General features: G+C 39.8%; 60 protein-coding genes and 4 riboswitches (2 of these 64 running past the window's edge). Of the genes, 45 read left to right on the top strand and 15 right to left on the bottom strand.

What is annotated here, in order from left to right:
* Positions 1-914 carry the 3' portion of a Na+/H+ antiporter NhaC gene (gene nhaC / locus TV75_RS05485; RefSeq protein WP_044337627.1) on the top strand. The gene continues 493 nt to the left of window position 1, outside the view, so 914 of the gene's 1,407 nt are visible here — the last part of the coding sequence; the start codon falls outside the window, past its left edge; its stop codon occupies positions 912-914.
* Positions 915-980: 66 nt separating this feature from the next.
* Here the strand turns inward: nhaC and TV75_RS05480 are convergent, their stop codons facing one another.
* The gene (locus TV75_RS05480) at positions 981-1,853 is read right to left on the bottom strand and encodes a hypothetical protein (RefSeq protein WP_044337626.1); all 873 of its coding nucleotides are present in this window, start codon (positions 1,851-1,853) and stop codon (positions 981-983) included.
* A 196-nt stretch (positions 1,854-2,049) separates the two neighbouring features.
* Here TV75_RS05480 and TV75_RS05475 point away from each other — a divergent pair, with 196 nt between their 5' ends.
* The 7 genes from TV75_RS05475 to TV75_RS05445 all read left to right on the top strand — a co-directional run bounded on the left by TV75_RS05475 (position 2,050) and on the right by TV75_RS05445 (position 11,447).
* Positions 2,050-5,139 carry an efflux RND transporter permease subunit gene (locus TV75_RS05475; RefSeq protein ID WP_052504430.1) on the top strand — a complete coding sequence of 1,030 codons (3,090 nt, stop codon included), beginning with the start codon at positions 2,050-2,052 and terminating at the stop codon, positions 5,137-5,139.
* A gap of 127 nt (positions 5,140-5,266) precedes the next feature.
* Positions 5,267-6,355, top strand: coding sequence for an SDR family oxidoreductase (locus TV75_RS05470; protein WP_044337625.1), 1,089 nt, complete (start codon positions 5,267-5,269; stop codon positions 6,353-6,355).
* A gap of 182 nt (positions 6,356-6,537) precedes the next feature.
* Positions 6,538-6,999 carry a hypothetical protein gene (locus TV75_RS05465; RefSeq protein ID WP_044337624.1) on the top strand — a complete coding sequence of 154 codons (462 nt, stop codon included), beginning with the start codon at positions 6,538-6,540 and terminating at the stop codon, positions 6,997-6,999.
* A 63-nt stretch (positions 7,000-7,062) separates the two neighbouring features.
* Positions 7,063-7,160, top strand: a riboswitch (yybP-ykoY riboswitch).
* 98 nt (positions 7,161-7,258) lie between these two features.
* Positions 7,259-8,050, top strand: coding sequence for a TerC family protein (locus TV75_RS05460; protein ID WP_044337623.1), 792 nt, complete (start codon positions 7,259-7,261; stop codon positions 8,048-8,050).
* Between the two features lie 210 nt (positions 8,051-8,260).
* On the top strand, positions 8,261-9,415 hold the full coding sequence (locus TV75_RS05455) for a DUF5667 domain-containing protein (protein WP_044337622.1): 1,155 nt from the start codon (positions 8,261-8,263) through the stop codon (positions 9,413-9,415).
* 200 nt (positions 9,416-9,615) lie between these two features.
* Positions 9,616-10,371: an RNA polymerase sigma factor SigI gene (gene sigI / locus TV75_RS05450; RefSeq protein WP_044337621.1), complete on the top strand. Its 756-nt coding sequence runs from the start codon at positions 9,616-9,618 to the stop codon at positions 10,369-10,371.
* Positions 10,368-11,447 carry an anti-sigma-I factor RsgI family protein gene (locus TV75_RS05445; RefSeq protein ID WP_044337620.1) on the top strand — a complete coding sequence of 360 codons (1,080 nt, stop codon included), beginning with the start codon at positions 10,368-10,370 and terminating at the stop codon, positions 11,445-11,447. Before sigI ends, TV75_RS05445 begins: the two co-directional genes overlap by 4 nt.
* Positions 11,448-11,528: 81 nt before the next feature.
* Here TV75_RS05445 and TV75_RS05440 read toward each other — a convergent pair whose 3' ends face one another.
* Positions 11,529-11,729 (bottom strand): alpha/beta-type small acid-soluble spore protein, encoded by a 201-nt coding sequence (locus tag TV75_RS05440; protein ID WP_044337619.1) that lies wholly within the window; start codon positions 11,727-11,729, stop codon positions 11,529-11,531.
* Between the two features lie 264 nt (positions 11,730-11,993).
* Between TV75_RS05440 and TV75_RS05435 the strand changes: the two genes are divergently transcribed.
* Complete coding sequence (locus tag TV75_RS05435) at positions 11,994-13,346, top strand: TrkH family potassium uptake protein (RefSeq protein ID WP_044337618.1); 1,353 nt, start codon at positions 11,994-11,996, stop codon at positions 13,344-13,346.
* 30 nt (positions 13,347-13,376) lie between these two features.
* Here the strand turns inward: TV75_RS05435 and TV75_RS05430 are convergent, their stop codons facing one another.
* Positions 13,377-13,901, bottom strand: coding sequence for a hypothetical protein (locus tag TV75_RS05430; protein ID WP_044337617.1), 525 nt, complete (start codon positions 13,899-13,901; stop codon positions 13,377-13,379).
* A gap of 155 nt (positions 13,902-14,056) precedes the next feature.
* On the opposite strand from TV75_RS05430, the gene TV75_RS22065 reads away from it, so the two are divergent.
* Both TV75_RS22065 and TV75_RS22480 read left to right on the top strand, forming a co-directional pair.
* Positions 14,057-14,215: a hypothetical protein gene (locus TV75_RS22065; RefSeq protein WP_044337616.1), complete on the top strand. Its 159-nt coding sequence runs from the start codon at positions 14,057-14,059 to the stop codon at positions 14,213-14,215.
* The gene (locus TV75_RS22480) at positions 14,215-14,340 is read left to right on the top strand and encodes a hypothetical protein (RefSeq protein WP_301280414.1); all 126 of its coding nucleotides are present in this window, start codon (positions 14,215-14,217) and stop codon (positions 14,338-14,340) included. The genes TV75_RS22065 and TV75_RS22480 overlap by 1 nt, the downstream gene beginning before the upstream one ends.
* Positions 14,341-14,367: 27 nt before the next feature.
* Here TV75_RS22480 and TV75_RS05420 read toward each other — a convergent pair whose 3' ends face one another.
* Together TV75_RS05420 and TV75_RS05415 are read right to left on the bottom strand one after the other, a co-directional pair.
* On the bottom strand, positions 14,368-16,098 hold the full coding sequence (locus tag TV75_RS05420; protein ID WP_044337615.1) for a B12-binding domain-containing radical SAM protein: 1,731 nt from the start codon (positions 16,096-16,098) through the stop codon (positions 14,368-14,370).
* A 344-nt stretch (positions 16,099-16,442) separates the two neighbouring features.
* Positions 16,443-17,468: an acyltransferase family protein gene (locus tag TV75_RS05415; RefSeq protein ID WP_044337614.1), complete on the bottom strand. Its 1,026-nt coding sequence runs from the start codon at positions 17,466-17,468 to the stop codon at positions 16,443-16,445.
* 170 nt (positions 17,469-17,638) lie between these two features.
* On the opposite strand from TV75_RS05415, the gene TV75_RS05410 reads away from it, so the two are divergent.
* The 3 genes from TV75_RS05410 (at position 17,639) to TV75_RS05400 (ending at position 21,516) form a co-directional block, all read left to right on the top strand.
* Positions 17,639-19,792 (top strand): PAS domain-containing sensor histidine kinase, encoded by a 2,154-nt coding sequence (locus TV75_RS05410; RefSeq protein WP_052504429.1) that lies wholly within the window; start codon positions 17,639-17,641, stop codon positions 19,790-19,792.
* 14 nt (positions 19,793-19,806) lie between these two features.
* Positions 19,807-20,268 (top strand): methylated-DNA--[protein]-cysteine S-methyltransferase, encoded by a 462-nt coding sequence (locus TV75_RS05405; RefSeq protein ID WP_044337613.1) that lies wholly within the window; start codon positions 19,807-19,809, stop codon positions 20,266-20,268.
* A gap of 654 nt (positions 20,269-20,922) precedes the next feature.
* Positions 20,923-21,516: a metalloregulator ArsR/SmtB family transcription factor gene (locus TV75_RS05400; protein WP_044337612.1), complete on the top strand. Its 594-nt coding sequence runs from the start codon at positions 20,923-20,925 to the stop codon at positions 21,514-21,516.
* Positions 21,517-21,570: 54 nt separating this feature from the next.
* Here the strand turns inward: TV75_RS05400 and mtnA are convergent, their stop codons facing one another.
* From mtnA to TV75_RS05385, 3 genes are all read right to left on the bottom strand, one after another.
* A complete protein-coding gene (gene mtnA, locus TV75_RS05395) occupies positions 21,571-22,617 on the bottom strand; it encodes an S-methyl-5-thioribose-1-phosphate isomerase (RefSeq protein ID WP_044337611.1) in 1,047 nt (348 codons plus the stop codon).
* 18 nt (positions 22,618-22,635) lie between these two features.
* On the bottom strand, positions 22,636-23,817 hold the full coding sequence (gene mtnK, locus TV75_RS05390; RefSeq protein WP_044337610.1) for an S-methyl-5-thioribose kinase: 1,182 nt from the start codon (positions 23,815-23,817) through the stop codon (positions 22,636-22,638).
* A gap of 118 nt (positions 23,818-23,935) precedes the next feature.
* Positions 23,936-24,092: riboswitch (SAM riboswitch) on the bottom strand.
* 101 nt (positions 24,093-24,193) lie between these two features.
* Complete coding sequence (locus tag TV75_RS05385) at positions 24,194-24,976, bottom strand: carbon-nitrogen family hydrolase (protein ID WP_044337609.1); 783 nt, start codon at positions 24,974-24,976, stop codon at positions 24,194-24,196.
* A gap of 121 nt (positions 24,977-25,097) precedes the next feature.
* On the opposite strand from TV75_RS05385, the gene TV75_RS05380 reads away from it, so the two are divergent.
* The 12 genes from TV75_RS05380 to TV75_RS05330 all read left to right on the top strand — a co-directional run bounded on the left by TV75_RS05380 (position 25,098) and on the right by TV75_RS05330 (position 35,391).
* Positions 25,098-26,282: a pyridoxal phosphate-dependent aminotransferase gene (locus TV75_RS05380; protein ID WP_044337608.1), complete on the top strand. Its 1,185-nt coding sequence runs from the start codon at positions 25,098-25,100 to the stop codon at positions 26,280-26,282.
* Between the two features lie 50 nt (positions 26,283-26,332).
* A riboswitch (SAM riboswitch) is annotated at positions 26,333-26,434 on the top strand.
* Between the two features lie 105 nt (positions 26,435-26,539).
* A complete protein-coding gene (locus TV75_RS05375) occupies positions 26,540-27,754 on the top strand; it encodes a 2,3-diketo-5-methylthiopentyl-1-phosphate enolase (protein ID WP_044337607.1) in 1,215 nt (404 codons plus the stop codon).
* The gene (locus TV75_RS05370; protein WP_301280413.1) at positions 27,754-28,416 is read left to right on the top strand and encodes a 2-hydroxy-3-keto-5-methylthiopentenyl-1-phosphate phosphatase; all 663 of its coding nucleotides are present in this window, start codon (positions 27,754-27,756) and stop codon (positions 28,414-28,416) included. The genes TV75_RS05375 and TV75_RS05370 overlap by 1 nt, the downstream gene beginning before the upstream one ends.
* Positions 28,413-29,060, top strand: coding sequence for a methylthioribulose 1-phosphate dehydratase (locus TV75_RS05365; RefSeq protein ID WP_044337605.1), 648 nt, complete (start codon positions 28,413-28,415; stop codon positions 29,058-29,060). The genes TV75_RS05370 and TV75_RS05365 overlap by 4 nt, the downstream gene beginning before the upstream one ends.
* The gene (locus TV75_RS05360) at positions 29,057-29,569 is read left to right on the top strand and encodes a 1,2-dihydroxy-3-keto-5-methylthiopentene dioxygenase (protein ID WP_044337604.1); all 513 of its coding nucleotides are present in this window, start codon (positions 29,057-29,059) and stop codon (positions 29,567-29,569) included. Before TV75_RS05365 ends, TV75_RS05360 begins: the two co-directional genes overlap by 4 nt.
* A 213-nt stretch (positions 29,570-29,782) precedes the next feature.
* Positions 29,783-30,028 carry an aspartyl-phosphate phosphatase Spo0E family protein gene (locus tag TV75_RS05355; protein WP_044337603.1) on the top strand — a complete coding sequence of 82 codons (246 nt, stop codon included), beginning with the start codon at positions 29,783-29,785 and terminating at the stop codon, positions 30,026-30,028.
* Between the two features lie 233 nt (positions 30,029-30,261).
* Entirely contained in the window at positions 30,262-30,720 is a 459-nt protein-coding gene (locus tag TV75_RS05350) for a MarR family winged helix-turn-helix transcriptional regulator (RefSeq protein WP_437176696.1), read from the top strand.
* 148 nt (positions 30,721-30,868) lie between these two features.
* Entirely contained in the window at positions 30,869-32,563 is a 1,695-nt protein-coding gene (locus tag TV75_RS05345; RefSeq protein WP_044337601.1) for a M3 family oligoendopeptidase, read from the top strand.
* Between the two features lie 140 nt (positions 32,564-32,703).
* A complete protein-coding gene (locus TV75_RS05340) occupies positions 32,704-33,735 on the top strand; it encodes a YkvI family membrane protein (protein ID WP_044337600.1) in 1,032 nt (343 codons plus the stop codon).
* 71 nt (positions 33,736-33,806) lie between these two features.
* A complete protein-coding gene (locus TV75_RS22265; protein WP_220154054.1) occupies positions 33,807-33,926 on the top strand; it encodes a DUF6254 family protein in 120 nt (39 codons plus the stop codon).
* Positions 33,927-33,997: 71 nt separating this feature from the next.
* A complete protein-coding gene (locus TV75_RS05335; RefSeq protein WP_044337599.1) occupies positions 33,998-34,561 on the top strand; it encodes a helix-turn-helix domain-containing protein in 564 nt (187 codons plus the stop codon).
* On the top strand, positions 34,459-35,391 hold the full coding sequence (locus TV75_RS05330) for an IS3 family transposase (RefSeq protein WP_253275488.1): 933 nt from the start codon (positions 34,459-34,461) through the stop codon (positions 35,389-35,391). Before TV75_RS05335 ends, TV75_RS05330 begins: the two co-directional genes overlap by 103 nt.
* A 62-nt stretch (positions 35,392-35,453) precedes the next feature.
* Here the strand turns inward: TV75_RS05330 and TV75_RS05325 are convergent, their stop codons facing one another.
* Both TV75_RS05325 and TV75_RS05320 read right to left on the bottom strand, forming a co-directional pair.
* Positions 35,454-36,839 carry a DUF2254 domain-containing protein gene (locus TV75_RS05325; RefSeq protein ID WP_052504428.1) on the bottom strand — a complete coding sequence of 462 codons (1,386 nt, stop codon included), beginning with the start codon at positions 36,837-36,839 and terminating at the stop codon, positions 35,454-35,456.
* A gap of 131 nt (positions 36,840-36,970) precedes the next feature.
* A complete protein-coding gene (locus TV75_RS05320) occupies positions 36,971-37,150 on the bottom strand; it encodes a YkvS family protein (RefSeq protein ID WP_044337597.1) in 180 nt (59 codons plus the stop codon).
* Positions 37,151-37,315: 165 nt separating this feature from the next.
* On the opposite strand from TV75_RS05320, the gene TV75_RS05315 reads away from it, so the two are divergent.
* The 12 genes from TV75_RS05315 (at position 37,316) to ptsP (ending at position 47,196) form a co-directional block, all read left to right on the top strand.
* Positions 37,316-37,510, top strand: coding sequence for a hypothetical protein (locus TV75_RS05315; RefSeq protein ID WP_044337596.1), 195 nt, complete (start codon positions 37,316-37,318; stop codon positions 37,508-37,510).
* A gap of 178 nt (positions 37,511-37,688) precedes the next feature.
* On the top strand, positions 37,689-38,279 hold the full coding sequence (locus TV75_RS05310; RefSeq protein ID WP_044337595.1) for a cell wall hydrolase: 591 nt from the start codon (positions 37,689-37,691) through the stop codon (positions 38,277-38,279).
* A gap of 108 nt (positions 38,280-38,387) precedes the next feature.
* Positions 38,388-38,567: an aspartyl-phosphate phosphatase Spo0E family protein gene (locus TV75_RS05305; RefSeq protein ID WP_044337594.1), complete on the top strand. Its 180-nt coding sequence runs from the start codon at positions 38,388-38,390 to the stop codon at positions 38,565-38,567.
* 149 nt (positions 38,568-38,716) lie between these two features.
* A complete protein-coding gene (locus TV75_RS05300) occupies positions 38,717-39,463 on the top strand; it encodes an SDR family NAD(P)-dependent oxidoreductase (protein ID WP_044337593.1) in 747 nt (248 codons plus the stop codon).
* 209 nt (positions 39,464-39,672) lie between these two features.
* Positions 39,673-40,614: an AAA family ATPase gene (locus TV75_RS05295; protein WP_044337592.1), complete on the top strand. Its 942-nt coding sequence runs from the start codon at positions 39,673-39,675 to the stop codon at positions 40,612-40,614.
* On the top strand, positions 40,611-41,804 hold the full coding sequence (locus TV75_RS05290) for a DUF58 domain-containing protein (protein WP_044337591.1): 1,194 nt from the start codon (positions 40,611-40,613) through the stop codon (positions 41,802-41,804). Before TV75_RS05295 ends, TV75_RS05290 begins: the two co-directional genes overlap by 4 nt.
* On the top strand, positions 41,774-43,036 hold the full coding sequence (locus TV75_RS05285) for a hypothetical protein (protein WP_044337590.1): 1,263 nt from the start codon (positions 41,774-41,776) through the stop codon (positions 43,034-43,036). Before TV75_RS05290 ends, TV75_RS05285 begins: the two co-directional genes overlap by 31 nt.
* Before the next feature lie 93 nt (positions 43,037-43,129).
* Positions 43,130-43,744: an ABC transporter ATP-binding protein gene (locus TV75_RS05280; protein ID WP_253275469.1), complete on the top strand. Its 615-nt coding sequence runs from the start codon at positions 43,130-43,132 to the stop codon at positions 43,742-43,744.
* Positions 43,745-43,762: 18 nt separating this feature from the next.
* Positions 43,763-44,545 carry an ABC transporter permease gene (locus TV75_RS05275; RefSeq protein ID WP_437176695.1) on the top strand — a complete coding sequence of 261 codons (783 nt, stop codon included), beginning with the start codon at positions 43,763-43,765 and terminating at the stop codon, positions 44,543-44,545.
* Positions 44,546-44,624: 79 nt separating this feature from the next.
* Complete coding sequence (locus tag TV75_RS05270) at positions 44,625-44,888, top strand: hypothetical protein (protein WP_052504427.1); 264 nt, start codon at positions 44,625-44,627, stop codon at positions 44,886-44,888.
* Between the two features lie 320 nt (positions 44,889-45,208).
* Positions 45,209-45,475 carry a phosphocarrier protein HPr gene (locus tag TV75_RS05265; protein ID WP_044337587.1) on the top strand — a complete coding sequence of 89 codons (267 nt, stop codon included), beginning with the start codon at positions 45,209-45,211 and terminating at the stop codon, positions 45,473-45,475.
* A complete protein-coding gene (ptsP, locus tag TV75_RS05260; RefSeq protein ID WP_044337586.1) occupies positions 45,475-47,196 on the top strand; it encodes a phosphoenolpyruvate--protein phosphotransferase in 1,722 nt (573 codons plus the stop codon). Before TV75_RS05265 ends, ptsP begins: the two co-directional genes overlap by 1 nt.
* 170 nt (positions 47,197-47,366) lie before the next feature.
* Here the strand turns inward: ptsP and TV75_RS05255 are convergent, their stop codons facing one another.
* Positions 47,367-48,038 (bottom strand): GNAT family N-acetyltransferase, encoded by a 672-nt coding sequence (locus tag TV75_RS05255; protein ID WP_044337585.1) that lies wholly within the window; start codon positions 48,036-48,038, stop codon positions 47,367-47,369.
* Between the two features lie 354 nt (positions 48,039-48,392).
* Here TV75_RS05255 and TV75_RS22060 point away from each other — a divergent pair, with 354 nt between their 5' ends.
* Complete coding sequence (locus TV75_RS22060) at positions 48,393-48,569, top strand: hypothetical protein (protein ID WP_172655616.1); 177 nt, start codon at positions 48,393-48,395, stop codon at positions 48,567-48,569.
* Between the two features lie 45 nt (positions 48,570-48,614).
* Here TV75_RS22060 and TV75_RS05250 read toward each other — a convergent pair whose 3' ends face one another.
* Positions 48,615-49,766: an aminotransferase A gene (locus tag TV75_RS05250; protein WP_044337584.1), complete on the bottom strand. Its 1,152-nt coding sequence runs from the start codon at positions 49,764-49,766 to the stop codon at positions 48,615-48,617.
* A gap of 132 nt (positions 49,767-49,898) precedes the next feature.
* Between TV75_RS05250 and corA the strand changes: the two genes are divergently transcribed.
* Positions 49,899-50,894, top strand: coding sequence for a magnesium/cobalt transporter CorA (corA, locus tag TV75_RS05245; RefSeq protein WP_044337583.1), 996 nt, complete (start codon positions 49,899-49,901; stop codon positions 50,892-50,894).
* 51 nt (positions 50,895-50,945) lie between these two features.
* Here the strand turns inward: corA and TV75_RS05240 are convergent, their stop codons facing one another.
* On the bottom strand, positions 50,946-51,533 hold the full coding sequence (locus TV75_RS05240; protein ID WP_044337582.1) for an HD domain-containing protein: 588 nt from the start codon (positions 51,531-51,533) through the stop codon (positions 50,946-50,948).
* A gap of 203 nt (positions 51,534-51,736) precedes the next feature.
* Positions 51,737-51,781, top strand: a riboswitch (PreQ1 riboswitch).
* A gap of 124 nt (positions 51,782-51,905) precedes the next feature.
* Between TV75_RS05240 and queC the strand changes: the two genes are divergently transcribed.
* The 3 genes from queC to queE are packed head-to-tail and all read left to right on the top strand — an operon-like array spanning position 51,906 to position 53,721.
* Complete coding sequence (gene queC / locus TV75_RS05235; protein WP_044337581.1) at positions 51,906-52,565, top strand: 7-cyano-7-deazaguanine synthase QueC; 660 nt, start codon at positions 51,906-51,908, stop codon at positions 52,563-52,565.
* 2 nt (positions 52,566-52,567) lie between these two features.
* Positions 52,568-53,002 carry a 6-carboxytetrahydropterin synthase gene (locus TV75_RS05230; RefSeq protein ID WP_044337580.1) on the top strand — a complete coding sequence of 145 codons (435 nt, stop codon included), beginning with the start codon at positions 52,568-52,570 and terminating at the stop codon, positions 53,000-53,002.
* Positions 52,999-53,721: a 7-carboxy-7-deazaguanine synthase QueE gene (queE, locus tag TV75_RS05225; RefSeq protein ID WP_044337579.1), complete on the top strand. Its 723-nt coding sequence runs from the start codon at positions 52,999-53,001 to the stop codon at positions 53,719-53,721. The genes TV75_RS05230 and queE overlap by 4 nt, the downstream gene beginning before the upstream one ends.
* A gap of 45 nt (positions 53,722-53,766) precedes the next feature.
* Here queE and TV75_RS05220 read toward each other — a convergent pair whose 3' ends face one another.
* Positions 53,767-53,964: a hypothetical protein gene (locus TV75_RS05220; RefSeq protein WP_044337578.1), complete on the bottom strand. Its 198-nt coding sequence runs from the start codon at positions 53,962-53,964 to the stop codon at positions 53,767-53,769.
* 155 nt (positions 53,965-54,119) lie between these two features.
* Between TV75_RS05220 and TV75_RS05215 the strand changes: the two genes are divergently transcribed.
* Positions 54,120-55,049 (top strand): chemotaxis protein, encoded by a 930-nt coding sequence (locus TV75_RS05215; protein ID WP_044337577.1) that lies wholly within the window; start codon positions 54,120-54,122, stop codon positions 55,047-55,049.
* Between the two features lie 94 nt (positions 55,050-55,143).
* Here TV75_RS05215 and TV75_RS05210 read toward each other — a convergent pair whose 3' ends face one another.
* Entirely contained in the window at positions 55,144-55,611 is a 468-nt protein-coding gene (locus TV75_RS05210; protein ID WP_044337576.1) for a YkyB family protein, read from the bottom strand.
* A gap of 761 nt (positions 55,612-56,372) precedes the next feature.
* On the opposite strand from TV75_RS05210, the gene TV75_RS05205 reads away from it, so the two are divergent.
* Positions 56,373-57,671 carry the 5' portion of a sensor domain-containing protein gene (locus TV75_RS05205; RefSeq protein ID WP_082051139.1) on the top strand. 795 nt of this gene lie beyond the right edge of the window, so the window shows 1,299 of its 2,094 coding nt (coding positions 1-1,299); its start codon is at positions 56,373-56,375; the stop codon falls past the right edge of the window.

The following is a 57,671-nucleotide window of genomic DNA, read 5'->3' as shown; positions in this document are numbered from 1 at the left end:
TTGGAGATAAGATGTCCCCATTGTCAGACACAACGAATCTTGCTTCTTCCATTGTAAAGGTGGATTTGTTTACTCATATTCGTAATATGGCTTGGACAACTGTCCCTGCTTTTATCATTACGCTCATCGTATTCGGGTTTCTATCACCGGAAACAAGTGGTGTCAAATTATCACAGCTGAAAGCCCTGCAGGAAGGCTTAAGTCAAACTGGCCTCATTCATTGGTATAGTCTCGCACCTGTATTGTTGCTGGTTGTCCTAATCGTATTCAAAACCCCTGCCTTGTTAACACTGGCAATCAATATAATGGTCTCAATCGGCTTATCATTCTTACATGGATCTTTGAAGCTGAATGAACTCTTTCAGGTGTTATTTTCCGGATTTGAATCCAAAACAGGGGTGGAATCCATCGACTCACTTTTAACAAGAGGAGGGGTAAACAGCATGATGTTTACGATTTCTCTTGTTATCCTTTCTTTAAGCTTGGGTGGATTACTATTTAAGCTTGGTATTATTCCTGTGTTACTTAATAAAGTTTCAACAATCATACAATCAGGCAGAAGAACGATCCTTTCAACGGCTTTATCGGCCATTGGTATCAACCTGGTTGTAGGGGAACAGTATCTGTCCATTCTATTGACGGGAGAAGCCTTTCAATCTCAGTATAAGAAGCTTGGGTTGCATCCTAAAAACTTATCACGTACGTTAGAGGATGCAGGGACGGTCATTAACCCGTTAGTGCCGTGGAGTGTATGTGGTATCTTCCTAACCGATGTATTAGGTGTCGCAACATTAGAGTATTTACCGTTTGCAATCTTTTGTCTCATTTCTCCTGTTATAACTATTCTTTACGGATTTACCGGCTGGACCATAGAAAAAGAACAAACTGAACCGAAGCCAATTGCATCAAACTAACATATTATTAAGAGGAAATAAAAAGGACTGTCCTGGTCATTCATCGAATCTTTTCTAACCGATGAATTATCCAGAGGGCAGTCCTTTTCGTGTGATTTCAACATAATTTGGGAAATGATGATTGTAATAATATCCGCCTATTGCAATCACTGAAAAATGAAAAAGGGGAAGTACCATTATCATAAGTGGATTCTTTAATAGCAACACACCTTCTTGGACCATGAATACTTCTATGGTTAACAGGAAAAGGATGGTCAACAGTGCATATTGCTTATCCATATTTCTAAAGAAGATAACCAGTGTATAAAAGTAGGTGGTAAACCAAATGTACATCGCATTTCCCGCAATCAAGTCCCGTGTAGGATTAGAGAAATGATGCAATGGGAGGATATATAGTTCCAAAAGGGATGAAAGAATCCAGGCAAATGAAAGGGTGACAGTCGAAATCGCAAAAAACAAGGTGATGAATAGTACATAGTGATTGGGATCATTTTCAAGCAGGTTCCACCACACTTTAGACAGTATGACAGAAAGGACTAGGAAAAATGATGTGTAATACGATTGCCACCAATGGTGTTCGTACAAATTTGAATAGGTGAACCATGTTTCAATGAGAAAGAATAAACCAATGATCAAGGCAATCCTGGTTGCTCTTAAATGATAGACAACAATATATGTGAGCGCGATTGGCACTGAAAAAGCCTGTGAACTAATCGACCCCAACACACTGTCATTGTAATTATTCGATAAAATATGGGGATGATACGTATAGCTGTTAAACAGAACAAAGATTATATATTCGAATACATAGGCTAATCCGGAAATAAAAAGCCAAAATAATATAATCCGAGCAGAAATATGACGGTTCTTAACCACTATGCAGGCTAATAGAAAAATGCTGATAAGACTAAGGGAAACAAATGGAACCCAATTCGCCATGCTAATGCTCCTTACGTTTCAGTATAAAAATAGTGTTTACAGATTAGGGGTATTTATTTATCAAGATGAATAATTTGTGAACATTATCCCTCATAGAAGCTTTAATATTGAAGGATCTTCCTGAAGAGACTATAGTTAACATTAACAGCTTCCGAACGGTATTGATCAATATACATAAAGAAAGGGGAGCGCACGTTTGAAAATTAGTGATTTTTCCATACGCCGCCCTGTATTCACCATCGTCACCATGCTACTCATACTTATTCTTGGAGGAGTTTCCCTCTCGAGAATCCCATTAAAGCTCATTCCAGACTTAAATCCCCCTGTTGGGGTCGTCGTCACCAATTATCCAGGAGCCAGCCCTGAGGAAGTGGTTGAAAAGGTGACGAAGCCACTGGAAGAAAGCTTGTCCACATTACCTGGGATGAAAAACATCCAATCTACTTCAAGGGAAGGCTCAAACTTTATTCTCCTTGAATTTTCATGGACAACCTCCATTGATGACATAGAAAATGATGTGCTTCAAAGAATGGATCAAACTCCACTCCCGGATGGTGCGGATAATCCAAGGTTTCTTAAGTTCGATCCGGCCCAATTTCCGATCATTCAGTTTTCGTTGCGTGAAGAGGGTAAGGAAAGTAATTTAAAAACGTTATCTGAGAACTTGAAATTGGAATTAACCCGTGTTGAGGGGGTCGCAAATGTAAACGTTTCAGGTTCACTCAAGGATGAAGTTGTCATTGAATTGAATCAGCAAACGCTGAAAGATAATCGTCTAAGTCAATCTGACGTAATTAACACGATCAGGGCAAATAATGTAACCTCACCGGGTGATACCATCGAAACCGATGGGCAAACCTTAACCACCCGTGTTATGAGTGAATTACAGTCTGTCGATGAATTAAAAAAATTGGTTCTTCAAGTAAATCCTCAAACTGGAAAGAAGATTACCCTTGGAGAAGTTGCGAAGGTTGAGAAGAAGCAGGAGGATACAAATACAATCACCCGTGCTAATCAAGAATCAGCCATCCTTTTTAGTGTGTTACAACAATCAGATGCAAACACGGCTTCTGTCTCCAAAGCATTTCAAAAGGAACTTGACCGTTTACTCCAACAAGATCAATACAAATCAATCAAAGCTGACATTCTCTTTGATCAAGGAGACTACATTACGCAAGCCATTGGGAATATCGCAAACTCCCTGATAATTGGTGGGGCGTTTGCCATGCTCGTTCTATTTCTCTTCCTGAAGAACGTAAAGAGTCCATTAATAATAGGTGTGGCGATTCCATACTCTGTCGTCGTAACCTTCGTCTTGATGTTCTTTGCTGATTTCACTTTGAATATCATGACTCTTGGTGCACTTGCACTCGGAATCGGAATGCTTGTGGATAACGCCATAGTCGTAATTGAAAATATTTATCGGCACTTATCCTTGGGGAAAACACCCAGGGAGGCTGCAAGTATAGGGGCCAAAGAAGTGGGTGGAGCCATAACGGCATCTACTTTAACAACGGTTGCAGTGTTTTTGCCAGTTGTTTTTATTTCAGGCTTGCTTGGTGAGCTATTTACGGAATTTGCACTGACCATATCCTTTAGCTTATTAGCATCTCTCATTGTAGCTTTAACGGTGATCCCGATGCTAGCAAGCAGATTGTTGAAAAAGCCTAAAGGGAATTTAGAAGCGAAGCGCAGACGTTCAAAAAGCCGCAAAACATTTTCCCGGTCTGTTAAGTGGGCCCTTCGTCACCGTTTCATTGTACTATTTATTACTGCCGTTGCTTTAGTTGCAGGTGGTATCGGTTTGACGACAGTAGGTACACAGTTTTTACCTCCGACAGATGAAGGATTTTTCAATATGAGGGTCGAATTGGAAAATGGAGCATCCGTGGAAGAAACGAACAAAGTCGTGAATGCAATCGAAGAGAGGCTGGAAAAGGAAAAAGACGTAGATGTATTTGTAAGCCTCGTCGGTACAACTCAGGAAGAGTCCTTCAGGGGAAGTTCGAAAGGGAATATTGCTGAGATTTATGTGAAAATGAATTCTTTGGAGGATCGGGAGAGATCGATATTCGCTTTTGCAGATGACGTAAAACCTGAGGTCGACAAAGCTGCTAAAAAGGTGAATGATTCTGCTGAAATCTCTTTTAACCTTCAGTCTACATCAGGATCAAGCCCTCAAACCCTGACATTCAATTTAAGAGATACAGACCCAAATCGATTGAATGAATCTGTCGATACACTTTTCAATTCTCTAAAGGGGATGGATGATGTATCAGAAGTTACTACCGATCAGATGGAAACAGTGAAAGAAATACAAATGAAAGTGAACCGTGACAAAGCTCTCGAACAGGGGCTGGCGCCTGCTCAGATCGGCACTCTTGTACAGGATGTAACACGGGGGGTATTGACGACCCAAATGGTCACAGAGACATCTGATGTCATAAATGTTTTCGTACAATATGACCGTAATATTACTGAGAATCTTGACTCATTAAAAAAACTTCTTATCCCTAATGGACAAGGAAAGTATATTCAATTGAATTCCGTCGTTGATTTTTCCATAGAAGATGGTCCTGTCAGTCTACAAAGAATCGATCAGCAGCACGCAGTTCAATTCACCTTGAAGTATTCATCTTCCACCAATCTCGGGGCAATTTCGAAAGCTGTGGATGAAGAGATAGAATCTTTGGATCTTCCGGATGAGACTTTAGTCTCGTTCAGTGGTGACAGAGAGCTGCTGGAAGATTCCATTGACGACATGGCACTGGCACTTGGACTGGCCATTGTTCTTGTATATCTTGTGATGGCTGCACAGTTTGAATCATTTAAATATCCATTTGTCATCATGTTTACTGTGCCACTCATGGTCATCGGTGTTGCGATAGCGCTGGCGGTCACTCAAACACCGATAAGCATTTCAGCGATCATTGGTGTTATCGTACTGGCAGGTATTGTTGTAAACAATGCGATTGTGATTGTCGATTATATTAACCAGCGTAAAGAAGCAGGAATCAATAGCTTTGATAGTATTGTTGAGGCGGTGCAGGACCGGGCAAGACCGATCTTAATGACAGCTTTGACTACTATACTTGGCTTATTACCTCTGGCTCTGGGACTCGGGGAAGGTACAGAAATCAATCAGCCTATGGGTATAGCCGTAATCGGTGGTTTGATAAGCAGTACACTGTTAACGATTTATGTCATTCCGATTGTGTACAGTTTCTTTGATAAAGAAACGAGAAGAATGAAGAGAAAACGTCAAGCATACGGTAATCAAGAATAGCCAAAATCCAACTGAGCTAACCTGACATCTAAGTAGTCACCTCTTTGTATCAAACGGGTACCTTAGGATGTAGGTTAGCTTTTTTACTACCCAGTTTTGAAACAAATCCTAGGCGGGGGGAAGCGGTATGAAGAAAGGGATATATTTAATCACCGGGTTTCCAGGATTTTTAAGCCTTAACATTGTGGAAGAATTAATTAGTCAAGACAAGGCTTCAGCAATCTACTTGCTCCATTTAGGTACTCTGACTGCAGAGGCAGGGGAAATAGTTAGGAAGCTGACAGAGAATACAACAGCTGACCTCATTTTAGTAGATGGAGATATTACACAACCCAATCTTGGAATGACGGAAGCCAGAATTGGCGAAATACGCGAAAAAGTTGAGTATGTCTGGCATTTAGCTGCCATCTATGATCTTGCAGTCCCTGAAAACCTTGCTCATAAAGTAAATGTCGGGGGTACACGAAACGTTAATTCTTTCTGCCAAACTCTCCACCGATTAAAGAGATATGTTTATTTCTCTACGGCCTTTGTAGCCGGAACACGTAAAGGAGAGATATATGAGAATGAGCTGGAGTGTCCGAATAGCTTTAATAATTTCTATGAACGGACAAAGTATGAAGCAGAGGTATTAGTTGATGAAATGAAGGGGATCCTGCCGATTACGATCATCCGTCCCGGAATTGTAAAAGGAAATTCGGAAACGGGTGAGACCGTTAAGTTTGATGGACCCTATTTTATTATGAATATGTTTAAGCGATTATCCTTTTTACCTTGGATACCTTTTCTTGGAGATGGCAATGCCCTCATAAATATCGTTCCCGTCGAATATGTCGTTCGAGCTTCCATCCACCTCGGCCATGAAGGGACCGGTACAGGAAAAACCTATCATCTTACCGATCCACATCCAATAACGGTAAGGGAAGTGTACGAACAGATTCTTTGGCATATGTACAAAAAACATCCCCGGGGAAAGATTCCATTGTCCCTTTCCAATTGGGCATTGAGTTTTCGATTTGTACGCAAGTTTTTGATGGTTGAACGGGAAGCGCTTGATTATTTTACACTTGAAGGTAGGTTTCATTGTGAACAAGCCCAGGAAGACCTGAGGGGATCTGACATTCAATGCCCGTCCCTGTCTAGCCAAATTGAAAAGATGGTTGAATTTTATCTTGAACATTCGTCTAACGAGAAATTACATGTGAAGATTAATTAAGAATGTTTTCATGATGAATGTTGGATTGCGTCTTAAACGCCGTAATAATTGGGAGGAAAATGGTAAAAATAATGGGAAAGCATCATTAGGAGGATTCTCGAGATGTCATTTTCCCTTAAGCAAGATCCGACCCGGTATATACCTATAATTCATACACTTCATCGGCTATTGCCGGGATGCCCATGAAAACGTCCATTACAAAATTAGAGGGAATTCTATGGAGCATTGCTCTCCCTGGTTTTCCACAATTACTGGTTGGACTTTGGTTTAAGGGAACTTTATTTGTAATTCTTGAGGTTATCATCAATGTACAAAGTAACTTTAATCAAGGAATTATGTATAGCTTTTTAGGGGAAACCCATAGAGCAGCTTCTGTGATTGATTATCAATGGTTGATGTTTTATCCTTGTCTCTATATGTTTGCATTGTGGGATTCTTATAAGCTTGCTCAAACCAAGGAAGAACCATATATATTTTTACCCTTTGTCATGTCTGCTTATATGGTGACCGTTGGCTTGATGTACTCTCCGAAAGTATATTTATTCGGTAAATTTATCGGACCTATCTTTTTGCCTATGTTGTTTGTCATTCCCGGAGTTTTACTTGGGCTAATCATTCGATGGATCCTCATTAGGATCCAATAAGCTTTAGTTCTTTACGAAACGTCAATCATGAGGTAAGATATGGGTATACAACTTAAACGTTTTCTACCTGTCAAAGGGGAGTAGCTATAGGTGTCATACCTAAACAAAGTCGTCAGTTCATGGATTATTCCATCGGCTTTGTTGGCATAATGATTATGCTCAGCAAGACCTTTGCCTTATTTAGGCAAGGGTCTTTTTATTTTATAAAAATCCTTGCCTATTGGAAAACTAACTGTGTAAATAGGAGGGACTTATATTTATGGATGCTTCAATGTTATTGGAATACGGTTGGGTACTGCTCATCCTGGTTGGTCTTGAAGGAATCCTGGCTGCTGATAATGCAGTCGTTATGGCAGTCATGGTGAAACATCTGCCTGTAGAACAAAGAAAGAAAGCACTCTTTTATGGTCTGTTAGGAGCATTTGTATTTAGATTTGCTGCACTATTTCTTATCTCGTTCTTAGTGAATGTTTGGCAAGTTCAAGCCATTGGGGCGATCTATTTATTCTATGTTTCGATTCACCATTTCGTTAAAAAGAGGAAAGACACGGGAATCGTAGAGTCTGAGTCAAACAAGGGCTCAGGTTTCTGGACTACGGTATTGAAAGTGGAACTTGCAGACATTGCTTTTGCGGTTGACTCCATGTTAGCTGCCGTTGCTTTAGCGGTTACATTGCAGCCAACAGGATGGTTTGATGTAGGTGGAATTGATGGTGGTCAATTTATCGTCATGTTCCTTGGAGGAATAATTGGCTTGGTGATTATGCGATTTGCTGCTACTTGGTTTGTTAAATTATTGGAGAAATATCCTACTTTGGAATCGGCAGCATTTTTGATTGTCGGTTGGGTTGGGGTAAAGCTTGCTGTCTTTACACTCGCTCATCCCGACGTGGCGATCCTGGATCATCATTTCCCTGAATCAAAGCCATGGAAGCTCGTCTTCTGGACCGTATTGATCCTTTTATCAGTTGGAGGATATTTATTATCACGAAAGAAAGCAAAACAGGAAGAAGCCAAGGCAGAAGTCAAGAAAGAAGCCAAAGCGGAATAAAAAAAAAACGAAAAGCTAACGTGAGTAATATTCACGTTAGCTTTTTTACATGAGGAATCAAATACCTACCCTCCCCCTTACCAATCCGTCCCTTTTTAAGAACTTTCAATTTTTATTTGTATAAACCCCCTCAAAAAAAATTCTCATAACGTAACTCCTTTAATAAGGCGATCGATCGACTAATAAAAATTCAACTTCCGAGGTGTACATATGACAAAACATTCAAAATTAATGAAATCATCTTTAGCGGTATTAGTAGCAGGATCTATTAGCTTTTCAGGTTCAATGGCTTATGCGAATAACGAAGAAAAAACCTTCGACACGGTTACAATTGAGCAAAAGGACAGTACAGGAGTTACAGTGAATGATGAAGCCATGATTGATTCTGCTAAAACAGAAATTGAAAAACTTGAAAAGACAGAAAACCCATCATTACTTCCTGGTGATTTCTTCTATTTTGCAAAGCTTGCTCTAGAGAAAGTGAAGCTTGCCTTTACGATGGATGACGCGAAAGAAGCGAAATTACTTGCAGAGTATGCAGCAGAAAGACTTGCTGAAGTAGAAGCTTTATTTGAAGAAGGAAAAGAAGAGGAAGCCATCGAAGCAATCAATCATGCCATTGAAATGATTCAACGCTCTGGAGAAGAATTACCACAACGTGAGAACGAAGAATCTTCTGAAGAGGATTCAATGTCAGAGGGCGAAACTGCAGATGAATTGAATACTGAAGAGAAAAACAGTGAAACAGAAAAAAACAAAGAAAGTAATGAAGAAGGTACTGTAGAAGAAGCAGTTTCCGAAGGGAAATCGGATGAAATGACTGAAATGGAAGAACTAATGTCACAAAATATCATTTCACTTCAAGCGAATATGGAAAAAGTGAAGAATCCAAAAGCGAAAGCAGCTCTTCAAAACAACATTGAAAAAAGCTATAAGAAATTAGCCGAAAAGCTTGCAAAGCTTGAAGAAAAATGGACGAAGAAAGCAAAAGCTAAAGAAGAAACAGAATCCGATGCATCGATGAAGGAAGACTCTGTAACTTCGGTTGAAGAATCAGTGCCAAACGAAACAACGACTGAAGAAAATACAGATGGAAATAAAACTGAGACAGTGAAAGAAGAAACAGAAAAAACTGCACCAGTAAAAGTTAAGCATGTGGAAAAAGAAGCGAAAAAAGAATTAAAGCAACAGCAAAAGCAAGAGAAAAAAGAAGCGCACAAACAATTGAAAAACGAGGAAAAACAAGCTCGTCAAGATGTTAAAGAAGAAAAGAAACAGCATCAGTCAGATGTAAAACAGAAGAAACATCAGGGTCATAACGATGAAAGCGGAAAAGAAAACGGCAAGGGTCACAATAAAGACTAAGAATTAAGCAAAAGCTTCAGGATAGGCTGGACTTCTAATGACCCGTCAGTCTCGAAGGGGATACTGGACTTGAAGTGATTTGTCATTTGCTGAGTGGAATGCATCTGTGAAGATTACTTAAGCGGTACCCCTTCCTCTCTATTATCCTTTTAAAATCAACATCATATGAGTATAATAGTGTGCAGGATGGAGTGAGACTGATGCTAAATGTATTACTATTTTTATTAGCCAAACAAAAGAAGAAACAAACGCTCGAAGACATGGCGATACAAATACAAAATGGTGATGAACAATTACTGAACATAGTCCTTGAAGACTATAAGCCATTTATAAAAAAAACGGTATCTTCAGTCTGTAAACGATATATTTATGAAAGTGATGATGAATTTAGCATCGGTCTTATTGCCTTTCATGACGCTATCTTAAAATATAATTATCAGCGAGGGTCATCCATCATCAGTTTTTCTGAAGTAATCATCAAACGGAAAGTCATTGATTATATCAGAAAAAACGGGAAGTTTCAGGATGTGAGCATCGACATGAGTCTGGTTGAGGATGATGAAGAGAACCCGAATTTAACAATCGAGCAAATTGTCTCAGTTGAAGAATATGGGAAGCAGCAGGAAGGAACAAAGAGGCGGGAAGAGATCATCTCTTTCCAAGAACATCTTTCTCACTTCAAATTATCCTTCCATGAGCTGGTCGAACAGTCACCTAAGCATGAAGATGCCAGACTGAATGCCATTGACATTGCAAAAACGGTAGTGAATTCCAAAGAACTATTGGATTACCTCCTTGAAAAGAAACGGTTACCCATAAAAAAAATAGAGAAACAGGTAAACGTCAGCAGAAAAACAATCGAGAGAAATAGAAAATATATTATTGCCATTGCTCTTATTCTTATTGGAGATTATGTATATTTACGGGATTACTTAAAAGGGCGGTTAGAGATATGAAAAAAGGGATCATTATGGAAATCAAACGTGATATCCTCGTTATGATGACGTCAGAAGGGGAATTTCTGACGGGAAGAAGACAGCCCAATAAACATTATACAATAGGAGAAGAAATTCCTTTCTTTCCTTTACATCATGAACCTGCTATGGCGAAACCATCTATTAAATGGAATTGGAAAGTATCGACTGCATTATTAACAACCATAATCGTCATCCTCACCCTGTTTTCAAGTGCATTCTTACAGAGTAAACAGGCATATGCCTATGTGTCTGTCGATATCAACCCAAGTATGGAATTGACACTGAATAAAAAACAACAGGTGATAGAGATCACCCCTTATAATCAAGATGCCAAAGTGCTTCTAAAAGAGTTGGGTGACTGGGGAGATATGGATGTAAGTGAAGTGACAAAGGAAATCTTCCTTTTATGCGAAGAACTGGGATATTTAAAAGAGAATCAAAATGTTCTCATCACTTCTTCATTTATTGAGGATTCGAATGATCAGACTGAAGATGATTTGGTTGCCGAAATAAGCATGTTTGTTCAAGAATATAGCACCTCCCATAATATGAATATCACGGTGAAAGAAACATCGCAGGAAATAAGAGAAGAAGCTTCTGATAAAGGAATGACTGCAGGCTCCTTATTACGTGAAACCGAAAAAGCTGAAACACCGAAACCAGCAGGGAATCCTGAAGAAGAGAGTAAAGACCAAGAAGTGCTCAAAGAGGAATTGATGAGAGAGGAGAATTCAAAGGTTGAGAATCAAAAGGTGGAATTACCATCTGAAGAGAAGAAGCAGATACCAACGAAACCTGAGAACCATCCAAAAAATAATAAACCTCTTCCAAATGAAAATAAGCCTCAAGAAAAACCAGCACAATCCCAAGGCAAAGGCGATTCCTCTGACCATCACAAATGGAATGAGTCCCATGGGAAACATAATGGCTCTTCTAATCAAGGTGATAAAGATCAATCCAGAGGCAATGAAAACCGTGATAATCGCAAAAAGGAAAACGAAGAAAAGAAAAATGAACACCAAGATAGAAAAGAGATAAAAAAAGATAATGACTAATAAACAGCGGCCCATTTATGAAATGGGTCGTTCTTATTTTATAAGGGGCAGCTGGTGGAAACCGGCTACCCCATGCCATTATTATTTAGTTTGTTGTCCAGAAAGTTGTGATTGAGCTTGTTTAACCAGACGCTTTGTAATTTCTCCTCCAACAGATCCGTTAGAGCGGGCTACTGTATCTGATCCAAGTGTTACACCAAATTCTTGAGCAATCTCATACTTCACTTGATCAAGGTACTGTTCAACACCAGGAACTAGTAATTTATTGCTGCTTCTAGCCATAGTCGTTTCCTCCTTATTAGTGGACTTGAAACAAAGATGTTTCTGTAGTACTATTATTTGTCTTATTTCTTTGAACATGAATGGTAATATTTCGCCGAAATTGTATAGTTTGTATGCTGCAAATTGAGTGATTTTATCTTGATGGTTAAGCAGCTGTCGTTATAGAAAGAATAAACATATAGTAAATTATCCATTTTTCCTTTCATTCTTCGTTCATATTCATTAAGATAGAAAAGGAAATAACCTTGAAAGGGAAATACATATATGTGGTATAAATTAAGATTAAATTTGAATAAATTGACTCCTGCTCAAGTCATTGTAACCTTTTATCTAATTGCCGTTACAGTGGCAACGATTCTTTTGAGCTTACCATTTGCCCATAAACCCGGGGCAGAGTGGAGTTTTATTGATGCTATTTTCACTTCCGTCAGTGCGGTGAGTGTAACGGGCTTGACGGTTGTTAGTACCGCCGATACGTTTAATACAACAGGGATTTTCTTATTGATATTTGTTTTACAGTTCGGTGGAATTGGGATCATGACTCTTGGAACTTTTTTTTGGCTTTTGGTAGGTAAGAAAATAGGGTTGAAAGAACGGCGATTGATTATGTTGGATCAAAATCAATCCAATTTGTCCGGATTGGTTCTTTTATTAAAACAAATACTCTTGCTTATCATTCTTATTGAACTTGTAGGTGCAATTATATTAGGTGTATATTTTATGAGTTATTTTCCAAGTTGGCAGGAAGCTTTCATACATGGACTCTTCGCTTCCGTAAGTGCAACAACTAACGCTGGATTTGATATCACTGGTCAGTCGCTTATCCCGTATAAAAATGACTATTTTGTCCAATTTATCACTATCATTTTAATTACGTTAGGTGCAATCGGATTTCCCGTATTAATTGAAACGAAAGATTATTTAATGAATAAGCAGCGAAGTAAACACCATTTTTCCTTGTTTACTAAAATTACAACTATTACTTTTGGTTTGTTATTGGTATTTGGGACTATGGTTATATGGTTAATGGAATATGATAAATTTTTTGCCGGGATGACATGGCATGAATCATTCTTTTATTCATTGTTTCAGTCTGCATCTACTAGAAGTGGGGGACTTGCAACCATGAATGTTGCTGAGTTTTCGACTCCTACTCTGATGGTAATGAGTGGGTTAATGTTCATAGGAGCATCCCCCAGTTCAGTGGGTGGTGGAATCAGGACGACCACTTTTGCATTAAATATCCTGTTCTTATTTCACTTTGCAAGAGGCAATCAAACAATCAAGGTATTTAGAAGAGAGGTATATGAACAAGACATCATTAAATCACTTGTTGTTACGATGGTGGCTGTTCTTATGTGTTTTGGGTCGGTTGTTATCTTAACGATCACAGAAGATCACAGTTTGATAGAAATAATCTTTGAAGTGGCCTCGGCCTTCGGAACAACGGGTTTATCATTAGGGATCACTTCTGATTTATCTACCATAGGGAAGTGCATTATTATCGCACTAATGTTCATAGGGCGTGTAGGAATACTTGCTTTCCTGTTTATGATAGGAGGAAAAGAGAAAACAACAAAATATCATTATCCGAAGGAACGGGTTATTATCGGATAGAAAAAAACGATGCTTTGCCGCATCGTTTTTTTATTTGAGTGCAGAATAGGGCACATCGAAATATAGCCAAAGAAAGAAAATTATGGGGAAGGATACAATCCATCCAATTATCGGGCTTTTATGGTGAACAATGAGTACGGTGAACATCATGATATTAAATAGGATATCCCAGCCAAAATGCCAGCCGTTGTGATAGGTCATCATCCCAAGAACATGCGATAAGCCTTCACCTACACCGTAAATTGCCGTCCACAACATAATCCATGCGACTTTTCCCTGGAAAGACGAAGGCAGTTTCCCGATAAAGATTGAAATGGTGGCAGTGTATTGAACAGCCATTTTACAAAGTGATATGATCGTATGATTCAGGTTGATGTGGTCTCCAAATGCTGTAACCGTATGGAATTCCCACATGGAATAGTCATACAAAAGGAATTGGGATAGTAAATCGCCGATAATAAAAAACAGTAAAGTTGGATAATAGCTGTAAAATTCTTTCCAATTTCCAAATTTCCATCCGAGTAGAGCATAGCAAAGTAAGAAGACAAATATCATTTCATATCCTCATTCAGCATTTTTGCTTAGTTTCTGGTTAAATCCTTCATTTATTCAGACTTTTTCTTCTAGTATTGGAATACCTTACGCGGCCACTTAGGGAATGGAAAAAGAAACGAATGGAGAAAATAAGGGTAACAAAGGAGATGAGTTACATGAAACGAAAAGCACAGTATAATGCTGCTGAAAAAAACAACCAAACGCCATTAAAGAATAAACAAGAGTCAGAATTCTCAGCCGAATTCTCTCAAGGAGAAGATTCAGCGAAGGGGAAGAATCGAAACTCTTCTAAAGGGATGAAGGGTAGAAGCTGATGAAGGATAAAAAACAATCTTTTCGCGAAGAATTTGGTCAGGAATTCGGAGATGTTAATGCAGCCAAGGTCCTGGAAGTAACTCAAAAACAGCCAAAAGCAAAAGAAGACAAGAAAAAATGTTAAGCGATTCGCTTAACATTTTTTTCTTGTCTATAATGATACAGATTGTCGATCAATCTCAAATACGGTAGATTGACCGGTTGCTGGTTCAAAGTAAGCTAATACATACTGATCTTGTCCATCCTTCGATTGAATGGTTTCCAGGAGTGTATGCTTGTACAATTCCTTTTCATTTAAGTTTAGAAGAGCGAATGATTCTCCTGCGATAGATGGTTGTGCCAGCAAGGATTGATAAATAGCAGATCGATCTGCTTTCGTCAGTTCATGAGTCCACCAGGGCTTACGCGGTTTGTACTTCTGGTTCTCTAAATAATCCAGTTTCATTAGACCTTCAATAATCGAAATGTCGAAGCTTGTCTCTGTAGATAAAAACTCATGCAGCCTTTTAAACAAATCTTCCAGTTGATGTCCGATTCTTGACCAACCACGGTTTTCCCAGTAAGAGCCGAATTGTTGGAAGAAATCAAAGGGAGTTTCAAAGCATACTGTCACTAAATATTCAATCGTACGATCCATACGATGATCATTCCAATACTTTTCTAATACATCTTCTACCTGTTTGATTCTAACGATATCATCAAAGGACAATACATTGTTTCCCAGGATTTCATAAGGTGAATGGTCCATATACGTGTATTGATGATCGTTTGCACGGATCCTTAAGCCTGTACCACGAAGCATCTTCAGGAATCCTAATTGAAGCTCCTCTGGTCGCAATTCAAATACATCATTAAACGTTTTACGGAAAGAGTTGTAATCCTCTTCAGGTAAACCGGCAATTAAATCCAGATGCTGATCTATCTTTCCTCCATCTTTTACCATGGTAACGGTTCTCGTCAGTTTCGTGTAATTTTGTTTTCTCATTACGAGATCATTCGTTTCATCATTCGTAGATTGAATTCCAATTTCAAAGCGGAACAACCCTGCAGGGGCATTTTCGTTCAGGAATTCAATTACTTCCGGTCTCATTATATCGGCGGTTATTTCAAATTGAAAGACAGTACCCGGTAAATGCTCGTCAATTAGAAATTGAAACATTTCCATGGCATAGCTTCGACTAATATTGAACGTACGATCAACAAATTTAATGGTTTTCGCACCATTTTTCATTAAGAAACGGATATCATCTTTTACCTTTTCCCTGTCAAAGTAGCGTACACCTACTTCAATCGAGGAAAGACAGAACTGACAGCGGAAAGGACAACCTCTGCTCGTTTCAATATAGGTGACCCTTTTTCCCAATTGAGGCAGGTCTTCTTGAAAGCGGAATGGTGAAGGCACTTCTCTTAAATCGATTTTATTCTGCTGTGGCTTGATGACCGGCTTTCCATCTGCCAAATAAGCGACTCCATGGACCTTTGAAAAGTCCCTATCTCCATTAAGCTCATCTAATAACTGCTTAAAGGATTCTTCTCCTTCGCCTATTACAATAAAGTCAACGTCTTGCAGGCGCTCAAGCCAGTAGGGAACATCATATGTGACTTCTGGTCCCCCAAGGACGATGGTTACTTCAGGCAGGATTTTACGAAGGATCTTGATCACTTTGATCGTCTCTTCGATATTCCAAATGTAACAGCTGAATCCAATGATATCCGGTTTTTTCGAGAACAAGTCAGTGGCGATGTTAAGGGTGGGATCTTTAATGGTGTATTCAGCCAGTTCAATCTCATGTTCAGGCTCTGCATAGGCCTTTAAGCAACGAATGGCTAAATTGGTGTGAATATACTTTGCATTTAACGTACTTAAAACGACTTTCTTCATAAATAAGCTCCTTTTATACTAAATTCACCTGGATGTATACCAAATGAACCGTTGTAAACCAAATTTTCCAATATATATGGGTTGTTCGTACAACCGTACAGGCAGTACTGATTATCATTCTATCTAAGGAAGAGAGAAAGCTCAATGTTTGTCTAAAATGAATTTAAATTTATTGTAAGTATTAGAAGGAATTTCAGGAAAAGTTACGAATAATATAATAAAATAAATAGTTTTTTGATAATTGTGTAGAAGTGAGGAGAATTAATATATACCTTAAGAGAATAGTTACTCATGAAAAGGGACTGACCCGTGTCTGCAATTGGGTCAGCCCTTTCTAGTGAGGTTTATCTTGTTTTCATTTCTCTTTTTGAAAGAAGTTTCTGGATTTTGGTTGATTTAAACTCGACAATCGGTTGCGTAATGCTTGTGAAAAATTTTGTCGAGAAAATCATCGTCAGAACTAATGATACACCTAGTAATAGTATTAAACTCGTAGTGGGATCGATTGTATCCTTAAGCTGACTTTCCCGGAATAGCCGGATAAGGAAGCCGTGCAGCAAGTAGACATACAGGGTGTTTTTGCCCCATTTAGTGAAAAACTGTCTTTTCGTAGGGACAAACGTGAAGAAACTAAAGATCATCACAACATTTAACAAGTATACAAATGCACGAACTGCCACACTGACCGTATCATTCCATTCGAAATCTCCATAAGGCTTTGAGCCAAGTAACCATTTATCGGAGAATTCAGGGATGAAGTACATTCCTAAAAATACGAGAACAAATAATGAACCTGCCACTATACGAGCTTTACTCGTTTTGAAATATTCGAAGTGCTCCTTCTCCAAGTAATAGCCCATCAGGAATATCGGAAAAAACACAAACGTTCGGGACAAGCTTAAGTAGTTTGAAATCACGTCTGCAAATCCAACAAGCAACCCAAGGGAAAAAGCCACTGTCAAACCAATAGCAGGTTTGAATTTGAGCCACTTTATGAAAGCGTAAAGCAATGCATTCCAACAGAATAAGCTAATTAGGAACCACAATGACCAGTGCGGGTTAAGTGGATCCAATTCAAATGTTGATTTCTCATAAAGAAAATAGTAATACACCGTGTAGATCAATTGGAACACAATGTAAGGGAGTATTAACTTTTTCGCTAGTTTTTGAATATATCCCTTTTTATAGAATCCTTTTGCGAAAAATCCCGCCACAAGTATAAAGGCTGGCATGTGGAAGGTGTAAATCGTTTTATATAAAGAAAGGATAAAGGGATCGCTTTCGATATAGGATCGGATCAAATGTCCAAATACCACTAGAAAGATCAAAATGAATTTGGCATTGTCGAAGTAATAGTCACGCTGTTTCATATCTTCACCATCTCTTAGAATAGTTTTATCCTAATTCATTCTTACCCTAGGATACAATGAGTAAAACATGAATTTCACTGTTAATTATGACCATAAGTATGGGAAGCTATGCGAATTCTATAAATGCCTGAGCCAATAGTCGTCTTTTAAATTAGTAGGGGGATGAGAAAATGACTAATAGTAGTAAACTGCAAAAAGAGCTGAATAAGGAAGAATGTCATCCCGTCGATAGGGAAATTTGCTTAGCATCACCCATGCCGATGTTTGTAATCAATGAAGAGTTGAAAATTGTCTATGCCAATCTCGAAGCATGTGAAACACTGGAGACAACTTCTGAATCGATTGTAGGCAAGCTGTTCAGCGGTTTTTTCTCTTCTGTTCCTGCACCGATTGTTGCTCATTACAAGGAAGTGATGGAAACAGGAAAAACCCTTGAAGATGAAACCCTAATGAATATTACCGATAAGAAAATCCTTCATATTGAGCTCTTGCTCAAAAAATCGACCATTTCTCCTAATGCCTATCTCTACTTCAAGGATGTAACCGAACTAAAGGAAAAAGAGCGAAAAGATCATATGAATGTCCATTTGTTATCGAATATTTTCCAGAATGCATCAGAAGGAATCGTTCTCTTTGATATTGAAGGAAATATTAACGATGTGAATCAGGCGTTCAGTTCACAAGTCGGATTGGACAAGGAAGAAATCACAAACAGGAACATAAGCTCTTTTATCCCTGAAAATGCCCATTATAAGATTGAAAAGATAAAAGAACTGATTTCTCAAAATAAAAAAGCACGAGGAGAAATTCCGATAAAAAAAGCACACAGTATATCGATTGTTGAATTTACGACAAGTCCCTATGTGCATCATAAGCTTCATATGGCCATCCTTAGAGATGTAACCGAGAAGAGACAGATGGAAATTCAATTAAAGCGAAACGAAGAGTTATTTAAAGGATTATTTGAAGAGGCGATCGATGCCATTGTGTTATGGGATCAGGATGGTAGAGTATTAAAAGCCAACTCTTCTGCCCTGAAGATCTTTGAATGCTCACTTTCAGAACTTCTTTCGAAGAGAATCAGGGACTTTGTTTACCCTCTGGAAAGCCAAAAGTTTGATCTGGTCATGGAACAGTTAAACAGAAGTGGTGCTGTAAGGGATGAAGTGTTGTTTCTCATGCCTAACAATCAGTTGAAGCATTTGGAATTCACTTCTAAGCTTCATTCCGTTGACGGCTATAACATGACGATATTCCGTAACGTCAGTGAAAGGTATCAAATGGAGAAGGAATTACGGGAGAGTGAGGAGAGGTTTCGTAAAATTTTTGAAGGCTCATTGGACGGCCTGCTCCTAACCAATCACAATTATGTTGTCGTAGATGCAAATCCTGAAGTGAGCAAAATCATTACGATCGAGAAAGATCACTTAATCGGAAAAGATGTACGTGAGATATTGAATATCGAACCTGGTGACGAAACATATGATGAGTATTTACAACAATTAAAAGAAGAAGGACAGGCAACGTTTTTAAAAACGTTAACGTCTCACAGGGATAAGGTTCAATACGTGGAGCTGTCATCCAAGTATAATTTGCTCTCTAATTTGAATCTAACGATCATCCGTGACATTACCGAACAAATTGAAATGCAGGAACAGTTAAGGAAATCAGATACATTGAGTGTAGTTGGGGAGCTCGCTGCCGGGATTGCCCATGAAATCAGGAACCCGATGACCGCCCTAAAAGGCTTTATTCAATTGTTGGAAAATAGTGTAGGTCAAGATCATGAAATGTACTTTAATGTGATTACTTCTGAATTTCAGAGAATTGAATCCATCATCACTGAGTTTCTAGTATTAGCAAAGCCACAGGCCATTCAATATCAAGAAACGAATTTAATCAAGATCATGAAAGATACCGTTGATCTATTAAGCGCTCAGGCAGTTATGCACAATGTGCAGTACGAGGAGAGTTACCAAAAGAATCTCCCAACCATCATTGCAGAGCCAAATCAGTTAAAGCAGGTATTCATTAATGTCATCAAGAATGCAATTGAAGTTATGACGGACGGGGGGTTCATTTCCATCGGTATCCAGGAGACAGAGGATGAAATGATTCATATTAGAATAAAAGACCAGGGAGGCGGAATTTCAAAGGATAAGATTAAAAAGCTTGGTGAACCGTTCTATACTACAAAGGAACGGGGGACTGGACTAGGGCTGATGGTAAGCTTTAAAATTATTAAAGAGCATAAAGGAAGCGTTCAGGTTGAGAGTATTGTCGGAGAAGGAACCACCTTCCATATTTATCTGCCTAAATCTTAAAGGAGTCGTGCAAAATGTCAATTCATGCTATTGTGATGGAGAGCCCGATTGGAAATTTAGAGCTTCAAGCAGATCATAGCCATCTTATTTCGGTACAATTTGTAGAAGGTGAAGAGAAGGCGTGTTCTGACAAGGATCATCCAATATTAAAGAGTGCACAAGAACAAATCAGACAATTCTTTAAAGGAGAGAGAAGAGAATTTGATCTTCCTTTAAAGATAGAAGGAACTGCTTTTCAGAAAGAAGTATGGAACACCCTGCAACAGATCCCATTCGGTGAAACATGGTCTTATCAAGATGTAGCCCAAGCGATTCAAAGACCTAAAGCTGTAAGGGCAGTAGGGCAAGCGAATAAAGCCAATCGTTTCCCCATCATCATCCCATGCCACCGTGTCATAGGTAAGAATAAAACACTTACTGGCTATGCCGGTAAGCAGGTGGATAAGAAAGAAACCTTATTGTTGTTAGAAAAATAGAATGAAAAACAGGCATCCTCCATATAGAGGATGCCTGTTTTTTTATAAGGCTCTTTTCGTAAACTTTGTTGCTTTTGAAAAAGCGAGTAGTGGTTGATTTCCGCTCCAGGTGCTCGCTTTCCGCGGGGCGTGAGTTGAGCCTCCTCGGGCTATGCCCTGCGGGGTCTCAACTTTCCCGCTATTCCCGCAGGAGTCGAGCACCTTCCGCTCCAATCAACTTTCTAAATGTGAGTTTCTTACTATAGACTAATATATATACCATACACGTTTAGAATACAACATTTTTCAAAATGTACAGTCGATCTTAGCTTGTATAGTAGTAATACTGTTTCTTTCAATTGTTTATTGGCATAAATAAGCTCTGTCACGAAAAACTCTTATAGATGGTGAGGGAAACTGCGTAGACTCCTGCGGAAGTACGGGCGTGCCGAGACCCCGTTCGGCTAAGCTGAGGAGGCTCGGTCGAACGTCCGCGGAAAGCGAAGCGGTTCCCCTCACCATCCAGCACACACTGGTTTACAAAGCCAAATCAGATCCCATTCAATAAACAACAACCTTTGCGAAAAGAGCCTTTTAAAATTAGTGATTGAATTATCATCCTATTTAGATTAACATCTAATTAGATGTTAATCTAAATAGAAAGAGGGAGACATTTTGCAATTAAGTAAGCAGGTGGCTTTTCATAAAACGATGGGGGATCCGACCCGGATCAAGATTGTCTATTTACTGGCATCAGAAAGTTTGCACGTGGGAGCAATTGCCGGAAAGCTGGGACTCACTGCCCCGACAATCTCCCATCATCTTACGAAACTGAAAGAGTGCAATCTTGTTTATTCAAGAAGAGAGAAGAACACGGTTTACTACTATTTAAATAAAAAGGTTTTAAGACATCATGGGAATGTTCTTAATCAGTTTGCTCAGGAAGAGAAAGGGGAAAGTGTGATGTCAGAGAAGTTATTGAAAGAAAAACAGAAGGTAAAGAATAATTTTCTGGAGAAAAATGGACGAATCAAAAATATTCCTTCTCAACAAAAAAAGAAATTATTTATATTGGAACATATGGTGGAAGGGTTAAAGGTGGGTGAAAAATATCCGGAAAAAGATTTGAACGAATACATTCAGCAATTTCATGAAGACTATGCAACCCTAAGAAGAGAATTTATTATTCATCAGTTTATGTACCGGGAAAATGGCATATACGAAGTGAACCCGAGGGAAATGTGGGCGTCATCAAAACTATATGAATAATAGCGAGGAAGTCTAAAGAAGAGCAGGAGAAATCTCCTGCTCTTTCTCTTGGCTTTAAACGATGCTTTGTTGGATACTTTCTTCAAAGCTAGGGTAGAGTACACCTTTTTCCGTTATAATGCCTGTAATCAACTCATGCGGAGTAACATCGAAAGCAGGATTATAAACAGGTACATTTTCTGGTGAAATCAATGTTCCACCTACTGTTGTGATCTCTTCCCTGGTTCTTTCTTCAATCGGAATCTCATTACCATTTCGAATTGATAGATCGAATGTGGAGGCCGGAGCGGCCACATAAAAAGGAATATTGAAGTGTTTACACAGAATGGCAAGCATGGACGTTCCGATTTTATTTGCGGTATCCCCGTTGGCAGAGATGCGATCAGCACCAACGATGACAGCTTCCACCCCTCTTTCTTTCATGGTATGAGCCGCCATGCTATCGGTGATGAGGGTGACGTCAACTCCTGATTGTTGTAATTCCCAAGCAGTCAGTCTTGCTCCTTGCAGTACGGGCCGTGTTTCACATGCGTAAACCTGGAATGCTTTTCCTTTTTCCCTTCCTAAATGAAATGGGGCTAATGCCGTTCCATACTTACTCGTTGCAATGGAACCGGCGTTACAAATGGTCATCACGATTTGTTTGTCCTTCAATACACTTAATCCATATTCTCCTATTAAACGACATACTGCCTCGTCTTCTGCATGAAGTTGGATTGCGGCATGAAGTAAATTGGTTTTGGCTTCATTAACCGAAGATATATGCTCTAATACATTTTCTAAGCGATTTAAAGCCCAAACCAAGTTGACCGCTGTAGGACGTGAACCGGCGAGATATTTCTTGTCTCGTTGAAAGAGGTCCATGAATTCTGCTAAGTCATTCGTTTCATATTGACGGGCTGCATGGGCTAATCCGTAAGCAGCTGTAATGCCAATGGCGGGAGCACCTCTCACTTTTAGCGTAATAATTGCATCGTAATATTCTTCAATGGTCGTCAGTTTGATGTATTCCACTGTGTTAGGCAATTTTTGTTGATTTAGAATCAGTAAATAATCTTCATGCCACTCCAGTGAAGTTGGAATTGTAAGTGTTTGTGTCATGATAATCTCCTTTATTCTTTAGGAATAAGACTGTATTAAGGATATGAGTTCCTCGATGGAATAAATCTGTTTACGTTTCACGATCAGTTCTTTCCCAAGGGCTAAGCAAGCACGTTTGGCCTGTATTCTTTGTTCTTTATCAGCGATGATTTCCAAGTCTTCAACATGAGCAAGACCTATCGTTCTTCTGATACATTCACAGCCTGCAAAACCGATGCTGTCTTGAAAGCTTTTCTCCAATACATATTCAAGGTAGCCATTTACCTTCGTGTAGGCATCACCGCTTACTTTCCAATGGTTGGAAAATGTAGTGGAGAAGACGTTCCAGGTATTCTGGATGTGATAGAGAATCGTTTCTTTCTCTTCAGGGTTTGAAACCGCCTGGAAAATAAGGTTTGCGATGAATTGTCCAATGTCAAAGCCTATCGGTCCATAAAAGGCGAACTCGGGATCGATCACTTTTGTCTGAGTCTGATCGACAAAGATGCTTCCAGTATGAAGGTCTCCATGCAGCAGGGCTTCTCCTTCAGTTAGAAAGCTCTTTTTCAATTTGGCCACTTCAAGTTTCAAAGTGAAATCAGCCCATAACCGCTGAACATCCTCAGATAATTCTTCCTCAAATTCATTGGTTTCACTGTTGAAAAAAGGATCCGTGAATACAAGGTCTTCAGTGATTTTGCACAGCTCTGGATTTGAAAATTCTTTCACGTATTCTTTTTTCTTGAAAGGATGAAGGGCATAATCGGATGTGAAATACAGTGTATTGGCTAAAAAAGTTCCAATGTCTTGGGAGAGCTGTGGATACTTTTCCCCTTTGATAAGACCTGTTCGGGCAATCGTCAGTGCACTTAAATCCTCCATTACCGTAATCGCAAGTGCAGGGTCTGAGTAGTACACTTCAGGAACCAGATCCCCCACAAATGATTGTTGAAGCTTTAGAGCACCCGCTTCGATTCTTGCCCGTTCGATTGTCAATGGCCAGCTTTCCCCTACAACCTTTGCATAAGGAAGTGCTTGCTTTATGATGATTCCTTTACCTGTTTCACTCTCCACTACATGAAATACCAAGTTTAGGTTACCGTCTCCAATTTCTTTACATGTCAAGAGAGTTCCGTCTTCAAAAATTCTTAACCGAATGGCCAGCACAATTGCCGACTGTTCAGTAAGTGGTTGATACGCATTAAGTTTTGTAATTGCCATTTTTATTCCTCCTTTTAGTACACCCCTTATTTAAAGACGGTGTTATGGAGGCTTTTCCGTGGCATAAGAAAAGCCTCTTTCCATGTTCGAAAGAGGCTTGAAGAATCATCTTCGTCGCCTCTTATCTCTCAGAAAGAAAATCTTTCTGTTGGAATTAGCACCGTGCCTTACTGGATTAGTCAATCCGGCGCATACTGCGCCCCGCTTTAATACGGTATTATGGTCGGTTGCTGGGCTTCATAGGGCCAAATCCCTCAGCCAGCTCTTGATAAGAGTTGCGTACGCTATTTAATTAAACTTTCAGAATGTTTCATTTGAATTGAATGGTACCATTTAAGTATTTTCCATGTCAACGTTTTTTTGGAAAATAACCTTTCTAATAAAAATCCGGTCTTCGGTCCTGGAATATCGGAATCTGCTTTCTGACTCTTTCTACTTCATGTAAATCGATTTCAGCTGAAACCAATTCTTCCGTTTGAGATCCCTTTGAAAGAATCTCTCCCCATGGATCAATGATGAGGGAACAACCGCCAAATTCATTGTTCGGGTCACTGCCTACACGGTTGCAGGCGATGACGTAGCACTGATTTTCAATCGCCCGTGCCCTTAAGAGGGTCTGCCAGTGATCAATCCGTGCTGCTGGCCACTGTGCTACGACAAAAACGACCTTGGCTCCCATCAGTACATGTTTTCTGAACCATTCCGGAAAGCGGATGTCGTAACATATCAATCCTGCCATTTCTGTTTCTTGAAGTGTAAACATGCCATCCTCTTGTCCGGGAAGTAAATAATGATGTTCATCCATTAGCTTGAAAAGGTGAAGCTTTGAATACTGTTTCACCAACCGGCCATTGGAATCAACTACTAAAAGTGTATTGCTTACACCATTCTGTGTTTTGTTTGCTACAGAACCACCTACAATCTGAATGGAATATCTTTTGGACAGGGCGGTCAGGAAAGAAGATGAATCATTTGCTCCGTTATCAGCGATGTCATCCATTCTTGTAAGATCATATCCAGTCGTCCAAAGCTCAGGCAGTACAACTGTATCACAGCCGTCGTCACTCGCTTTTTCAACCCATTTCTCGACTCTTTTCTTGTTTTCTAAAGGATTGCCGAACACAATATCCATTTGTGCGATACCTATCTTTTGAATCATTTCTTTCACCTCATTATGGCCTTTTGGAATTTATTGCTTTACATTCTTTATTTTCCGTTATATCATTTGTGACTAGAATTTGAAAGTAATAAATTTTCAAAAAAATGTAGTGGGTGAGTGTATGAAGACTTTTAGTAAGGCAAAACGTTTAGATTTATTACCTGAACAATTTTTCGCATCCCTGGCAGGGAAAGTGAATGCTGTTGTGAAAGAGGGGCATGATGTCATTAATTTAGGGCAGGGAAATCCGGATCAGCCGACTCCTCCTCATATTGTGGAAAAACTGACAGAAGCAGCTGCTACACCTTCCAATCATAAATATCCCCCATTTCGTGGGTTATCGTCATTTAAAGAGGCGATTGCCGCTTTCTACCTCCGTGAATACGGTGTAGGTTTGGATCCGGAAACAGAGGTAGCTGTGCTGTTTGGAGGAAAGGCAGGATTAGTTGAAATTCCTCAATGTTTATTGAACCCTGGTGATGGTGTATTAGTGCCTGATCCCGGTTATCCTGATTATTTATCCGGGGTAGCATTAGCAGAAGCCCGCATGATTAAAATGCCTCTCCGTGAGGAAAATGGATTTCTACCTGATTATCAAGAACTGTCCGGTGAAAGGTTATATAGTGCAAAGCTAATGTTTCTTAACTACCCCAATAATCCAACTGGTGCGATCGCCACAAAATCATTCTTTGAAGAAACAGTGGAACTTGCCGATAAGCATGATATTTGTGTTGTGCATGACTTTGCCTATGGAGCGATTGGGTTTGATGGACAGAAACCTATTAGCTTCTTGGAAACAGAAGGAGCTAAGGATGTCGGCATTGAAATCTATACTCTATCGAAAACATATAATATGGCTGGCTGGAGAGTCGGGTTTGCAGTTGGGAATAAAAGTGTCATAGAAGCGATCAACGTCCTTCAAGATCACCTTTATGTGAGCTTGTTCGGTGCCATTCAAGAAGCGGCGACAACAGCCCTCTTAAGCTCGCAGGAATGCGTGAATGCATTGGTTTCAACATATGACGAAAGAAGAAAACTATTAATCTCCGGGCTTCAGGAAATAGGATGGGATGTAAAGGCTCCACAAGGTTCCTTCTTCGCCTGGTTAAAGGTACCTGAAGGATTTACATCTGTAGAGTTCTCAAACTATTTACTAGAAAAAATCAAAGTCGCTGTTGCTCCGGGGGTAGGCTTTGGAGAATTCGGTGAAGGGTATGTACGTGTAGGACTGTTAACCACAAACGAACGGATAAAAGAAGCGATTTCACGTATTGAAAGTTTAGAATTATTCCACAAAAGGGATTGACATAAGCCAAAATTGGTGCAATAATCCAACTGAAATAATGAATAATGAAATTCTTATCAAGAGCAGGCGGAGGGACCAGCCCGATGAAGCCCGGCAACCGACTTATTAAGCACGGTGCTAATTCTTGCAGCTATATGGCTGACAGATAAGAAAGAGTGACGAATGCAAACCTCTTCTTATCCGGAAGAGGTTTTTTGTTTGCCGCTATGAAACCAACATGCGGCTTAGTAGCTTATTCATAAGGAGGTAATTCAACAATGAGTGAAGTGATAGCAACCTATCAACTAAAGGGAAAGAGCGGTTCATACGAGAAAAAGGCAGAGGGAATTGCCTTGGGTCTAACGATCGGTTCATGGACGGACTTGCCCCTACTGGAACAGGAACAATTGAGAAAGTACAAGGGTAGAGTCGTTTCCGTGAAGGAGTGGGAAGGCGATGATGGCCCACGGGGTGAAGTGAAGGTTGGATATCCCCGTCATAATTATTCAAATGATATTCCAGCCATCCTAACAACGGTGTTCGGTAAGCTTTCCCTTGATGGAGAAGTGAAATTGATAGATTTAGAGTTTTCGAAAGACTTAAAAGAAACATATCCTGGTCCGAGATTTGGAATTGAAGGGATCAGGGAGTTAACAGATGTACATGATAGACCGTTGTTAATGAGCATCTTTAAAGGTGTAATCGGCAGGGATCTCACTTTCCTTGAAAAACAGTTAAGAGCCCAGGCTCTCGGAGGAATCGATGTAGTAAAAGACGATGAAATTTTATTCGATAATCCGCTGACACCCTTTTCTGAGAGAGTCAGATTAGGGGAGAAGGTGCTGAACGAGGTGTTTGAGGAAACAGGGAAGAGAACCTTGTATGCAGTGAACCTGACAGGAAGAACATCACAATTGCGGGATAAAGCAAGAAAAGCAAGGGAGCTAGGGGCAGATGCTCTATTATTCAATGTATTTTCTTATGGTCTGGATGTTCTTCAGGAATTGAGAGAGGACGATGATATCGCGTTGCCGATCATGGCCCATCCTGCATTTGCCGGGGCTGCTGCGGCATCTCCTGTTCATGGAGTGAGCTATTCTTTATGGTTAGGGAAATTTTTACGAATGGTCGGAGCTGATTTCTCATTATTTCCATCACCATACGGAAGTGTCGCATTAGAAAAGAAAAAAGTTCTAGCCGTGAGCCATGAGTTAACGAAGGAAGATGCCCATTTGAAAAGGGCATTGCCAGTACCATCTGCCGGCATTCATCCCGCTCTTGTCCCGCTTTTGGTGAAGGATTTCGGTATAGATTGTGTCATCAATGCGGGGGGAGGCATTCATGGTCACCCTGACGGTGCAAGTGGTGGAGGGAAAGCATTCGTTCAAGCAATCGATGCAGTTTTAAAAGGAATGTCTCTCAATGAGGCAGCACAAAACCATGGTGAACTTCGTAAAGCACTATCCCTATGGGGAGAGGAGGTAAAGGTGTAGTGGGTCATCCAATCATTTTTTGTGATTTCGATGGAACGATTACAGAAACGGATAATATCATCTCGTTGATGAAATCCTTTGCTCCTCCAAAATGGGAAGGTATCAAGGATGACATTTTAAGTCAGTCTATGTCCATTAAAGAAGGTGTAAGCAAGCTGTTTTCGCTTATTCCTTCATCACAGAAAGACGAAATGATTCAGTATTTATTGGATACAGCCGTCATACGTGAAGGTTTTAAGGAATTTGTTGAATATACGAAAGACAACGAGATTCCATTGTATATCGTCAGCGGAGGAATTGACTTCTTTGTTCACCCTTTACTGAAAGAGTATGGGCCCTTTAACGGAGTTTTTTGTAATGAAGCAAACTTCGATGATTCTACCGTAACGATTCATTGGCCGCATCCATGTGACGATCATTGTGACAGTAAAGGCTGTGGATGCTGCAAGCCTTCCATCCTGAGAGCATTGTCTTTAAAAGAAGATACGGAAGTCATTGTGATAGGGGATTCTGTCACAGATATCGAGATGGCAAAGCTTGGTGATACTGTTTTTGCCAGAGACTATCTCGCGCGCATATGTGAAGAAAAGGGAATCCCCCATATTCCCTTTGAAACGTTTCATGATTGCATGGATGCAATTAAAAAAGGAGTGACTTTATGAAATCCTATCAAACTGAGTGGGATGAGCTCGCCGATATTAAAAGGGAATTAGCAGACAGAGATTGGTTCATGGGCACGAGCGGGAACCTCGCGATACGAGTGAGTTCATCCCCAGCCACTTTCCTTGTTACGGCAAGTGGAAAGGATAAACGAAAGCACACAAAAGAAGATTTCCTCCTTGTCAATGCTCATGGTGAGGCCATGGAGGATACTCAATCACGACCATCGGCAGAAACACTGCTCCACAGTCATGTTTTTACACGGAGTTCAGCGGGATGCAGCTTACATGTCCACACCGTTGCGAATAATGTGATCAGTGAACTGTATGGGGATGAAGGTGTCGTCACGTTTAGAAACCAGGAACTGATTAAAGCTTGGGATAAATGGGGGGAACATGATTCCCTATCCATTCCGATCATTCATAATCATGCCCATATCCCAACCTTGGCAGATGCCTTTCAACCATTCATTAAAGAAGACAAAGGGGCCGTACTCATTCGCAATCATGGGATTACGGTATGGGGGCGTAACGGCTTTGAGGCTAAGAAACTATTGGAAGCTTGTGAGTTTATGTTCCAATACCAACTCACTCTATTATCTTTATCAACCAAGGAATCCATTCTTAAAGGAGGAGTCAGCTTATGACAACCATTAAATTTCAGGGTAAAAATCAGGTCATTGATCATCAGGATGAGGTAGTGAAGTATTTAAAAGAACAAGGAGTCATCTATGAGCATTGGAATATCGAAAAGCTGAGCGAATCACTAAGAGATCGGTACGCTTTAACGGAAGAGGATAAAGGGGAAATCCTGTCTACTTTCAAAGAGGAGATTGAAGATATTTCAGAGAGAAGAGGGTATCAAGCCTGGGATGTAATCTCCCTTTCGGAGAGTACCCCGAATCTTGAAGAACTACTAAAGAATTTCCAACAGGAACACCACCACACGGATGATGAAGTCCGCTTTATCGTAAACGGCCATGGTGTGTTTGTCATACAAGGTAGTGATGGTGATTTCTTTGAAGTACACCTAAACCCGGGGGACTTGATTTCAGTTCCTGAAAACATTCGCCATTATTTTACATTAAGTGAAGATAAGAAGGTAGTGGCTGTACGTATTTTCGTCACTCAGGAAGGCTGGGTACCAATATATTAACACGCTGGAGGATAGACAAAGAATAAAATCTTTTGTCTATCCTCTTATTTTAGTGGAGAGGAATTTTTGGCGAAAGATGTCTAATTAAGCAACATTACTAGTTATTTTGTCTTGTTTCGCGAATCTATTTACTTTTCTGATAATACTTGGGATAATGCTCAAGTAACGATTTTACTAAATAAAGACTAGGAGCTAAAAAGGAGTTTACAAGAAATGGGTCATCTATTAAAAAAGAAGTGGTTATTATTGAGAATCAATCAGAAACGTTCAGAAATGATTTCCCTTGGAGAGAATTTGGGCCTATGCGCAGCGGAAACCGTTCGGTGCAGCCAGGAATTGGATCAGCTATTGAACGACTATGAAAAATGCACAAATAAAGTTGTATCATTTACCTTCCAGGAATCATCAAGTGAATTTGGGCATTACATCAAGACCTTATTAAAACGAACTGCTTCGTGACGATTCAACAAGAATTTCCTCACCATTCAAGTTATAAAGAGAGAACGATCTCCAATAATTTCCACATTTAAACCTGGCAATCAATCTAATTTGTCGTAATTTCAAAAAGAGAAGGACGGTACGCTACAAGCGTACCGTCCTTCTCTTTTTGAACTAGCGGGCGATTTGTTTGACAATAACAGGGTTTATTTGTATAATATTTTGAAACTGAGATATTTAAATTTTTTTAAGGAATGAATGCCATGAACGAAATTCAAGATACAAAACAATCATTAAAACTTTTCATTGTCCTTTCAAGAGCTTTCAAAGCCTTAAATGAAGAGATAAATAAAAACATTCAGGAAAACGGTTTAAACCCTACCGAATTTGCTGTTCTAGAGCTTCTTTATCATAAAGGAGATCAGCCCCTGCAGCAAATTGGCGGAAAGATTCTATTAGCATCCGGCAGTATTACGTATGTAGTGGATAAGCTTGAACAAAAGGGCTATCTTAAGCGTAATGCTTGTCCAAAGGACCGTCGAGTTACTTATGCTCAAATAACTGAGAACGGCAGACAGTTAATTGACGAGATTTTTCCTAATCACGAAAATCGAATTCATGAATTGATGTCAGCTCTATCCCCTGATGAGAAGAAAGAAACGATTGAAATGTTGAAGAAACTAGGCTTATCGATTAAAGACTTGTCGTATTAAATCCCATTCCTGTGCCCCGTCTATTACTAGACGGGGTTTTACTTTATTCTGATAGCTGTATCTTGAATTCAACCCTTGTGATAAAAGGAGATTCTCTATTATAAGTCGAATAACTATAATCGGGAATATTTTATGAGGAGGCAACATTATGAAGTTTGAGCAATTTACATATGAAAGGCCGAATTTAGGAGAGATTAAACCTGTTTATCAACAGTTGCTCGGTAAATTCAAGGCTGCGTCCAGTGTACAAGAACAAATGGATGCGATGAAGAAACTCAACGAAATACGTCTCAACATCGATACCATGCAAAATATATGCTATATTCGGCATTCTATTGATACCAATGATGAGTTTTACAAAGAAGAACAAGATTATATTGATGAAATGATGCCAGAGGTCCACGGGATGGTAACGGAATATTATCGGGAACTTGTAAATTCTCCTTATCGTGAAGAATTAGAAGAGAAGTGGGGAAAGCAGCTATTCGCTTTGGCAGAGAGTGAAATGAAGACATTTTCTCCTGAGATCGTCACCCTTCTGCAACAGGAAAATAAGTTATCTTCCCAATATACAAAGCTAATGGCGTCAGCAAAGATTCCATTTGAGGGAGAAGAAAGAACGTTAGCTCAGATGGGGCCGTTCGCACAATCTGTGAACCGTGAAACAAGAAAAGAGGCCGCTCAAGCGACCGTTGCCTTCTTTGAAGAAAATCAAGAAGAATTGGATCGTTTGTTTGATGAGTTAGTCAAGCTGCGTCACCTCATTGCCACTACATTAGGGTATAAGAACTTTGTTGAACTAGGTTACCATCGCATGACGAGAACGGATTACACTCCTGACATGGTCAAGGTTTTCCGTGAACAAGTGAAAAGGCATATCGTTCCTCTTGCTACAGAACTTAAAGACAGACAAGGTAAACGTATCGGGATTGATTCCATGAAGTTTTTTGATGAAGGATTCAAGTTTACTTCTGGAAACGCGGTTCCTAAAGGCAGTCCTCAATGGATTATCAATAATGGCAAAAAGATGTACGAGGAGTTGTCTCCTGAAACAAAGGAATTCTTTGATTTCATGATCGAACATGATCTTATGGATTTAGAAGCGAAGAAAGGAAAAGCTGGAGGCGGATACTGCACGTATATTGCAAACCATGAGTCTCCTTACATTTTCTCGAATTTCAATGGCACCTCAGGAGATATTGATGTATTGACCCATGAAGCAGGTCATGCGTTCCAGGTTTACTCAAGCAGAGGGTTTGATATCCCTGAATATATCTGGCCAACATATGAAGCGTGTGAAATTCATTCAATGAGTATGGAATTCTTCACATGGCCCTGGATGGATTATTTCTTCAAAGAGGATACAGATAAGTATCGATTTACACATCTAAGTGAAGCGCTGCAGTTCCTTCCTTACGGTGTGGCAGTTGATGAGTTCCAGCATTTTGTGTACGAAAACCCTGAAGTTTCTCCTGCTGAACGGAATGCTGCCTGGAGAAGAATTGAGAAGGAATATCTTCCCCATAGGGACTATGACCATGTTTCGTACCTGGAAAATGGAGGGTTCTGGCAGCGCCAATCCCATATTTATAATTCTCCTTTCTATTATATTGATTACACATTGGCTCAAATTTGCGCATTCCAATTCTGGAAAAAGATGAATCTGAATCGTGAAGAAGCGTGGAGTGATTATGTTGATCTTTGTAAATTGGGGGGAAGCCTTTCATTCACTGGGCTTGTAGAAGCAGCCAAACTCGAGTCTCCATTCCGGGAGGGGACAGTTGAGAAAGTCATTGAACCGATAAGACAATGGTTAAATGGGATTGATGATCAATCCTTATAAAGGAAAGAGGGCAGCCGCATTTTTTTACGGCTGCCCTCTTTCTTAGGGCCTTCTATAATTCCGGAAGAATTATGTTCTTTTGCTTCTGATTTTCTCTGCTTGTACATAAGGTGAAGTAGAAGGTTGTCAGAGGTGATAGGATGAAAAAGTTAGCTGGTTCGTTTCAAATAGCTGCTGTTTATGTTGGTACCGTAATAGGAGCAGGGTTTGCAACAGGAAGGGAAATTGTAGAGTTTTTCACCCGGTTTGGCTTTATCGGGTTTATTGCGATTTTATTAAGCGGGTACTTATTTATCACAATGGGAACGAAGATCATGCTGAAGTCCCATGATATTAAAGCAAAGTCCTTTGAAGAATTTAATGAGTATCTATTTGGGAAATGGTTCTCTAAGTTTATGAATATCGTCATGATGATTATGCTAATCGGGGTATCCGCGGTCATGCTTTCAGGAGCGGGTGCTGTTTTTCAGGAGCAGCTTTTGCTACCTAAGCAATTAGGTATTTTGCTGACGATTGGATTGGGATTTATCACGATGATGGTGGGGATTAAAGGACTTTTTGCTGTAAATACATTCGTTGTTCCTCTTATGATCGTCTTTAATCTATTCTTAATGATTCATTCTGTTCGGGACGCTGGATTTTTAGACGCATTTCTTATGATCCCTCATGCTGAGGATGGGTGGAAATCGGTGGTGGCCCCTTTTTCATACGTAGCTTTTAACCTTGCCATGGCACAGGCTGTTCTCGTTCCTGTTGCCGGTGAAGTAAAAGATCGGGAAACTATTAAGTATGGAGGATATCTTGGCGGCTTTTTCCTTACCCTGATTCTAATCTCCAGTCATATTACTTTGGTCATGATCCCGAATGTGACACAATACCAGATTCCAATGGCTATGGTTATGAAATCCTTTGTAGCGGGCTTTTATTTCATTTACATCATCATCATTTATGGTGAAATATTCACCTCCGTCATTGGGGGCGTCTTCGGCCTGGAGAAACAATTATCGAATTACTGGAAAGGCACCTCTTTATTGACCTTTGCGGGTATCTTCCTCGTGATTTATTCTTTAAGCTTTTTTGAATACAGCGAACTATTGTCTTATTTATATCCACTCTTTGGATACATGAGCTTACTATTTATTATTCTTCTCTGGATGAAACCAAATAAATAAATGTTGGAGGAGAGTAAAAAGCGAGTCTGCTGCTCATGTTAATAGAGACTAATGAAAAAGGAGTGGCGAATATGACACAATCAAAACACGAAAAAGAAAGACAGTGGAATGTAAGGAAACAGGAACAGCATCCCCATGGTAAAGTATCTTCCTTCAAGGAGCTTTCAGAAGGGAAAAAAGGAAAAGAATAATAAAAAAACGGATGCTTCGGTACCGACCCCCGAAAGTTAGAGTGAAAAAACTAACTTTCGGGGGTGTTTTTTTGGCTAAATATAGTGATGAATTTAAAATAAAACTTGTCATCGGGTATTTATCTGGAAATCTAGGATACAGGTCATTGGCCAAAAAATATAATATGGGTAGCCAAACGCAGATAGTTGAGTGGGTAAATACCTATAAGTCTCAGGGGATAGAAGGGTTAAAACGAAGAAAGACGAAGAAGGAGTATTCTGTTCAATTTAAATTAGATACGATACAATTCATGTTAAATACAGGTGCTTCTTATTTAGAAACGGCTGTTCAGTTTAACTTGAACAACCCTTCCTTAATTAAACGCTGGATGAAGACATTTCGTGAACAAGGAGTAGAAGGCCTGGAATTAAATTTAAAGGGGCGGCCTTCTATGTCTAAGAAATCTAATAATCAGAAGAAAAAGGAAGAAAAAAAGCTAACACGCGAGGAAGAATTAGAACGCGAGAATGCACTACTAAGACTGGAGAATGCATATTTAAAAAAGCTGAGAGCTTTTCGCGAGAATCCGAACGCCTTTCACGAAAAGCACAAACAAAAATGGCATTCGAGCTTAAAGAAGAAGGATTTCGATTAAAAGATATCCTCATTGTGGTAGGAATTCCGGAAGCAACTTATCACTATCATGTGAAAAATCTCGGTAAGGAAGACCCGGATAAAGAATTAAAAGAAACCATTACAAACTTATTTAATAAGTTCCAGGAACGCTATGGTTATAAACGTATCACAAAAGAATTAAAGAAATTAGGGCAGCGTATCAATCATAAAAAAGTCTATCGTATCATGCGAGAGCTAGGAATTAGATGTATTAAATTCATGCGAAAATCCCGTAAATATAATAGTTATAAGGGAACTATTGGAAAGGTAGCGAAAAACCGATTATCTCGTCGGTTTAGAACCCCTATTCCTCTTCAAAAATTGGTAACTGACGTTACTGAATTTAAATGTCTTGAAGAAAAGAAATTATATTTGAATCCAATTCTTGATCTTTATAACGGAGAAATTATTGCGTTTGGGATCAAGGAACGTCCAACTTTAGATCTTGTCATGGAACCTTTAAAAGAGTCTTTAGAAGTATTAAAAGATCGGGCGACCTATCGAACCACAATCCATTCAGACCAAGGCTGGCATTATCAGCACAACAAGTGGGTGAAAACGTTAAAACGGAACAAGATTTTTCAAAGCATGTCTCGGAAAGCAACCTGCGCAGACAACGCTTCGATGGAGAATTTCTTTGGGATTTTAAAGCAAGAAATGTATTATGGTGAAGAACTAGTAACCTATGAGGATTTAAAAGGACGGATTGAAGAATATATTCACTGGTACAATCATGACCGGTCAAAAGAAAAATTGGCTGGGATGAGTCCTGTCGAATACCGAACTCACTCCAGCCATTCAGCTGCATAATAAAACTCTAACTTCCGGGGGTAAGCACCTTCTAGCATCCGTTTTTTCGTCCGTTGGGTAAGTTACTCTTCATTCCCATGATCATAAGCGTCACTTGTTTTATATTGTTCAGGGAAATACTTATTCCGTACTTCATCCTTATCCCAATTCCTTTGTCTGCAAGCTGTCGCGAGTTCATCCAAATGTCTCATGATGAATTGCATGTCGAGGTTTTGGAGGCTTTCATAGTCGATCCCTTCCAATATATAGTCTTTAAACGTCCACACCATGCGCTTCGTATCTTCGCTATTGTTTTCCCCTATCATTCTCAATGAACGCAGAATTTCTGAAATAACGGATATGTCCTGCTTCCCGTAATGCCTTAACTGGTAAAAGCTTCTGTATAAGTAATCAGAAAAGGTAGGCTGTTCCAATATGATACGCACATTGTTTTCTTCATCCGATAAATAAGAGCTTGGAAGCTTGTGTTTAGCAAGCTTCGATAGAATGATCCCGATTTCTTCTATACAATTTTTTGCCGTATTCGGATCATTGATTGCTGGGGAAATGGCCCTCAAGGCTATTTCAACCAGTTTCCTGATACCGAGCTCAATATCTTCGATGGGTTCTTTATCTGGTCCGAGTACGAGGTATCCCAAGTAATCCTCTACATCGATGTCTTTATTCGTCGTCCATGCAGTCATGACAGGAGTACCTTCAAGTAAGTATTCACCCGGTGTTTTCACCATCCGGATGATCGCTTTATCTTTAGCAGCTTTACTGATCATCCCTTCTATATTTATCTGCTGTAGATACCCGGATTGCTCACTATACACATATAGGGGTTCGGTATCATCAAACAGGGATTCATTAAAGGTTGGAGGTTCGTCATTAACGGCATTTTTTCTATATAAATAACTATTATCAATTTTTTTATTGGTTTTGATTGTTATGTTATGTATTAAATTACTTACCTTCACCCAATTGGAAACGTGATGCACAAAGTAGACGAAAACAAATAAACAGATAATCGCAACTATGCCGGCAAATGCAGATGAAATATATAATTTTTGTCCAGCTTCATCTTGAAGGAGAACCAATAATGTGATGCAGTACACCACACCTGACACAAAAATGGCTAGAACCCGCTGAGTAGGACGGTCATTAATGAAATTTTGAAGGGTCCTCGGTGAATATTGGGATAAAAAAGTGGTTAACACGACCATAATCGTTGAAAAGGTAATCGTCGTCATGGTCATGATCGATGATGCAATCGTACTGATGATGGTCATGGATAAATCGAAATTCGAGAACAAAACTTTAGGGAACAAAGGATAATCATGCTGACTTAACCACCAATCAAAATAAAAGGTGAGTAGGGAAAGCGCTAATGAGATGAGTGAAAATAAAAATGGTACAAACCAAAAGCTTTTTCGTGCTTTGTTAACAATATGTATATTTAAGTTCATGACGGGGCTCCACCTTACGAAACAGTATGCTATAAGAATATCCTCAAAGCTGTTTCTGTAAACCTTTTCTCTTCTTATGAATCTCAATATAAAAAGGTGGAGTATCGTTCTCCACCTTTTAGAAGTTTGTACTATGCTTCAACTATTTTATAGTTTTTATGATTAACAACTGTTTTTTCTTCCAGTTCAAGGTCACGATAATTCTTCATATACGTCAGATCAACGATAACCGAGTTTTCATTTACTTTTTCTACGATTCCTTTTAATCCTTCTCTAAATTCAATCACATTTCCGATTTCTGCCTTTTTCATGAGAAGTCGCTCCTTTTTGCCAAAATTCTACAAACAATTACTAATATTTTGACGTAAACTCAAGAAAAGGTAAAGAGTTTTCTAAAAATTTCATCAAAAAAATTATTCTTGAGCTTTTCATCCTTTTATATCTACAATAGAGACATTCAGGATGGAGGTTTGGATATGAGTGAAACAGAAATTCTTGAACAATTACAACTATTGCGTACAAGAGAAATTGAAGAAGTAAGGGTGATGAAAGAAGACTTTCTTACTTTTCGATCTGTACTCGTTAAACAAGAGGATTTTAAACAGTTCCGTGGGGTGGCTCAGCATGGCGGAAATATTCTTTATCACTATTTAGATACACCAAGAAGTTAGAGTAAGCGGGGGATAGGATCCTCCGTTTTTTTTTGGTTCATATCCAATATATGAAACACTCTGGGTGTTTAGAATGCATTGCCATTCTACAAACAACGAAGGGTGGTAACCATTACCTGATGAATTTCTGTTTATTCGTTGTTATCTTAGTGGTGAGCGCTAATGAGGAGGTAGAAAGATGATTAAGAAAAGCTTACTAGTAGGGATTGCGGCACTTTCAATTGTTTCATTCTCTACTCAAACTATAGCAGCTGAAGGAGTACACACTGTAGAAAATGGTGAGTCTCTTTGGGATATAGGTAAGGAGAAATCTGTATCTGTCCTTCAACTAAAAAAAGAGAACGATTTGAAATCGAATGAAATTCATCCAGGTCAAACGTTAATTGTACCAGAAAATGAAGTAACAGTTGAAGATCGTGAGTTACTGGCAAAACTGGTTCATGCAGAAGCTAAAGGAGAATCATATGCAGGTAAAGTGGCTGTCGCAACGGTTGTTTTAAACCGGGTGGATTCAACTGAATTCCCAGACTCTATTAAAGAAGTAATCTACCAGGTAGCGAACGGTCATTATGCCTTTTCACCTGTTCAAAATGGTGAAATCAACCAAGCGCCTTCCCAGGAAGCGAGAGATGCTGTTCAAGAGGCATTGGCTTTCAGAGGCCAGGGAAAAGGTTCTCTCTTCTTCTATAATCCTGTAACATCCACAAGCGATTGGATTACCAGTAGAGAAACATTGTTAACCATTGGAAAACACCGCTTCGCAAAATAATCATTACACAGGATTTTTTTAAATAACAAAAATAGCGTTCGGATACTTTTTTCTTTTCTCTACGTGGAATTAATAGTAAAATAGAGTAAAGAAGAAGAGGTGATGTTGATGAATGGGACCATAGTGGCTCGAATTGAAACGGTACGATGGAAGATGATACAATCAGGTATTCGTTTTGGGCTGAGCAGTCCAGTCACCATTCAACTCAGTAAAGAGTTGGATGCCTTAATCAATATTCATCAGCGTAATGATATAAATAAAACGACAAAAAATAAGATCGTACAATAAATAAAAGGATTAACCTTGGAATGTCCCGTCATTTCCTCAGGTTAATCCTTTTCTATATGTCTTAGAGAAGGTTGAGGGCCAGTTGAAAAGGGTATCCTTTTTAGGAAGAATGAATAGGCGAATATGAAAATAATTGAAGACAAAGGGAGATGACAGGAGTGAAAGATAAAATTGTCTGCATAACAGGTGGGGCGAATGGAATCGGTAAAACGCTGGTTGAAGAATTTGCGAAGCAGGGCGCAGTCGTTGAATTTATGGACATGGATGGGGATAAAGGGGAGGAATTATCCCTGAAGCTCAACTCTGAAGGATATTCAACACGGTTTCATGAAGTCAATGTAGGAGTCTATCAACAGGTAAAAGATGTTTTTTCAAAGATGAAAGAAGACCATGGCGTGGTGGACGTACTAATTAACAATGCAGGTGTTTCGAAGTTCATGTCCTTCTGGAAGATGGATCCCGAGGACTGGGACAGCATTCTTTCGTCAAACTTAAGCAGTGTCTTCTATTGCAGTAGAGAAGGGGCAGCTTTAATGAAGAACCGAGGTGGTTGCATCATTAATATGGCCTCTACCAGGGCTTCAATGTCTGAACCGGATACGGAAGCCTACTCTGCAACTAAAGGGGGCATTGTGAGTTTGACTCATTCAATGGCCATTACATTGAGTGAGGTAGGGATCCGGGTGAACTCAATAAGTCCAGGCTGGATTCAAACCGAAGAGTATGATTCATTACGGGACAAGGATCATGACCAGCATCCATCCGGCAGGGTGGGGAAACCTGAAGACATAGCAAGGGCATGCTTATTTCTTGCTCATCCGGATAATGATTTCATAACAGGAGAAAACCTAGTGGTGGATGGTGGAATGACGAGGAAGATGATCTATGAGCATTAACACTTTTCGGGTGATGGCTTAGGTATTCTTGATATTTAAATGAATACTGAAGAACTACCGGTTACGAATCCAAGACAGGGATGGTGACCGGCTTTTTACTGTCCCCCAAAAGGGATATTTTAACAACGAAATATGGTATGATGAGAAAGGATCTATTTTTAGAATATTAGCTGAATATTTACTGTTGTGAACATAAAGGGGGAGCAAAGATGTCAACTATACAAGACATAAAAAAAGAAATGAGCAAAGTCCTGATTGGAAGGGAGAAAGAAATCGAGCTTCTATTGATTGCCTTACTTCAGGAAGGCCACGTCTTGCTCGAGAGCGTACCAGGTACCGGTAAAACACTATTGGCTAAGACTTTTTCACATTGTATTGAAGGAGATTTTAAGCGAATACAATTCACACCCGACGTATTGCCGAGTGATGTAACGGGTATTCAGTTTTTTAATCCTAAGTCTCAAGAATTTGAATTAAGAACGGGGCCGGTTGTCACGAATGTGTTGCTGGCAGATGAAATCAATCGTGCCACTCCGAGAACCCAGGCAAGCTTACTTGAAGTGATGGAAGAGAAGCAAATCACCATTGATGGAGAAACAGTGGCATTACAACCACCTTTTATTGTGGTAGCCACCCAAAATCCAATTGAATCCCAGCAAGGAACGTTCCCACTCCCAGCTGCACAACTGGATCGTTTTTTATTGAAAATTCCATTTGCATACCCCAGCTTTGATGAAGAAAGAAGCATTCTTAAACGTTTTAAATCCGATCGGCCACTAAATACCGTTCAAAAAGTGATGAGTTTAAGCGCAATTCAATCTCTATCAAGTCTTGTAAAAGATGTACACATATCCGAGGACGTTGAATCTTATATTCTGCAAATTACCAGAGGAACGAGAGAGCATGATTGGGTTGAGATAGGAGCTAGTCCACGGGCCAGTTTAGCCCTATTGAAAGCCTCACAGGCCCAGGCATTTATTGAAGGCAGAGATTATGTAAGACCCCAGGACGTTGTTGAGGTTGCACCGTATGTCCTTCAACATAGAGTTCAGTTAACGATAGAAGCATCCTTGACAAGAACACCGGAAGAAGTCATTGCACAAATCATAGAAATGGCAATGCTTCCTGTCGAAGCGAGGCAGGCGCAGTGAACTGGAAGCGGGAAGTAGTCGAGGACCCGTATATATCCATGAGTCTGGTGCTCCTTGTTATTGTCGGGGCAGCAAGTTTCTATGTACAAGCTTATGTTGGATTGGGGATTTTCCTGTTAATCATCCTCTATTATCGCGTTCACCAATGGTATCTCCTGAAAATCGGAGAGGGAGTCATGATTGAAAGATCTCAACGAAGGTTAAGGCTTCATTGTAATGAAGAAGATATCTGGTTGTTTAAGCTTGAAAACAAGGGACTTCCTATTTGGGGAGCTACATTGAAGATGACATTTAAAGATATTGTGGAGCCTACAAAGCATCCATATTCATCCGGCATTGCAAACGAGATCGAGGTTTCCATCCCATTCTCCATTCGAAAAAATGAAGAGGGGCAAATTTCGTTGCCGGTCAGAGGTAAGAGAAGAGGTTTATGTCGTATTACCAATATACACCTTGAGATCCCTCACCTTTTCGGAAGTGGTAAGGTTATCCTGAGTCTAATCGATTCGGTTCAAGCCACCATTATGGTGTTCCCCTCTTCATCCCCTGTCAGGATGGCGGAACATCAGCTTACTTTAAGGCAAGGGGACGTATCTACTCCCCATTCTTTGTTCCATGACCTATTCCATCCCGTAGGAACAAGGGGGTATGTACAGGGAGATCGATTTCAGGACGTGCATTGGAAGGCTTCTGCTCGAACAGGCGAGCTGCAAACGAAAATTTTCGCGCCTGCTACTCAAAAAGAGTGGATGATCGCAATCAATATCTCTGATCGCTATGCCATTACAAGTAAGTTGGAGGAAATCATCAAGCATACAGCTTACCTAATGCAACTTGCCGTGGAACAAAACATTTCTTTCTCACTGGTCTTAAATGTGAGAACACCGGGAGTAACGCCTTACTATTATCTTCCTCCAGGGACAGGGAGGAAGCACCGGCAGAGAGGACTGGAGCTTTTAGCTACCTTATCGACCGATGAATTCACCATGCCATTCCACTTCGTCCTAAAACATTTGTATCTGCAGAGACTGGTACCTTCCGTTTTTATTGTTGCCGGTTCACTTGGGTCAAGGGAAGAGGAGTTATTGCTAACTATCAAGAAAGGCCATCCACATATCTTTAAGCTGAGCTTAGAAGAAAAAGAAGGAGTCGTCACATTATGGAATCGTACGTTGAAAATTCCTTCATAACGAAATATAAACATATGCTTTTTATCAAAATGGGTCTGTATACAGGGATTGATCTTCTGTTTGTACTTTTGCTCATTACGTTTTTATTTACAGGGGACGTCGTATTGAATCAATACGTGCCGGCTTTTTCGATATTGCTGGTGCTGGTATTGACTTACACGGCCATATCCCTCAAATTGGAGAGCTTTCATCATCTTTTATTATATGCAATGTTTGTCTTGGGGATTGGATCTGGAATCTTATTATTCTCCGCGTCCTGGTGGGTTTTGCTTCCTGCAACGATCTTTCTGCATTGGAGAATCAGTTCTTATCTACAGATCAAGGACCCATTCATTGAAGTAAGCAGTGGCAGCGTATTGATTTTTCTTTTTATCTCTGCTGTTTCTTTATTAACGGGATCCATAAGACAGTTGGAAAACACATATCTGGTTTACAGTCTGCTGTTTCTATTATTCGCGTTCATTGGCACCTTCACCTCGTTTCAAAGGATGTTGGCCAGTGAAAATAAAGGAGCAAAGAAGAGTATATACAAGCCGTTTGCCCTCCTTCTCATGGTGTTTGTAAGCGGTGGGATACTGGCAGCTGTTAGTTCAGTGATCAGCAGAGGAATATATTGGCTGCTTGAAAAGGCGTTTTGGCTATTCTCTTTTTTCGTTGACCCGATCTTTAATGGATTGATTAAACTAAGGGATTTGATCATGAAGTTTTTTGAAAGTAACCAGGAAAAGGGAGAAGGCAATAAGCTCGCACAACAGAATCATGATGAATCCCAGTTGCCTGCGTTTGGTGACGGACTTTCTTTTTCATGGGTAGATGAGGCATTGCTGGCCCTGTTGATTTGCTTTGCTATCATTTATTTGTTCAAGAAAAGAAAAACTTCCATAGAATTATTCACGAGTGAGGGTACAACACCTCTCATGATGACCAGGGGAAGTGGTGAGATTCATGTCCATCATAAAAAAGAGAAAGTCTCCTATTCTAAAGCAAGGGATATAATAAGGAAATCGATGGAAAGGTTAGAAGAAGAGGCACATAAGTATGAAGCCGGAAGACTTCCGAATGAAAACGTCCAAGCTTGGTTCTCTAGAATTGAGTTGGAGGGAAATGACCGATTTTACTTTATTTATGAACGTGTGAGATATGGGCGTGGAGTTCCGGAGCAGGATGAAGTGGATTTTTTTACTAGACAAATTCAGCAACACATCCAATACTTGAATACGAGACATGAATGAAGCTGATGCCCGGGGGTTTCTTCCGCGCATCAGCTTTTTTATTTCATGATTCTTTAGGGTATGATAAATGTGATTATATGAGAGGTGAAGATAGTGCTGTTCCAATTAGAAAAAATAATATTTAAAAATATAATAGACATCGATCACATGGAGATATCCTCAAACAAAACAACCTGCCTTATCGGTGAAAGCGGTGCGGGAAAGTCCACCCTTCTGAAGTTATTGAATAAAATGAATACACCAGATGCAGGAAAGGTTTATTATAATGAGACTCCCTTACAAGAGATTGACCCTGTAAAACTTCGAAGAGAAGTAGTGATGATTTCACAAACCCCCTTATTATTCGGGGAAACGGTAGAAGAGAATTTGCAGAAGGGTCTTATGTTTTCAGAGAAGCCCCTTGCCAGTCGTGATGAGCTCATGAAAACCCTGGAAATTGTAAAGCTCGATAAACCTTTGGATGGGCTTGCTGAACGGTTATCCGGAGGGGAAAGACAACGCCTGTCCCTTGGGAGGGTTCTATTGATGAAGCCAAATGTCTATTTATTGGACGAGCCAACCTCGGCCCTGGATGAAGAAACCGAGATCGAAGTAATGAAAAGCTTTATTGAGTGTACGAAAGGGCATGAGGGGACCATTATCATGGTGACTCATTCGATGAATGTTGCCGAGCAGTATGGTGAAGAGACGATAACCCTTTCAAAATAAGTGAAGGAGAGAATGTTAGTGGAAAATGGAATTATTGATATAGAGCTGTGGAGATTTTTAGCTGCGTATGTCTTTGTTCTTCTATTGTTACTTATTGTGAAGTGGCGGGGGATTTCAAGAGAGAAGCAGATTATCCTTGCATCTTTTAGGATGACCCTCCAGCTGATCGTTGCAGGATACATACTGACCTATATTTTTGACAATCCAAGTCCGTGGCTTACATTAAGTATCATTTTGATCATGGAAGCCTTCGCCATCAGGAATATTTTTAAGCAAGTTAAATATGAGATGGATAAGTTACTGAAAGGGATTGCCGCTTTATCTTTACTTATAGGAACACTCATTAGCTTATTCTACTTTAATATGGTGGTCATCCATTTCTCCCCTTGGTACGAACCGAGATATTTCATACCGATTGCGGGAATGATCGTCGGTAATTCCATGACGGGCATCACATTGGGGATCAATACTCTATTAGGGGGATTAAAGGATCAAAGAGAAAAGGTAGAAGGTGCCCTCATGCTTGGGGCAACCCCTAAAGCAGCTTCCAAGACCTATGTAGACAATGCCTTTGATTCAGCAATTCTTCCCACTCTAAATAATATGTTAGGGATGGGAATCATCTTTTTGCCCGGGATGATGACAGGGCAAATCCTTTCCGGGATAAGTCCATTAGTGGCCATCGAGTATCAGATCGCCATACTTTTAGGCATTGTGGGGAGCGTAGCCTTAACAGTCATCATCTTTATTTTATTAGGATATAAGCAATTGTTTACGAAAGATGCCCAATTGAATGTATAGATACCCTATAGCTCTCCCGTTCTAATCTAGTTTTTCCTGCATATGATGTGAAAGAATGGTAGGAAAGGGGAGGGTTCTATTGAATTACCAAACAGAGCAGGCTCTAAGAGTGAAAAGTTTAGCCATTGATGTCATGGAAGAGCTCATGAAAGAGGATGTTAAACATGGGGTGCAAGAATTAAAACAGCTTTCAGAATTATTCTCTCGATGCATATGTGACTTAGTGAACGTATATACAAACACGTCTGAAGATCATGAAATGACACTGAAAGGCACGGTCATAAAAGCAAAAATCGGCTACAATATCATGAAAGCCAAATCACAAATCATAGAAAAAGAATAGTATTGCAATGACACAACTGACTCATACTAAAGACTCCACCTCCTATTCGGAATGGAGTCTTTAGTATGAGTCAGTTTTTTATTTTGAATCAAAAACATTCATGATTTTTACATAAATAGGTTCATAACAGTGGCAAATTTATGAAATACTAAAAAAATCAAGCTTTACAATTGTGTATATCCTCATTGCATGCTATTCTTTTTTATTGAACAGCTTTATAGGAAGAATGGATTAATCACTAGAAATAGTTGACGTTTTCTTCATAATCCATTACTTTTATGAAGCAACCAAAAACAAGATAAATTAAGGAGTCGATTCACATGGCACAAAAAACATTTACAGTTACAGCTGAAACAGGAATTCATGCTCGTCCGGCAACTCTACTAGTTCAAACGGCAAGCAAATTCGACAGCGATGTACATCTAGAATACAAAGAAAAGAAAGTCAACTTAAAATCAATCATGGGTGTTATGTCTTTAGGTGTAGGTAAAGGTGCAGATATCACAATCATTACTGAAGGTAGCGACGAAGAAGAAGCATTAAACAGCTTACAGGAAACACTGAATAAAGAAGGTTTAGCTGAGTAATGTCTAGTCTCTTAAAAGGAATTGCGGCATCAAATGGCATTGCTATAGCGAAAGCGTATCGCTTAGTTGAACCTGACCTAAGCTTTGAAAAGAAAAGCGTAGACAATGCTGAAAAGGAAGTATCACGCTTCCAGGAAGCCATTGCGACATCCAAGTCTGAGCTTGAAGCGATCCGTGATAAAGCGAGAGTTGATTTAGGGGAAGATAAAGCTCAAATCTTTGAAGCGCATCTTCTTGTCTTAAGCGACCCGGAACTACTTACACCAATTGAAGACAAAGTCAAATCAGAAAATGTAAACGCTGAATTCGCACTGAAAGAAACAGCGGATATGTTTGTATCCATGTTTGAATCAATGGATAATGAATACATGAAAGAACGTGCCGCGGATATCCGTGACGTGACGAAACGTGTCCTATCACACCTGCTGGGAGTGCAAATTGCGAACCCTAGCATGGTAACAGAAGAGGTTATTGTAATCGCAGAGGACCTGACTCCTTCTGATACGGCACAATTAAACCGTGAATTTGTAAAAGGTTTTACAACAGATATCGGTGGAAGAACATCTCACTCGGCCATTATGGCCCGTTCAATGGAGATCCCGGCTGTAGTGGGGACCAAATCCATTACTTCATCTGTTGAAAATGGTGATATGATCATCGTTGACGGATTAAATGGTGAAGTACATATTAATCCGACTCCTGAAGTCATCGAAGAGTATAAGAAAGAACATGCCCGTTATGAAGAACAAAAAGCTGAATGGGCGAAGCTTGTGAATGAACCAACTGTGTCCAAGGATGGTGAGCATGTCGAACTTGCTGCCAACATTGGGACACCTAAGGATCTGGAAGGGGTAATCAATCACGGCGGAGAAGGTGTAGGTCTGTATCGTACAGAATTCCTATACATGGGTCGTGACGAATTACCGTCTGAAGACGAGCAATACGAAGCGTATAAGGCTGTATTAGAAGGCATGGAAGGGAAACCTGTAGTGGTTCGTACCCTTGACATCGGTGGAGATAAAGAGCTTCCTTACTTAAATCTGCCAAAAGAAATGAATCCATTTCTTGGGTATCGCGCAATCCGACTTTGTCTGGACGAACAGGATATCTTCCGTACTCAGATTAGAGCGTTATTGAAGGCAAGCCCATTCGGAAACCTGAAAATCATGTTCCCGATGATTTCAAATCTTCAAGAGTTCAGGGAAGCGAAATCCATCCTTGAAGAAGAGAAAAAAGCTCTTCTTGAGAATGGGACAAACGTAGCCGATCACATTGAAGTGGGAATCATGGTCGAAATTCCATCAACAGCCGTAATGGCGGATGTTTTTGCCAAGGAAGTTGATTTCTTCTCTATCGGAACCAATGACCTGATTCAGTACACTATGGCTGCCGACCGCATGAACGAGCGGGTTTCCTACTTATATCAACCGTATAACCCAGCCATTTTACGCCTTGTCAAAATGGTGATTGATGCGGCTCACAAAGAAGGCAAATGGGCAGGTATGTGTGGTGAAATGGCTGGAGATGAGATTGCTGTACCGATCTTACTTGGATTAGGTTTGGATGAGTTCTCTATGAGTGCTACATCGATCTTGCGCGCACGTTCTCAAATCCGTCAATTGAACCGTTCGGAAATGAAAAAACTGGCAGAACAAGCACTACAATTAGATACCAATGATGCTGTTATTTCTGCAGTGAAAAAAGCGACATCAATGGAATAATTTTTGGTTTAGATGGTGGAAATGGGGGTATTATATCTGTGAAGAATAAGGCACACCCTTTGGGCCTTTTTATTCTCATTTCCCCCTTTCTTGTGGATTGAAGGAACTTGTTGTTCTTTCAATCCCTTTTTTCTTTTTCATGGTGGTACATCAATTTGCGGAACATGCTATTACCTTGAACTTTTAAAGGGATTTCTCCATTCCATTAAAACACCATAATCACATGATTCTTCATCCTCCAGGTACCCTTTAACCGCTTTTAATGGGGTGCGTCCTGTTTGAAGAAGGAACGTTATGACGGGATCCTTGTATTCTCCACTTATTAATTTCTCTATATATTCCTCAATCGGAACATTTTTGGCCACTTTATGATAGGTAGGAATCCGACCGCCTCCAAGCAATCGATCCAATTGTAAATGCACCACGATCTCAAACATTGCATTCATAAGAACTTTTCCAAGCTTAAATCCCCGATAGGCCGGGTCGATACATAAATCTACCACATACAACGTATTTCCATTTTCATTGTGCGTCCTGATATATCCATTATCGGTTATATTTTCCCACGTATGATGCGGCTCTAACGGATCAAAGTCGACGATCAAGCTGGTCATGCTTCCCGCTAATTTACCGTCTACTTCCACACACAAAGCCCCAAGAGGGAAATGAGTCAAGTGATGTTCGAGCTGATCTTGATTCCACCATAATTCCGACGGGAAAGGAGGTGGAAAAGCTCTTTTTTGAACGGATATCAAATCTCTGAAATCCTCTTTGTGGTAATTTCTTATAACGGCTTTATGAATCTGGCTGTTTCTGAAAACGTACTGTTCTTTCACATACATGTCAGAACCTCATTTCTCAGAATTTACTTGTTCATTATACGTTATGAAAGCGCTTTTTTAAAGTGTTTTACTGAAATAACTTTTTCCTGAAAAAAATTTGAATTTTTTTTTGAAGGGCGGTTTATCATTCTGGAAAGCGGGTATTCTATAATTAAGCATGAAATTGGAGATTAATTTCTCACTAACACCCCCTTTTCCTTTTTTTTTTGAACCAACCCAGTTAAATGGTTGGTTCTTTTTTTTGCTCTTTTATCGGGGCAGTTGATTCGTATAGCGAAAAAGAAGAAAGCGAATAATAATCCTATGCTGATCCATCTAAGGATAAGCATGATCAATAAAAGGGGTGTAAAACTAATGGCGAAACGTACAAAAAAGAATGATCCACAGCAGAAGAACAAAAAAGGATTCGACTCTTCTAAGATCAATGCGGAATTTGCCCACGAAATCGGAAGTGCGGCAACAAACAAAATACACAAAGACAAAGCCAAAAAAGAAAAAGCATCTAAAAATAACGGTGAATATAAAGGGTAAACATGAAGAGGGACGGACCTTGCTATACAAGGTCCGTCCCTCTCGTCAGGTTTGGATGAAGGATTGGATACGGTCAAGCCCTTCTGTCAGCTGGTCCATGGAGCAGGCATAGGATAGGCGGAAGTATCCTTCGCCGAACTGGGAAAAAGCATCTCCAGGAACGACAGCCACCTTCTTTTCTTGGGCAAGGGCCAACGAGAAATCAAATGAATTCAAAAGAATCCGCTCTGGTATCCTGACGAAAAAGTAGAAGGCTCCGTCAGGTTTGACGATTCCTTCAAATCCCATCCCGATTAATCGGTTGTAAACATAGTCCCTTCGTTTTTTATATTCTTTCTTCATATCTGCCGCATCATCTCTTCCGACTGTAAGAGCTTCATAGGCAGCTTTCTGGGAGACGGAAGAAGCACAGGATACATTGTACTGGTGAACCTTTAGAAGATGCTTAGAAATCGATTCTGGAGCGAATACCAGCCCGATTCTCCAACCGGTCATGCTATGTGATTTAGATAAACCATTGACGACGATGGTTTGTTCTCTTAAATATTCTGCAATTGAATGATGGGAATCATCGAAGGTCAGTTCACTGTAAATCTCATCGGCCAACACAAAGATATTTCTATCTTTAAGCAAATCGGCAATCTCTTTCAATTCTGCCTTTGATAGGCTTACCCCAGTAGGATTGGATGGATAAGGCAATATAACACATTTGGTTGAAGGAGTTAAGCTACCCTCAATGAGAGCGGCATCCAATTTAAAATCATTTTGTGTGATATCTATCTGTACGGGATTAGCACCACAAAGTTTAATGATTGGCTCATAGCCTGGGTACACCGGTCCCGGCAAAAGGCAGTCATCTCCTTCGCAAAGGATTGTTCGAAGGATCACATCGATCCCCTGAGAAGCGCCGTTTGTGACTATCACCTCATTTACAGGGTTATAATGTACATTATATTTTTCTTTCACATATGAAGCCGCTGCTTCCCGTAACTCTAGAAATCCTGCATTATGTGTATACGAAGTGAAGTCATCCTCAATGGCAGCCTTACCCGCATCTTTAATATGAAGTGGGGTAGGGAAATCGGGCTGACCGATTGTCAGAGAGATTATGTCGTCTATGTCTGCCACCATATTAAAAAACTTTCGTATCCCTGAAATCTGGATGTCCTTGACCCTAGGGTTTATATACTGTTCCAATATGTACACCTACTTTAATAATTTGATTCATATTTTATCATTAATCTCAGCTTTTACGTAGTGATTTTGTTTGAATGGTGAAGAAAGAGGGAAAGGATAAAAAGTAAATAAGTGTCAGTTAGGGAGAGCCAAATGATTCGTACGAGTATTGTTATGGAAAATGGGGAAATTGAACATAATGTTCCCTTATCCAGAATTAAGGAAAAAGCGGTTAAATGGTATTGGGTGGATTTTTCAGAGCCAACCAGCAAGGATATTCGGTTACTTAAGCTGTATTTTCGTTTCCATCCACTTGCGATAGAGGATTGCCTGGACGATTTCAGTCAGCGGGCCAAGCTCGATTTTTATGATCAATACATATTTGTCCTTCTGCATGCCATTAATAAGAAAACGCTGGATTCACACGAAGTGAATATGTTCGTAAACTCCAGTTTTATTGTTACATTTCATAAACAGCCTGTCATGGAAATAAATAATGTATGGGAAAAAGTCCATCAAGAAGGGGATCAACTCAGTCCTTTTAAGGTCATGCATGGAATTGTCGACCGGTTAGTGGATGATTATTTTCCGCTTGTTTATGGTATTGAAGATCGGCTCAATACAATTGAAGATAATACAAATGAAGAGGCTGATAGTGATCTGATGGATGAATTATTCGATATTCGTCATGATATGTCAAAGTTAAGAAGAACCCTCGTACCCATGCGGGATTTATTATATCGGATCAGCAATTCCGGAAGATTGAATGCATTGAAGGAAGAGCAGCTCTATTTCAATGATGTGTATGATCATTTAATCAAGCTTGTCGAGATGCTTGAATCGTATCGTGAATTCTCATCAGATATCAGGGATAATTATTTATCCATCAATTCAGATAAAATGAATAACATCATGATGACATTGACCGTCATTACGACGATATTTATGCCTCTTACGTTTATAGCGGGTTTATATGGGATGAACTTCGCCTATATGCCGGAACTGGATGAGCGAAGCGGTTACTTTATCGTTCTTGGAGTAATGGGCATAATAGCACTGGTCATGTTTGGGTTCTTTATGAAAATCGGCTGGCTCAGATTCGGCTTGAAAAAACGGAGAAAACGAAGAAGGCTTCTCCGCTTGAAATAAGTAGGCTAAAAAAGCACTGACTTCTTAGGAAGACACTGCTTCTTTACGATTCTATCTTCTCATAAGCCAGCCTTTTTCAACCCCCATTTCAACCCATTCGTTTATTTGAGCATAAATCCGGGGAGAAGCTTCCTTAATCCAAGCATTACGGTTTAAAACCTGATGAGCGTAAATCGTATGTTCCATCCACGACTTTCCTTCTGTCGAAATATTTAAGAGAAGAGGTTGAATGTGGTCAATGATCGCAGCGTAAAGAGCTTCATTGGTCTTTCCTTCTTCAAACTCATCCCACAGGGAGCGGTATTCGGTTCTCGTCTTTTCAGGAAGCAATCCAAAGATTCGATCAGCAGCAAGCTCTTCCCGTTCTCTCTTGTCCTCATAACCGCCTTCATCAAACGCGTAAGTATCACCTGCATCAATTTCCACAATGTCATGAAGAAGAAGCATCTGAATGGAGGTGAACAGTTCTGTTTCATGGTTTTTCTCATACACTTCAAATAAGGTCATCGCCATCACACATACGTGCCAGGAATGCTCGCCGCTATTTTCTTTGCGGCTTTGGTCACTTATGTATGTACGGCGTTCGATCGTCTTTAGTTTGTCTACCTCTTTAATGAAATTGATCATATCAGCTAACATGCCATACCCTCCTATGGTTATTCTCCTCTTCATTATGAGGAGGGGAAAGGGAACTTGCAAATTGCTGATAGTCCTTAATATGGGGACGTGGTCCCGAAAGAAATGTATTTTCAGGTAATATCCCTGTAAACGGTAGATTTTTTTAAGAAAAAACGTTATATTGGTTGAGGACAATTAGAAGAAGAACTGGGACAAAAAATGCGTCCCGAGAGGTTCTAGCACAACCCTCTATAAAAAACTAAGGAAAACGGCATCCTTAGGTGCCGTTATTTTTTGTTAATGACGGCTTAAAAGCCAATATTATAGGGTATTACAGAATCTCTTTCTTCTTTTCATGGCTAAAGAGCCTGTAGAAAAGAAAGGAGAACCTTTATGAACACAGAGAAATCATTAGTCGTTTTCAGCGGAGGTCAAGATAGTACAACGTGTTTGTTTTGGGCTAAGCAACAATTTAAAGAAGTAGAAGCGGTGACATTTAACTATGGTCAGAGACATGTTGCAGAGCTGGACTGTGCAAAAGAGATTGCAGAGGACCTGAATGTACCTCACCATGTATTAGATATGAGTTTATTGAATCAACTGGCACCAAGTGCATTAACACGGGCTGATGAAGAAATCACCCATCGGGATGGTGAATTGCCCTCTACCTTTGTTCCTGGAAGAAACCTATTATTCTTATCATTTGCCGGGATACTGGCGAAGCAGATTGGTGCGAAGCATATTGTAACGGGAGTATGTGAAACAGATTTTAGCGGGTATCCGGATTGCCGGGATATTTTTGTGAAATCCTTGAATGTTTCCCTCAATCTATCTATGGATGATCAGTTTGTGATTCATACCCCACTCATGTGGATCAATAAAGCACAAACGTGGGAAATGGCCGATAGGTTAGGGGCTTTCCAATATGTTCAGGAAAATACCCTTACTTGCTATAATGGGATAAAAGGCAGCGGGTGCGGTGAGTGCCCTGCATGTGAGCTTAGACAAAAAGGGCTGGAAGAATATAAAAGTGCAAAAAAAGGGGGAGAGTGAAGATGATACAACAAATCTACCCGACTCCTGACCACTCTTATGAATTTGAATTAAATAAAGATATGCATTTTGCGGCAGCCCATTATATACCACATGCAGATGCAGGAAGCTGTCAGGATATCCATGGTCATACCTACTTTGCCAATATTACTATTGGTGGCGATCAGCTCGATGATTCCGGGTTTCTTATCAATTTCCAACACATCAAGAAGCTGATTCATAAGCGCTTTGATCATAAGGTCATGAACGAAGATAAATTGTTTTCTTCAGTGAATGGGGATATGTTCCCGACCACTGAAGTTGTAGCGAAAGTGATGTGGGAAATCATTCAGACTCATTTAGATACACTCCCACACCAACCTAAGTGCCTTCAAGTGTTTTTAAGAGAAACACCGACAAGTTACGTCATTTACAGACCAAAGGGGAGAAAATCATGAAGAAAATCCCCGTACTAGAAGTATTTGGTCCAACCGTTCAAGGTGAAGGTATGGTAATTGGTCAAAAGACGATGTTTGTCCGAACTGCCGGATGTGATTATAGCTGTGCATGGTGTGACTCTGCATTTACGTGGGATGGTTCTGCCAAAGAGGAGATACAGCTTATGACGGCTGAGGAAGTGTGGAACAGACTAAAGGAAGTTGGCGGAAATAAGTTTTCCCATGTAACCATTTCCGGCGGGAATCCTGCTCTATTGGCTCATTTGAAGGAGCTTATCGAAATCTTAAAGGAGAATGGTATTGCTTCGGCCTTAGAGACTCAAGGAAGCCGCTGGCAGGATTGGTTCTATGATATAGATGATCTCACTCTTTCTCCAAAGCCACCCAGTTCGAAAATGGATACTGACTTTGAGATGCTGGATCATATCGTTCATCGTTTAAGTGAAAATCGCTCACAATTCAGCTTAAAAGTAGTTGTCTTTGATGATCTGGACTTAGAATATGCCACAGAAATTCATAGACGATATCCCCATGTTCCCTTCTATATCCAGACAGGTAATCCTTCTGTTACAGAAGGAGATACAGCTAAATTGGTGTCGAACTTATTATTGGATTATGAGACACTCATTGAAAAGGTCTGCGATAGGGAAGAATTAAATCACGTGCGGGTACTACCGCAATTGCATACCTTGGTATGGGGGAACAAGCGTGGAGTATAAGGAAAAAGCGATTGAAGGGGAGTCCTTCAATCGCTTTTTTTCTTTTTATTTCCTTGGATTTTCATCATGTTCCTGTCTTATTCTCCTTTGACCTTCTATGTAAGAAAGTTCAGAGGGTTCATCCTTTCCATCCACGTTCTTACCCAAGGCAATAATGGGAAGGTTGTTCTGTGAGGGGAGAATGTGGTCACTTATTTCATCGAAATCAGGCAACTTATTCTCTAAGTATCTTCGGTCGGTCATATCAACACCTCCTCTTCTTAGTATGTATAGGGATTCATTTTCTATTACTTTTTAGGTCACATATAGATAGCAGAACGGGACTGCCGACTTTTTTCATGTTTACCTTTAAACATGTTTCTCAATTGTTCGATATAAGAAGAGTAAGGTAAATACTCATGTTTGTATGGAAGGACGAGAAACAATTGAATCAAATAAACGGTATTCTTCTTGAAAGTGGAACCAACGAACTTGAAATAGTTGAATTTGAAGTTCAAAACAATAAATTTGGTATAAATGTAATTAAGGTGAAGGAAATTATCGAGCCTACCCCAGTTATCCCAATCCCTCATTCCCACCATAATGTGAAAGGACTCATTCAATTGAGGGGAGAGGTTCTTCCAGTTATTGATATGGCAAGGGTGCTTGGTGTGGAAGGGGAGGAAACATCCAAATCAAAGTATATTGTTGCTGAGTTTAATCAACAGAAGGTCATTTTTCTTGTCCATAACGTAACTCAAATACATCGGATTTCCTGGAATCAAATTGATAAGCCTTCAGAAATGTACTCAGGGGTTCATTCCGGAATAATAGGAGTCATCAAGCGAAACGAGTCAATGATATTGTTATTGGACTTTGAGAGTATTATGCAGGAAATCAATCCTGAAACAGGGATCCGGGTGGAACAAGTGAAGAAGTTAGGGCAAAGGGAGAGAAGGAATAAGAAGATTGTTGCAGCAGAGGATTCTCCTCTAATCCGTAAGCTTTTGAATGATACATTGAGTGAAGCAGGATATGAAGAAGTGGAGTTTTTTGAAAATGGAGCCGATGCATTCAACTATCTGGAGTCACTGGTCGAAGGGAATCAAGATATTGAAAAGACTGTCCAGCTTGTGTTAACAGATATTGAAATGCCGCAAATGGATGGTCATCATTTGACCAAAAAAATAAAGAGTCATTCTAAGCTAAATAAACTGCCTGTAATCATTTTTTCTTCACTTATTACAAATGATTTAAAACATAAAGGTGAAACCGTCGGAGCAGAAGATCAAGTCAGTAAACCGGGGATTGCTGACCTGATCATGAAAATCGATCAACACATATTGTAGAAGCAAGGAATAAGAAAGATACATAAAAGGGTTCCGGCATTTGGCCGGAACCCTTGAGAAGATATATGCGTTAATATATTAAAACCATCGACCATTAAAAGAAGCTATCGCCCAACTTTTTGAAGACGGGCTTTTGATAATTGTTCTTTCCCGGCTTTCGAGGCTTTTCATTCTGTTCGGACATTCCTGTATATTGTTCTAAAATCCCTTTTGCCTGCTGAAGTCCCATCTTACATCTAGGATTTCTTAAAGATTGATTAAGTGAACCAAGGTGAGGCAGTGCCTTAAAATCCTCTTTTGATGGTGGGATATGGAAGGTATAATCCCCGCAATCAATCAATACGTCAGATTGTTGTTGACTGTTCTTTGGATTGTTGGAGAAGTGAAGTCCAACTTTCTTCGCTTTACCTTCCCGGATCATTTTCATTAAGGCTCGTTTTTTTAATGAATATAAGTATTTTGGATTACCTGCTGTTTTCGCATGACGGTTCACAGTGAAAATAGCTTGAGAGAGGGTGATTACGGATGTGGAAGAAGGGGTGGATTTACTAGTATTCCTCAAGTTATTGGCTCCTTTCCAATGTATTAATCTCCATTATACCTCCTTTTTCTGGTATTGGAAAGGTACGGTGGGGAGTTTCTTGTTGAAAGATAAGTATATTTTAGACGGGGTTCTTTCTAAATATAACATTAATTTATGCGGGGAAAGGGGTAACCGGGCCGGCGTTGTTGAGAGTAAATATCAGAAGGCTCAACCTAAAGAATGTAACCCATACATTTTCAGGTGAGCCTTTTGATTATCTTTGGGGGTATATATTTATATTCTCTGTAAAGTTGTATGGTGAAGATTGAAAATTATTTCCTCCATAGGGTTGTTGGTAAGCAGGATAAGGATACCCTCCGTATGGTGGATAAGGTGGATAGCAAGCGGGACCGTAGCAAGGTCTGTTGAAAAGGAACGGGCTAATGGCCAATCCTGCTAAACCACCTGCTAAAAACGGTAATCCAAAGAAGGGGAAGAAGCGTTGATCTCCTCCTCTATACTGTGGGTAACTCTCATATGGGTAATATGCATGTCGATACATTAAACAAAAAACCTCCTCTCTCTATTCACTTTAGTGTATGGTCCATATTCGAACTGCGCGCCTGTCTCACATATAATGGGCAGTCGAATCGAGTATCCATACGGGTCTAAAGTAATAAAACGTGAAGAAAATAATGAATATTCTTACAGGAATGTAGGAAATTCCTGGTTTAACTAGTAAAATATAATCAGGATACTTGATGTGGAAAATGACAGAAGCCTAAGAGGATGAAGAATCCATGAAATGGACAACCATTAATAATACTATCGGTCAAGATCAAGAGGTGCTTGACACTGTTTTGAAGGAACTAATTTTAGATCACATTCATGATATGATTTTCATTATGAAGGTTGAAGAGGGGCCTGCTTTCAGGTACCTGTACATAAATGAATCTGCTAGAAGGTACACGTCTATTCATAATGAGGATATGGGGCGATTATTGGAGGAAGTTGTTTCATGTGAGATGGCTACTGACATACAGAAGAAATACACCAAACTTGTGCTATCAGGAGAGAAGATCATCTATCAGGATACGTTTTTCCATTTGAATGGAAGCCAAGTGGTAAACGAATCGATTCTCACACCCATAAAGAATGAAAGTGGAAAAGTAGAGTACGTGGTTTCCATAACAAGAGATATTACTTCGTCCATTGCAGAGAAGAAGAAATTAGTAAAAGCGAAAGAACGATACAAGTCCATTATTGAACATAATCTGGATGCCATATTTATTCTGGATTCACATGGGTTCATCAAAGAGTCCAACGGAGCAGGATGCTCATTAACCGGCTATTTGAAAGAAACCTTGGTGAACATGAGAATCTATGATTTGTTTCACTCTCAAAATGAGAACACCCTAACCGGTTCACTTGTTCAAACCTTAAAAGGAACGCCCTCCTCCATTGAACATTGCCTACTACTAAACGAAGCAGGAGAAGAGAAGATAACTCAATTAAAAATGATTCCCATCGTTGTAGAAGAAAAGTGTGATGGTTGTTATATTATCGTGAAGGATATAACCAAGCACCATGAACAGAATGAAATGATTCATTATATGGCTCTTCACGATCAATTAACGGGTCTTTGGAACAGGAAAGCATTGGATGATCATGTCCCTTTAATCATTCATAATATGGAAGAAAGAGGTGTAGAGCTCTCGCTTTTATACTTGGACTTAGATCGGTTTAAATTTGTAAATGATACTCTTGGTTTAAAGGGAGGCGACCGTTTTCTAAAAAAAATCACAGAGCGTTTGGTAACTCTTACGAACGAAGAATGTCTATTGTACAGGCAAGGCGGTGATGAATTCATCTTTCTATTGAAGAATAGTAATGTTGAAGATACTAAAACGAAGGCGAAGGAAATCTTAGCGCTGTTCATAGACTCTTTTACTATTGATGAGCAGGAATTTTACATCTCACCTTCGATTGGAATCAGTCGTTATCCTGCAGATGGATATGATTCTAATTCACTCATTCAAAAAGCTGCTCAAGCTCTCTTTGAAGTAAAAGAAAAAGGGAGAGCCCATTATCGCTTTTAC

Origin of the sequence: Rossellomorea aquimaris (assembly GCF_000935355.1) — a bacterium.
In the GTDB taxonomy this organism is placed as follows: Bacteria; Bacillota; Bacilli; order Bacillales; family Bacillaceae_B; genus Rossellomorea; species Rossellomorea aquimaris_B.
Note: the sequence above shows the minus strand (reverse complement) of the source record. Positions and strands in the feature narration are given on the sequence as shown.

Coding starts and splice junctions, on each gene's coding strand:
- TV75_RS05480 (WP_044337626.1), bottom strand. CDS start 1,853: ATGGCGAATTGGGTTCCATTTGTTTCCCTTAGTCTTATCAGCATTTTT.
- TV75_RS05470 (WP_044337625.1), top strand. CDS start 5,267: ATGAAGAAAGGGATATATTTAATCACCGGGTTTCCAGGATTTTTAAGC.
- TV75_RS05465 (WP_044337624.1), top strand. CDS start 6,538: ATGAAAACGTCCATTACAAAATTAGAGGGAATTCTATGGAGCATTGCT.
- TV75_RS05460 (WP_044337623.1), top strand. CDS start 7,259: ATGGATGCTTCAATGTTATTGGAATACGGTTGGGTACTGCTCATCCTG.
- TV75_RS05455 (WP_044337622.1), top strand. CDS start 8,261: ATGACAAAACATTCAAAATTAATGAAATCATCTTTAGCGGTATTAGTA.
- sigI (WP_044337621.1), top strand. CDS start 9,616: ATGCTAAATGTATTACTATTTTTATTAGCCAAACAAAAGAAGAAACAA.
- TV75_RS05445 (WP_044337620.1), top strand. CDS start 10,368: ATGAAAAAAGGGATCATTATGGAAATCAAACGTGATATCCTCGTTATG.
- TV75_RS05440 (WP_044337619.1), bottom strand. CDS start 11,729: ATGGCTAGAAGCAGCAATAAATTACTAGTTCCTGGTGTTGAACAGTAC.
- TV75_RS05435 (WP_044337618.1), top strand. CDS start 11,994: ATGTGGTATAAATTAAGATTAAATTTGAATAAATTGACTCCTGCTCAA.
- TV75_RS05430 (WP_044337617.1), bottom strand. CDS start 13,901: ATGATATTTGTCTTCTTACTTTGCTATGCTCTACTCGGATGGAAATTT.
- TV75_RS22065 (WP_044337616.1), top strand. CDS start 14,057: ATGAAACGAAAAGCACAGTATAATGCTGCTGAAAAAAACAACCAAACG.
- TV75_RS22480 (WP_301280414.1), top strand. CDS start 14,215: ATGAAGGATAAAAAACAATCTTTTCGCGAAGAATTTGGTCAGGAATTC.
- TV75_RS05420 (WP_044337615.1), bottom strand. CDS start 16,098: ATGAAGAAAGTCGTTTTAAGTACGTTAAATGCAAAGTATATTCACACC.
- TV75_RS05415 (WP_044337614.1), bottom strand. CDS start 17,468: ATGAAACAGCGTGACTATTACTTCGACAATGCCAAATTCATTTTGATC.
- TV75_RS05410 (WP_052504429.1), top strand. CDS start 17,639: ATGACTAATAGTAGTAAACTGCAAAAAGAGCTGAATAAGGAAGAATGT.
- TV75_RS05405 (WP_044337613.1), top strand. CDS start 19,807: ATGTCAATTCATGCTATTGTGATGGAGAGCCCGATTGGAAATTTAGAG.
- mtnA (WP_044337611.1), bottom strand. CDS start 22,617: ATGACACAAACACTTACAATTCCAACTTCACTGGAGTGGCATGAAGAT.
- mtnK (WP_044337610.1), bottom strand. CDS start 23,817: ATGGCAATTACAAAACTTAATGCGTATCAACCACTTACTGAACAGTCG.
- TV75_RS05385 (WP_044337609.1), bottom strand. CDS start 24,976: ATGATTCAAAAGATAGGTATCGCACAAATGGATATTGTGTTCGGCAAT.
- TV75_RS05380 (WP_044337608.1), top strand. CDS start 25,098: ATGAAGACTTTTAGTAAGGCAAAACGTTTAGATTTATTACCTGAACAA.
- TV75_RS05375 (WP_044337607.1), top strand. CDS start 26,540: ATGAGTGAAGTGATAGCAACCTATCAACTAAAGGGAAAGAGCGGTTCA.
- TV75_RS05365 (WP_044337605.1), top strand. CDS start 28,413: ATGAAATCCTATCAAACTGAGTGGGATGAGCTCGCCGATATTAAAAGG.
- TV75_RS05360 (WP_044337604.1), top strand. CDS start 29,057: ATGACAACCATTAAATTTCAGGGTAAAAATCAGGTCATTGATCATCAG.
- TV75_RS05355 (WP_044337603.1), top strand. CDS start 29,783: ATGGGTCATCTATTAAAAAAGAAGTGGTTATTATTGAGAATCAATCAG.
- TV75_RS05350 (WP_437176696.1), top strand. CDS start 30,262: ATGAATGCCATGAACGAAATTCAAGATACAAAACAATCATTAAAACTT.
- TV75_RS05345 (WP_044337601.1), top strand. CDS start 30,869: ATGAAGTTTGAGCAATTTACATATGAAAGGCCGAATTTAGGAGAGATT.
- TV75_RS05340 (WP_044337600.1), top strand. CDS start 32,704: ATGAAAAAGTTAGCTGGTTCGTTTCAAATAGCTGCTGTTTATGTTGGT.
- TV75_RS22265 (WP_220154054.1), top strand. CDS start 33,807: ATGACACAATCAAAACACGAAAAAGAAAGACAGTGGAATGTAAGGAAA.
- TV75_RS05325 (WP_052504428.1), bottom strand. CDS start 36,839: ATGAACTTAAATATACATATTGTTAACAAAGCACGAAAAAGCTTTTGG.
- TV75_RS05320 (WP_044337597.1), bottom strand. CDS start 37,150: ATGAAAAAGGCAGAAATCGGAAATGTGATTGAATTTAGAGAAGGATTA.
- TV75_RS05315 (WP_044337596.1), top strand. CDS start 37,316: ATGAGTGAAACAGAAATTCTTGAACAATTACAACTATTGCGTACAAGA.
- TV75_RS05310 (WP_044337595.1), top strand. CDS start 37,689: ATGATTAAGAAAAGCTTACTAGTAGGGATTGCGGCACTTTCAATTGTT.
- TV75_RS05305 (WP_044337594.1), top strand. CDS start 38,388: ATGAATGGGACCATAGTGGCTCGAATTGAAACGGTACGATGGAAGATG.
- TV75_RS05300 (WP_044337593.1), top strand. CDS start 38,717: ATGACAGGAGTGAAAGATAAAATTGTCTGCATAACAGGTGGGGCGAAT.
- TV75_RS05295 (WP_044337592.1), top strand. CDS start 39,673: ATGTCAACTATACAAGACATAAAAAAAGAAATGAGCAAAGTCCTGATT.
- TV75_RS05285 (WP_044337590.1), top strand. CDS start 41,774: ATGGAATCGTACGTTGAAAATTCCTTCATAACGAAATATAAACATATG.
- TV75_RS05265 (WP_044337587.1), top strand. CDS start 45,209: ATGGCACAAAAAACATTTACAGTTACAGCTGAAACAGGAATTCATGCT.
- ptsP (WP_044337586.1), top strand. CDS start 45,475: ATGTCTAGTCTCTTAAAAGGAATTGCGGCATCAAATGGCATTGCTATA.
- TV75_RS05255 (WP_044337585.1), bottom strand. CDS start 48,038: ATGTATGTGAAAGAACAGTACGTTTTCAGAAACAGCCAGATTCATAAA.
- TV75_RS22060 (WP_172655616.1), top strand. CDS start 48,393: ATGGCGAAACGTACAAAAAAGAATGATCCACAGCAGAAGAACAAAAAA.
- corA (WP_044337583.1), top strand. CDS start 49,899: ATGATTCGTACGAGTATTGTTATGGAAAATGGGGAAATTGAACATAAT.
- TV75_RS05240 (WP_044337582.1), bottom strand. CDS start 51,533: ATGTTAGCTGATATGATCAATTTCATTAAAGAGGTAGACAAACTAAAG.
- queC (WP_044337581.1), top strand. CDS start 51,906: ATGAACACAGAGAAATCATTAGTCGTTTTCAGCGGAGGTCAAGATAGT.
- TV75_RS05230 (WP_044337580.1), top strand. CDS start 52,568: ATGATACAACAAATCTACCCGACTCCTGACCACTCTTATGAATTTGAA.
- queE (WP_044337579.1), top strand. CDS start 52,999: ATGAAGAAAATCCCCGTACTAGAAGTATTTGGTCCAACCGTTCAAGGT.
- TV75_RS05220 (WP_044337578.1), bottom strand. CDS start 53,964: ATGACCGACCGAAGATACTTAGAGAATAAGTTGCCTGATTTCGATGAA.
- TV75_RS05215 (WP_044337577.1), top strand. CDS start 54,120: ATGTTTGTATGGAAGGACGAGAAACAATTGAATCAAATAAACGGTATT.